This window comes from Micromonospora sp. WMMD975 (assembly GCF_029581215.1).
Classification (GTDB): Bacteria; Actinomycetota; Actinomycetes; order Mycobacteriales; family Micromonosporaceae; genus Micromonospora.
Window position 1 is genome coordinate 4483326 of the sequence record NZ_CP120739.1, and the last position, 57671, is coordinate 4540996.

Consider the following 57671-nt stretch of genomic DNA (forward strand, 5'->3'; position numbering starts at 1 on the left):
ATGTAGCCGTCGTAGCCGGTGTAGACGTAGGCGTCGGAGATGAACCGGCCGGAGCCGATCCGGTCCCAGATCGAGCTGGTGCCGTAGGTGCCGGTGACCGAGGTGCCGCTGGTCTGGCAGTGGATCGTCACGCCGGCCCCGTCGGCCACCGAGCCGACCGCGCTGTAGCCGGTGCCCGGGCCGGAGCGCACGGTCAGCGGCGAGCCCGCGGTGTTCACCGTGCCCGCGCCGGTGTTCGCTCCGGAGCAGCCGTTGTCGCTCTTGTAGGTCTTGGTGCCCCAGTAGAGCGCCGCCGCGCCGTTGAATTTGATCTTCACGGCACTGCCGCCCGACCGCTGCTCGTAGTGCAGGTGCGGTCCGGTGGAGCCGCCGGTGCTGCCGACGTATCCGATCACCCGTCCGTATCCGACGGTCTGCCCCACCGAGACGTTGAAGGCGTTCAGGTGCGCGTAGTAGGTGGTCCAGCCACCCCCGTGGTTGATCCGCACGTACTTGCCGTAGCTGGTGTCGCCGAGGTTGGTCACCACGTCGACCGTGCCGGGCGCGCTGGCCACCACCGGGTCGCCCAGATCGTCGGTGCGGTTGAAGTCGATCGCGTTCGCCGGGCTGTGGTTGGACCGGGTCTGCCCGGACCAGGACTGGTTGCACGGGAACGGAACCTTGAACGTCGGCGCGGCCATCGCCGGCGCCGCCGGGACGATGGTCGCGGCCAGGACCGCCACTCCCGCCCCGAGACTGAGCCACCGCTTACGCATCCACTACCTCCGATGTCGAAAGTCTTCGATGGGATACGGACAGGGTGGCAGAAAGTTCCGTTCGGCGGAAGAACCGTGGGAGCGCACCCAAGCAGGTGAGCGAGTTTCGGGATTGTTACCGGGCCGTGTCCGGTCGGGGGGTGGACCGAACGGGATGCAAGCGCTTACATGTGGGGACGACCATCGGACCGGCGCGGATTCGACTTCCCCCATGCGCCGGCAAGGAAGGAGAACGGCATGGCGTTTGCCAGATCACGCCAGGCTCTCGCGGTCACCGGCGTGCTGGGGCTGGCGCTCGGCGTCGCCGCCTGCGGCACCGGCAACGACAAGAAGAGCAGCGACAAGGCGGGCTCGGCCGAGTGCGCGGCATACGAGAAGTACCAGGGCAACGACGGCAAGAAGGTCTCGATCTACTCCTCGATCCGGGACATCGAGGCCGACCGCCTCGATGAGTCCTGGAAGGAGTTCGAGGACTGCACCGGCATCGACATCGACCACGAGGGATCGGGTGAGTTCGAGGCCCAGCTCGGTGTCCGGGTGGACGGCGGCAACGCCCCCGACCTCGCGTTCATCCCGCAGCCGGGTCTGCTCAAGCGGTTCGTCGACTCGGGCAAGCTCAAGCCGGCCAGCGCCGACACCAAGGCGATGGCGGAGGAGAACTACTCCCCCGACTGGCTGAAGTACAGCACCGTCAACGGCCAGTTCTACGGCGCCCCGCTGGGCTCCAACGTGAAGTCCTTCGTGTGGTACTCGCCGAAGACCTTCAAGGAGAAGGGCTGGACGGTCCCGACCACCTGGGACGACCTGATCAAGCTCAGCGACCAGATCGCCGCCAGCGGCATGAAGCCGTGGTGCGCCGGCATCGAGTCCGGTGACGCCACCGGCTGGCCGGCCACCGACTGGATCGAGGACGTGCTGCTGCGCACGGCCGGACCCGACGTCTACGACCAGTGGACCACCCACGGCATCCCGTTCAACGACCCGAAGGTCGCCGAGGCCGTGAACAAGGCCGGCACCATCCTCAAGAACGAGAAGTACGTCAACGGCGGCTTCGGCGGCGTGAAGAGCATCGCCACCACCTCCTTCCAGGAGGCCGGCGTGCCCATCACCGCCGGTAAGTGCGCACTGCACCGCCAGGCGTCCTTCTACGCCAACCAGTGGCCGAAGGGCACCAAGGTGGCCGAGGACGGCGACGTCTTCGCGTTCTACTTCCCGGGCCTCGACCCGGAGCAGAAGCCGGTGCTCGGCGGCGGCGAGTTCGTCGCGGCCTTCGCCGACCGCCCCGAGATCCAGGCGGTGCAGACCTACCTGGCCTCCGGCGAGTACGCCAACAGCCGCGCCAAGATCGGCGACTGGGTGTCCGCGAACAAGAAGCTGGACATCAACAACGTGCCGAACCCGGTGGACAAGCTCTCCGTGGGCATCCTCCAGGACCAGAAGACCGTCTTCCGCTTCGACGGCTCGGACCTGATGCCGGCCGCCGTCGGCGCGGGCACCTTCTGGAAGGGCATGGTGTCCTGGATCAACGGCAAGGACACCACCACGGTGCTCAACGACATCGAGGGCAGCTGGCCGAAGTGATGGTATCCGGTGGCCCGGTCCGCGAAGGCGGACCGGGCCACCGGTCCACCCGACCCCGGAAGGAGGGTTGATGGATTTCGACTTCGCGGCCGAGCAGCCGAAGTTCCTCATGTTGATGTATGGGCTGATCGCCTTCGTCCTGGTGGTGGGCGGCCTGCTCCTGCTGCTCGACGTGGTGCCGGCCTTCTTCGCCCGCCGACGCGAGGCACGCCTGGTCGCCGCGACGGCCAACGGCGCCGTGCTGTCCGGCCGCCCGCGCAAGCAGGGGGAAGGGATCTTCGCGCTCTTCTTCCTGCTGCCGACGGTGCTGCTGCTGCTCATCGGCCTCGTCGTCCCGGCGATCCGCACCACGCTGCTCTCGTTCATGGACGGGCGGAGCGAGAACTTCGTCGGCCTGGACAACTACGCCTGGATGCTCGCCGACGACTCCATCGTCCGAGTGCTGATCAACACGCTGGTCTGGGTGCTGCTGGTGCCACTGGCGGCCACCACGATCGGCCTGCTCTACGCGGTGATGGTGGACCGGGCCCGACTCGAGGCGCTGGCCAAATCCCTGATCTTCATGCCGATGGCCATCTCGTTCGTCGGCGCGAGCATCATCTGGAAGTTCGTCTACGCCTTCCGGGGCGCCGAACAGGACCAGATCGGCCTGCTCAACCAGATCGTGGTGTGGTTCGGCGGAGAGCCCAAGCAGTGGCTGCTCGACTCGCCGCTGAACACCCTGCTGCTCATCGTCATCATGGTCTGGATCCAGGCCGGCTTCGCGATGGTGGTGCTCTCCGCCGCGATCAAGGCGATTCCGGGCGACATCATCGAGGCCGCCCGCCTGGACGGCGTGACGGCCTGGCAGATGTTCTGGCGGGTGACCCTGCCGAGCATCCGACCGGCGCTGATCGTGGTCGTGGTGACCATCACCATCGCCACGCTGAAGGTGTTCGACATCGTCCGGACCGCCACCAACGGCAACTACGAGACGAGCGTCATCGCGAACGAGATGTACAACCAGGCGTTCCGGTACGGCCAGAACGGGCACGGCGCCGCGCTCGCCGTCGTGCTCTTCATCCTGGTCGTGCCGATCGTGATCTACCAGATCCGCAACCTGCGGCAGCAGCGGGAGGGCTGAGATGACCACTGCCACGCCCACCGTCCCCGCCGGCGCCCAGCGCACCGACGACCCACCGAAGACCCGGGCCGGTCGGGTCCGCCGACGCCTCAACACGCCGACCGCGACCCTGGTCTCGATCGTCCTCGCGATCGTCTGGACCGTGCCGACCTTCGGCCTGTTCGTCTCCTCGTTCCGGCCGGAGAACCAGATCAAGACCACCGGCTGGTGGACCTTCTTCAGCGATCCGCAGTTCACCCTCGACAACTACGAGCAGGTGCTGTTCGGCAGCTCGTCCTCGGCCGGCCAGTTGGCCAGCTACTTCATCAACTCGCTGGCGATCACCATTCCGTCGGTGCTCTTTCCGCTGGCCTTCGCCTCACTCGCCGCGTACGCGCTGGCCTGGATCAACTTCAAGGGGCGGGACTGGGTCTACATCGCGATCTTCGCGTTGCAGATCGTGCCGCTGCAGATGGCCCTGGTGCCGCTGCTGAAGTTCTTCTCCACCGGCGTCACCGTCGCCGGCGTCCAGGTGCTGCCGGCCTGGGACCTGGTCGACGAGCAGCGGTTCGCGCAGGTGTGGTTCGCGCACACCTGCTTCGCCCTGCCGCTGGCCGTGTTCCTGCTGCACAACTTCATCAGCCAGCTACCCAAGGATCTGATGGAGGCGGCCCGGGTCGACGGGGCCACCCACCCGAAGATCTTCCGGACCATCGTGCTGCCGCTGATCACGCCCGCGCTGGCGGCGTTCGGCATCTTCCAGTTCCTCTGGGTCTGGAACGACCTGCTGGTCGCGCTGATCTTCGCCGGTGGCGGCGACGAGACCGCACCGCTGACCGTCCGGCTCGCCGAGCTGGCCGGCACCAAGGGCAACGAGTGGCAGCGGTTGACCTCCGGCGCGTTCGTGTCGATCGTCGTACCGCTGATCGTGTTCCTGTCCCTCCAGCGCTACTTCGTGCGGGGCCTGCTCGCCGGCAGCGTCAAGGGTTGACCCGGCGCCCCGCCGCCGCCGGGCCACCGGCGGCGGCGGGACCGGGTCGCAACGGGGAGCAGCGATGACCAGGATTGACGACGTGGCCCGCCTGGCCGGGGTCTCGACGGCCACCGTGTCCCGCGCGCTGCGCGGCCTGCCGACGGTGTCCGCCGCCACCCGCCGCCGGGTGCTGGCCGCCGCCGAGCAACTCCAGTACGCGGTCTCGCCGAGCGCCTCCCGGCTGGCCGGCGGAAAGACCGGCACGGTCGCGGTGGTGGTGCCCCGGATCACCAGGTGGTTCTTCGGCACCGTGGTCGAGACGGTCGAGGACTCGCTCCAGCAGAACGGCTACGACCTGCTGCTCTACAACCTCGGTGGCCGGGAGCAGACCCGCCAGCGGGTGCTGCGCACGGCCAACCTGCACAAGCGGGTGGACGCGATCATCCTGGTCGCCACCCCGCTGCGCGCCGCCGACGTGCACGCGCTGACCAAGTTCGACCTGCCCGGCGTGACGATCAGCTCCGGAAGCGGGGTGCCCGGCTGGCCCTGCGTACGGATCGACGACGTGGCCGCCGCCCGGACCGCCACCCGCCACCTGCTCGACCTCGGACACACCCGGATCGCGCACATCTCCGGCGACCCGGACGACGAGTTGGCCTTCACCACTCACCTGGACCGGCGGCGCGGCTACCAGGAGGCCCTGCGCGCCGCCGGTCTCCGGCCCGACCCGAGCCTCGACGTCGAGTCCCGGTTCACCATCGACGGCGGCACCCGCGCCACCGCCGAACTGCTCGCCCGCGGCGAGCCACCGACCGCCATCTTCGCCGCCTGCGACGAGATGGCGATGGGCGCGATCAGCGCGCTTCGCGACGCCGGGCTGCGGGTGCCGCAGGACGTCAGCGTGATCGGCATCGACGACCACGACCTGGCCGGCGTGCTCGGGCTGAGCACCATCGCCCAACCCGCCGCCGACCAGGGACGGCTCGCCGCCCGTATCCTGCTCGACCCGCTGGGAACGGGCGTGACCGAACCGTACCCCGGTCTGGTGCCGGTGCCCCGCGCCGCCGGCGGCGCCCCGCGGACACCGGCCTCGGTGATCCTCCCCACTCGGCTTGTGGTGCGGGACTCGACCGCGCCGCCCCGGGCACACTGAACGGACCCGTTCGTCCGCACCACCACCTGAGGGAGAAGGCGCTGAACACCGACGCGACGCAGCAGGCCCCGGCCACCGGCTGGTGGACCGAGGCGGTCATCTACCAGGTCTACCCGCGTTCGTTCGCCGACTCGAACGGCGACGGCATCGGCGACCTGCCGGGCATCACGGCCCGCCTCGACCACCTTGCCGAGCTGGGGGTCGACGCGATCTGGCTGTCCCCGTTCTATCCGTCGCCGCAGGCCGACGCCGGCTACGACGTGGCCGACTACCGGGACGTCGACCCGCTCTTCGGGACGCTCGCCGACGCCGATCGGATGATCAGCGAGGCGAAGGCCCGCGGCCTGCGGGTGATCGTCGACCTGGTGCCCAACCACACCTCGTCCGCGCACCGCTGGTTCACCGCCGCCGTGGCTGCCGCGCCGGGTAGCCCGGAGCGGCAGCGTTACGTCATGCGCGACGGCAGGGGCCCGGCCGGCGCCGAGCCACCGAACGACTGGGAGAGCGTGTTCGGCGGCCCGGCCTGGACCCGGCTGCCGGACGGGCAGTGGTACCTGCACCTGTTCGACACCGGCCAGCCGGACCTCAACTGGGACAACCCGGAGGTGCGCGCGGAGTTCCTCGACGTGCTGCGCTTCTGGCTGGACCGGGGCGTCGACGGGTTCCGGGTGGACGTCGCGCACGGCCTGATCAAGCAGGCCGACCTGGCGGACTGGCAGGAGCCGCAGGAGATTCTCTCCGGCCAGGAGGCGGACAAGCCGCGTCCGCCGATGTGGGACCAGGACGGCGTGCACGAGGTCTACCGCGAGTGGCGGCGGCTGCTCGACTCGTACCCCGGGGAGCGGGTCCTGGTGGCCGAGGCGTGGGTGGAGCCGGCCGAGCGGCTGGCCCGCTACGTCCGGCCGGACGAGATGCACCAGGCGTTCAACTTCGAATACCTGATGGCCGCCTGGACCGCCCCGGCCCAGTACGCGGTGATCACCCGCTCGTTGGAGGCCACCGACGCGGTCGGCGCGCCCACCACCTGGGTGCTGTCGAACCACGACGTGGTCCGGCACGCCTCCCGCCTCGGGCTGACCACCGCCGGCGGTCGGATGAACGGCATCGGCGTCGACGACCCGCAGCCGGACGTGGCGCTGGGCCTGCGCCGGGCGCGGGCGGCCAGCCTGCTGATGCTCGCGCTACCCGGATCCGCCTACCTCTACCAGGGTGAGGAGTTGGGGCTGCCGGAGCACACCACGCTGCCCGACGAGGCCCGGCAGGACCCGACCTGGGAGCGCAGCGGGCACACCCAGCGCGGCCGGGACGGCTGCCGGGTGCCGATCCCGTGGGAGGCCGACGCCCCGTCGTACGGCTTCGGGCCGACCGACGCGAGCTGGCTGCCGCAGCCGCCGGTGTGGGCGGAGTACGCGCTGGACCGGCAGCGCGGGGTGCCCGGCTCGACGTACGAGCTGTACCGGACCGCGCTGCGGTTGCGCCGCGAGCACGCGCTGGCCCGGGGCCCGATGCGCTTCCTCTCCTCCGGCGACGAGGTGCTCACGTTCACCAACGGCGACCTGACCGTGCTGACCAACTTCGGCGCGACGCCGGTGCCGCTGCCCGCCGGCGCGACGGTGCTGGTGTCCAGCGCCCCCCTGGACGGCTCCGCCGTCCCCACCGACGTCACCGTGTGGTGGGTGTAAGGCGGGGGCCCCGCTTAACGCTTTCTGCATAGGCGGGGGCCCCGCTTAACACCCACCGGTTAAGCGGGGCCCCCGCCTTCGGCTTCCAGGCGGTCGGCACGGGTGTGCAGGAGCGCGTGCACCTGCGCGATGTCCCGGGGTGACGTACGGGCCGCCAGCCAGTACATGACCCCCGTCGGCACGAAGAACAACTGGAACGCGGCCAGCCCGACCGCGTAGTTCAGCGGCGGCGGGAACGCCACCCGCAGCGCGGCGAACGCGACCCCGACCAGCCCGTTGCCGGCCGCCCGACCGACGCCGTTGACCAGGTTGCCCAGGCTGTAGACCGTGCCCCGGTGCTCGGGCGGGTTGACGTCGGCGATCAGCGCGAACCAGTTCGGTGAGTTGGCCGACGTGAGCGCCAGCGCGACCACGGCGGTGAGCAGGCTCAACCCGATCGTCGGCTCGGTGAGGACGCTTGACAGCACCGCCGCCACCACCGCGCCGGAACCGCCGCCGTCGGGCACGTCGATCCGGATCGGCACGAAGAACAGGACCAGGTAGAACGGCACGGCCGCGAGAATCCCCACGGCCGCGACAAGCGCCCGGCCGCTCGGCGTACGCCGTTGCAGCGCGTCGCCGACCAGGCCGCCCACGATGGAGAGCACGCCACCGAGCTGGAACAGGGTGGCGAAGACGCTGCCCACCACGACGGCGGTGGCCGCCGAGTAGCCCTGCGCCTCGGCCCGCTGGCTGAACAGCACCGGCAGCCAGACCAGCGAGCCGAAGGCCGCCTGGGCGGTGAGCCCCTGGAGGATCAGCCAGCGGTTGGTCCGCCGGGCCAGGATCCGGGGCAGGTCGGCGCGACTGATCCGGTAGTCGTACTCGCCGCCGGCGTCCAGCGCCTCGGCCAGCTCGGGCTCGCTCTGTCCGCGCGCGATGTCGTAGGTGAACAGGTACGCCGCCGTCGCGGCCAGGCCCACGCCGGTCAGCAGCAGGAACGGCCGCCGCCAGTCGGTCGCGCCGAGCAGGCCGCCGGCCAGCGTGCCGGCAAGTGTGCCGACGCCCTGGGACAGCCCCCAGAAGCTCATCACCAGGCCGCGGCGGCGCGGCGAGATCAGGTCGGTGACCACGGAGAACCCGACCGAGCCGACCGCCCCCAGCCCGATCGCGGCGACGAGCTGGGCGACCAGGAACGTCGGGTACCGCTCGGCCAGCGCGCTACCGCCGGTGCCGGCCGCCCAGATCAGCGTGCCGACCATGAGCAGCGGCTTGCGGTTGGTGCGGTCGCCGACGTACGCCCAGCCCACCGCGGCCACCGCGCTGACCAGGAAGCTCACGGCCGTGACCAGGCCGAGCAACCGCTGGGGTACGCCGAGCGCGCCGGAGATCGGCCCGTAGAGCGGCGGCACCAGGCCGATCGCCACGTTGTCGAGCGAGGCGAGCACCACGAAGACCACGACGCTGTAGAACCGGTGGGCCGCGTTGCCGCGCCGGAAGACCATGGTGCTGCTCATGCCGGCAGCCAACCAGGCTTGTGCCCGGAGCGCACCACGACCCCCCGGCGCGCCGCCCCCGGTGTTAAGCGGGGGCCCCTCCTATACCGGAGGCGTTAAGCGGGGCCCCCTCCTTCCCCCCGGGCGTGGGGTGGCGTCGCACCTGCTCGGTACGCTTGCAGTCAGGCAACCTGTCCGCGAGCGAGGAGCGCACCGAAAGCATGCATACGGGTCGACCGGCCGACGGGCGGCTCACCCGCGAGCTGCTGGACGGGCTGGCCGAGGCGGTCGTGGCGATCGACCCGGCCGGCGTGGTGACGCTCGTCAACGCCACGGCGGCGGAGCTCCTGCCCGAGCTGGTGCCCGGCGTCGGCCTGGCCGCCTGTGCGGTGCCGGCGCTGGCGCAGGCGGCGCGCGACGACGCCGACACGTTCGAGACCGAGCACCACGGCCGGCGGCTGCACGGCCTGCGGCGCGGGCTGGCCGGCGAGCGCCGCGTCTGGTATGTGCGGGACGTCACCGAGGAGCGCGCACGCACCGACGCGCTGCTCGCCGAACGATCCCGCACCGCCTTCCTCGCCCAGGCCGGCAGCCGGCTCGGGCTCTCCCTGCACCGGGAGCAGACGCTGCGCGCCGCCGTCACCCTGCCGGTGCCCTACCTGGCCGACGCCGCCGTGGTGGTGCACCGACCACCGCCGCCGGCCGAGGACGAGCCGCACTGGGTCCGGTACGCCGCCGGAGACTCCGACCCGGCCACCGGTGTGGCCGGATGGCCGACCGTGAAGTCCGTCCCCGCTCTGGTCGAGGCGCTGGACGGTGATCTCACCGAGCCCAGCCCGTGGCCCGACGCCGAGCCGGCCGACCTGGCCGAGCTGCTACCGGCCGGTTTCGGCCGGTCGGGCACCGTGCTGATCAGCCCGATGCCCGGCGCCGGCGGTCCGGCCGGTGCGCTGATCCTGGCCCGCCGTCCCGGCCGGACCGGTTTCGACAAGCGGGAGATCGCACTGGCCCGGGAGTTCGCCGGGCGGGCCGGCGCCGCGCTTGCCGCCGCCGAGCTGTACGGCGAGCAGACCCACCTGGCCCGGGTGCTCCAGAACAGCCTGCTTCCGCCGCGACTACCGCGCCTGCCCGGCGTGACCCTGGCCGGCGGTTACCGCGCCGCCGGGGACAGCCTGCGCATCGGCGGGGACTTCTACGACCTGTTCCCCACCCCCGGCGGCGGCCTGTTCGCGCTCGGCGACGTCTGCGGCAAGGGTGTCGGTGCGGCCGTACTGACCGGACGGGTACGCCAGTCGTTGCAGACCCTGCGCCTGGTCGAGCAGCGCCCCCGGGAGCTGATGGAACTGCTCAACCGGGCGCTGCTGGACGCGCCGGGCGCGGCCGAGCGGGCCCAGTTCACCACGATCCTGCTCGGCACCCTGAGCCGGGAACCCGACGGCGGGCTGCTGGTCCGGGTGGCCGGCGGCGGGCATCCCGCGCCGCTTGTCGTCCGCGCCGGCGGCGGGATCGACACGGTCCGGGTGGGCGGCATGCCGGTGGGCGCGCTTACCGCGGCGAGGTTCGCCGAGGCGGAGGTACGGCTGGCCCCGGGCGACCTGCTACTGGCCTACACCGACGGGGTGACCGAGGCTCGGGGCGGCCCCGCCGAGCCGGCCATGTTCGGCGACGACCGGCTGCGGCAGGCGCTCGCCGCGGCTGCCGGGCTGCCACCGGCCGCGCTCGTCGACCGGGTGCTCCAACTCGTCGACGAGTGGCTCGGCGGGCACCCACACGACGACATCGCCATGCTGGCCGTGGCCGCCGCGTGAGCCCGAATCGGGCCGGCGACGCCGCACCAGACGGCGAAGCTGGTCCGGTCAGCGCCGGGCCCGGTGGATCCGCCGGCGGGAGCTGGTCCGGTGAAGGCCGGGCCCGGTGGATCCGCCGGCGGAGACCGGCGCGAGGTCAGGCGGTGCGGATCACGGGGGGTTCGTCGGGCGGGACCGGCTCGCCGACCGGGCGCTGCGGGGCCACCCGGGCGGGTCGGGTGGGTGCGTCCAGCTCGGTCAGCGGGTCGCCGACCCGCTCCCCGGAGGGTTGCAACACCGGCCAGCCCTCGGCCACGGGTGCCGCCCCACGGCGGCCGACCTCGTCGAACTCGCGCATCCCGCGCAGCAACGCCGCCTGGCCTGCCGGGCTCATCCCGGTCAGGATGCGCTCCAGCCGCCGCCGCCGGTCGGCCCGCAGCTCGGCGAGGAGTTGAGTGGCCGCCGGGGTGAGGTGCAGCGAGATCTCCCGGCGGTCGTGACGGCCCGGCTCCCGCTCCAGCATGCCGGCGGCCACCAGCCGGTCACAGAGCCGGCTGGCGGAGGAGAGCAGCATGTCGGTGAGCGAGGCGAGCCGGCGAAGGTTGATCCCGTCGTGTTGTTCGACGACCATGACGGCACGTAACTGGGCTTCGGAGAGCCGGCTGGTGGCGCGTTCCCGGGCCGCCTCCCAGACGGCCAGCAGGGTGCCCGCCGCCTCGTCCAGGGCGGCGGAGATACTCACGTCAGGTCCCATGGGACCGGGCTGATCGGTCATGGTGGGCCCGACACTACCCCCCGGGCCAGGCCGACGACCTGTGCAAAGGAGCAAAGGATGAGCGATGCCGAGGCACGCGCCCGCCGGATCGTGACGGATGCGCCGACGGATCTCATCGTGGACCGGCTCGCCGCCGAGCTGCTGCGGACGTACGGGATCACCCGTACCGAACTCTTCCAGGTCGACTACCGGCTCGCCGAACTGCTGCCGCTGGGCGGCGGCGAGTCCGTCACCGGCCCCGGCCACCCGGCCTGGTACGCCTTCGACCACCAGGAGCCGATGGTCGCCGACGGCACCGGCTGGTTCCCGGTGGGGATGCGCGGCGAACGGCGTGGGGTGCTCCGGGTCTCGCCGGCCCCGGCCGATCCGGCCGCCCGCGCGGAACTGGCCACCATCGCCGCCGTGCTCGGGCACGAGTTGGCCGCCGTGACCTCGACCACCGATGTCTACCTGACGGCCCGGCGCAGTCGGCGCCTCACCCTGGCCGCCGAGATGCAGTGGGAGCTGCTGCCCGGGCGCAGCCGGATCCGTCCGTCGTTCGCCCTGGCCGGGCAGTTGGAGCCGGCGTACGCGGTGCGCGGGGACAGCTTCGACTGGTCCGACGACGGCCACCGGCTCTGGCTCGCGGTGCTCAACGGCTTCGGCGAGGGGGTGGCGGCGGCGCTGCTCACCTCACTTGCCACCTTCGCGCTGCGCAACGCGCGCCGGGCCGGGCTGTCCCTGGCCGACCAGGCCGCCCTGGCCGACCAGGCGATCTATGCGCAGCACCGGGGCCGGCAGCACCTGGCCGTGCTGCTGATGGAGGTGGACCTGGCCACCGGGGCGCTCACCGCGGTCGACGCCGGCTCGCCCCACCTGATCCGGCTGCGCGCCGGTGCGGTGACCCAGCAGGTGCTGGACAAGCAGTTCCCGCTCGGCATGTTCGACGGCACCGACTACCGGGAGCAGCGGTTCCAGTTGGCGCGCGGGGACCGGCTCTTCGTGGTGAGCGACGGGGTGGTCGACGCCGCCGCCGGCCGGATCCGTTACGGCGAGTCGGCCCTGGACCGGTTCCTGCGCCACACCGGCCCGCTGGAGCCGCTGGACGCGGTCCGGTCGCTGATCGGCGACCTGCGGGCCTTCGTCGCCGGTGACCTGGTGGACGACGCGGTGGTGGTCTGCCTGGACTGGTTGGGGCCGCAGCCGGAGAACGGGCCGGATCAGTAGGCGCCGCGACTGCCGAGCACCGCGCCGAACGTCTTCCAGAGGATGGTCAGGTCGGCCGCCAGGGACCAGTTCTCCACGTAGTAGAGGTCGAGCCGGATGCCGTCCTCCCAGCTCAGGTCCGACCGGCCGCTGACCTGCCAGAGGCCGGTCATGCCGGGCTTGACGAGCAGCCGGCGGGCCACGTCGCCGTCGTAGCGGGCCACCTCGGAGGGCAGCGGGGGGCGTGGGCCGACCAGGCTCATCTGACCGAGCAGCACGTTGGCGAGCTGGGGCAGCTCGTCCAGCGACCACCGGCGCAGCAGCCGGCCGGTCCGGGTCACCCGTGGGTCGTCGCGCATCTTGAACATCAGGCCGTCGGTCTCGTTGCGGGCGGCCAGCTCGGCGAGCAGGGCGTCGGCGTTGACCACCATGGTGCGGAACTTGAAGACGCCGAACTCCTTGCCGCCCTGGCCGACCCGGGTCTGTCGGAACAATACCGGGCCACGGCTGTCCAGCTTGATGGCGAGCGCGAGCACCAGCAGCAGCGGCGAGAGCAGGAGCAGGGCGATCAGCGACAGCGAGCGGTCGACGAATCCCTTGACCAGCTTGCGGGCGCCACGGAACTCGGGCGCCTCGACGTGGATCAGGGGCAGGCCGGCGACCGGGCGGGTGTGGATGCGCGGGCCGGCGACGTCGGTGAGCGCCGGGGCCACCACCAGGTCGACCCCGGTGCCTTCGAGTTGCCAGCCGAGGCGGCGCAGCCGGGCCGCGGTCAGCTCACCGGAGGCGGTGACCGCCACCGTGTCCGCCCCGATCGCGGTGGCCGCGTCCGGGATGCCGCGGAACGACCCGACCACCGGCACGTCGCCCAGCCGCTGCGGCACCGGGGCGAGCAGCGCGTCCGGGATGCAGGCGCCGACCACCTGGTAGCCGGCGTACGGCTCCCGGCGCAGGGTGTGCACCAGCTCCAGCACGTGCGCGGTGTCGCCGACCACGAGCACCTTGCGGGACCAGCCGGCGCCCCGGTCGCGGGCCCGGTGCAGCCGCTTGCGGGCCGCGAACCGCGCCACCTCCAGCCCGATCGTGCCGACCGCGAAGGTGATGGCCAGGAAGCCCCGGGACACTCCGACGTCGGCGATGTAGCCGGCGATGGCGATGGCGCCGGCCAGCCGCAGGCTCGCCGCGCTGACCCGGCGGTATTCGTCCGCGCCGTAGCCGAGCACCTGGTCGTCATAGCAGCGCATCGCCTTCAGCGACACCAACCAGACCAGCAGGAGCACCGGCGCGACCACCACGTAGGAGATCTCGGAGCCGCTCGGTTGTTCGTCGCCGAATCGGGCCAGGTAGCCGGCCAGGATGGCCACGGCGAGCACGGCGGTGTCGAGCACCACCAGGAACCGGATGTAGGCCCGCTCCGCGGCTCGTGTCGTCGCCCCGGGTCGCTCGCCCCCGGGTCGCGACGTCCTGGCAGGGGTCAACAGCGTCGCCGAGGTCACCGGCCCTCCCCACTTACTTGCCTATCGCCCCGTCCCCGCCCGGTCCCGGAGAGGACCCGCGGTCGAGGCACCAGGACATCATGCCAGGACAATTATGGTTACCAATTGATTCGGACACATTACCGTCAGTTCACTTCCCGTGTCTTGACCCGGGAAGCCTTTCGCCGTACCGGAAACCCCGGTACGGCGGAAGGAGGTCGCTGACCCGCAGGTCAGCGCGGTGCGGGCGGACGCAACGCGATCGCCTGGAGGAAGATTTCACCGATCTTGCTCGGGTCGGTGGTCACGAACGCGCCACCGCCGACCGTGTCCGTGATCGACTTGAGCTCGGCCCGGTTCACCTCGTTGCCGATACCGATGATGATCACCTGCACCGGCTGCTCGTCGTCCTTGAGCTTTTCGAGCTGGGCCAGCAGCCCCTTCTGCGAGATGCCGTTGTCGTCCTCGTTCTTGCCGTCGGTGAAGAGCACGATCGAGTTGACCTTGCCGGGCTCCCAGTCCTGCTGCACCTTCTTGTACGCCGCCAGCATCGTGTCGTAGAGGCCGGTGTCACCGTTGGAGGGCCGGACGTTGGCCAGGCCGCGCTGAAGCGCGCCCCGGTTGCTCGACAGCGGACGGATCGGGACCAGCTCCCGCCAGTCCTGCGGGCCCTGGAGGTTGGTGGAGAAGGTCCACAGGCCGATCGACCAGGAGTCGTCGAAGAGCCCGAGGCCCTGACCCGCGGCTGCCACCGTGACCTGCTCCCGGCTGGCGCCGTTGGCGGTGGCCACCGGCTTCTTCATCGAACCGGAGACGTCGATGACGCAGAGCATGCGGCCGGACTGGGTGGCCACCGACCAGGTGGTGGTCGCGGTCGAGATGGCGACCGGGTCGAGGTCGGCCGCACCGCCCTGACCGGACGGCGGGACCTGCTTCTCGCCGCCGTTGGCCGGGCTCGGCGCGCCCGTCGGCGCCTGGAAGCCACGCCCCCAGTTGCCGTCCGGCGCGCGCAGCGACTGGGCGGCGAGCCGGTCCTTGAAGTCCGCGGACCGCAGCGCCTCGAAGAGCACCCGCGCGGCCGAGGCCTTGCTCGGCTCGATGCCGGGCAGCACCGCGAACGGGAAGTCGAGCGGGATCGGCGCCGGATCCAGGTAGAGCGCGGCCAGCTTGATCGGCGGCTTGGTGTTGTTGTACGCGATCACGTCTTCCTCGGACAGCGCCGCCGCGCCCAGTCCGTTGGCGATGGCCGTCGGGTCGGACGAGCGCGGGAACCGCGCGAGCAGGTCCTGCCGGAGCGAGGAGCGGTTGGTGGCAAGCGCGCGCAGGGCCCCGACCATCGCCTCCTGGGCCTTCGGGGATCCGGCCTCACCGGTGGAGCTGGCCGCCGCGGTCAACGAGAGCAGGCCGGACAGGCCGGCCGCGTCCTGGGTCGGCTCCACGATCCCGGCCCGGAGCGGCTTGCTGGAGGTCACCTGCTGGAGCATGTCGGACCAGCGGAACTCCTTGTCCGGCCAGCCGATCCGCGCGGCCACCGGCTCGGGCAGCGCGACCACCACCGGGCTGCGCGCGATCGACGCGCCGTTGGCCGGCGCGAAGGCGCTGGCGCCGCCGGCCTTGAGCCGCACCAACCAGGTCGAGGAGTCCGGCACCCAGACGTCGGGGGTGACCGCGGTGCCACTGGCCTGCCCGACGCCGGCCAGGGTGGCGCCGTGTTTGCTCGCCACGGCGGCGGCCACGTCCACCGACTCGGCCGCCGTGACGTTCACCGCGATGCAGGTCTCGCCGACGCGGGCGCCGTTGGCGACCCAGTCGTCGGCGGCGCCGCGTACCGCCGGGGCGATCTCCGAGGCAGCCGCCACCGACAGCTCGATCCGGCCCGAACAGTTCGGGCCGGCCAGCTGCTGGTAGCCGAACCAGGAACCGGCTACGACGGCGACGAGAGCGGTTGCCGCCGCGGCGGCACCTGCCCCACGGAGGTTGGAACGCATGCGATGGCGGCCAGACACGGTGACCATCTTGCGTATCTCGTGGGGTTACTGCCACAACCGTTCGGACGAAAGTTACGCAGGAGCAATACTTGATCACTTAAATGATACGCTGAGTTATGGATCAGTAACTTAGGTGATCACCTTCCATTACGGACAGCGCATACGGTCACCATTTCGTCACATCAAAACGCAGGTCGGGCTGCTGGCCGGCACCGGCTCCCCGACCGGCTCCGGCACCCCGGTGCCGGAATCCACCCGGAAGACCCGGATCAGGTCGGCCCGCTCGTCGGCCACGTACAGGTGCGCCCCGGCCAGCGCGAAGTGCCGGGGCCACCCGCCGCCGGCGTCCACCTCCGCCACCAGCTCCGGCGCCGCGCCGCCCAGCGCGAAGACCGCCACCGTGCCCACGCCGCGGTTGGCCACGTAGAGAAAGCGCCCGTCCGGCCCGACCGCCACCTCGGAGGGCTGGACGTGCCCGGTCCGGCCGCTGGCGTCGAGCCGGGCCCGCTGGTGCAGCCCGTCCGGTGTCAGGTCGTACGCGGTGACCGTGCCGTCCAGCTCACCGACCAGCCAGCAGCGCCGCCCGTCCGGGTGCCGGGCCAGGTGCCGGGGCCCGGTGCCGGCAGGCGTCCGCAACCGGGGTCGCCGGGGCACCAGCCGCCCCGAGTCGGCGTCCAGGTCGTACCGGTAGACCGAGTCGGTGCCCAGGTCCACGGCGAGCAGCGGCCCACCGTCCGGGGCGGGCGACACCATGTGGCAGTGCGCCCGCTCCTGCCGCTGCGGATCGGCGCCGTGCCCCTCGTGCCGGACCAGGTCGGTGCGCTCCCCCGGCACGCCGTCGGCGTCCAGCGGGAACACCGCCAGGCTGCCGCCGCCGTAGTTGGCCACGAACAGGTGCCGCCCGTCCGGCGCGACCGCGAGATGACACGGCTCGGCCCCACCGGTCGGGCGTACGCCAAGCGGCGCGAGGTCGCCGTCCGGCGCCACCCGGAACGCGCTCACCCGGCCCTCGGAGAGTTCGTTGACGGCGTACACCACGGGCCGCACCGGATGCCGGGCGAGGAACGACGGCGACGGGGTGGCCGCCACGGTGCCGAGCGGCGTCAACGCACCGGTCGCCGGGTCGCGCCGCGCCGCCACGATCCCGTCCGCCCGCCCGTCCGACTCCGCCGTGTAACCGCCGATGTGGACGATCTCGTGCTGCCCGGTCAACGTTCCCACCTTCCGCCGTTGCTGCTGCGATCCCATCCGGCTGCCCGCGCGGCCGGGGGTCAGCCCACCGGCACCGGTTCGCCCCGCTGCCGGGCCACGTGCTCGACCAGCGAGATCAACACCAGTTTGCCGGACTGCCGGTCCCGGGCGTCGCACAACACCAGCGGGACCTCCGGATCGAGGTCCAGCGCGTCGCGGACCGCCTCCAGCCCGAACCGCCGGGACCCCTCGAAGCAGTTCACCCCCACCACGAAGGGAATGCCCCGCTGCTCGAAGTAGTCGATCGAGGGGAAGCAGTCGGCCAGCCGGCGGGTGTCGGCGAGCACCACCGCGCCGAGCGCGCCGAAGGCCAACTCGTCCCAGAGGAACCAGAACCGGTCCTGCCCCGGTGTGCCGAACAGGTAGACCTGGAGATCGTCGTTGATGGTGATCCGGCCGAAGTCCATCGCCACCGTGGTGGTCGACTTCTGCTCCACGCCGGAGACGTCGTCGGTGCCGAGACCCGCCCCGGTCAGCACCTCCTCGGTCTGCAACGGGCGGACCTCGCTCAACGCGCTGACAAGCGTCGTCTTGCCGGCGCCGAAGCCACCCGCGATGAGGATCTTCAAAGCCAGCGGCACGGCCGGCTCCCGATCAAAGCGCACGGAGTCCATTGACCACCGCCTTGAGGATGTTGTCGTCGGGCAGGTACGCGGCGGCCGGAGGCCGGTGCACCGCGACGAACCCATGGGCGAGAAGATCGCCGAGCAGCACCCGGATCACACCCACGGCGAGATCCAGGTCGGCGGCGAGGTCGGCGACGGCCTTCGGCCGCCGGGCCAGCTCGACCAGGCGGCGGTGCTCCGGCTGGAGACCGGGTATGCCGGCCGGCTCGGCCGCCGACGTGGTCAACACGAAGGCCAGCAGGTCGAAGCCGTCGACCGGCGGACGCACCCGCCCGCCGGTGAGTGTGTACGGGCGCACCACCGGACCGGCGTCGGCGTCCAGCCACTCGTGCGCCGGCACCGGTGGCTCAGCTCGCATCGGTCGGCTCCACGATCCGGGCCGGCGCGGCCAGGTTCTCGCCGACGCGGATCACAAGCATCGCCATCTCGTACGCCACCAGACCGATGTCGGCCTCGGCGTCGCTTGCCACGGCCAGGCAGGCACCCTGCCCGGCGGCCGTGACGAACAGGTACGCCGACTCCATCTCCACCACCGTCTGCCGGACCGCGCCGCCGTCCAGGTGCCGGGTGGCCCCCTTCGCCAGGCCGGAGAAGCCGGAGGCCAGCGCGCAGAGGTGCTCCGCGTCGGTGCGGTCCTGGTCGGCGGAGGCGCCGAGGAGCAACCCGTCCGCCGAGAGGACCACCGCCCGCCGGGCCCCCGGCACGCGCTCCACCAGGTCGTCGAGCAGCCAGTCGAGATCGGCGTTCTGCCGCGTCGTGTGCACCACTAGGCGTCCCTCTCTGTCACGGTTCGTTGGTCCGGCGCCGGCGGGGAGGGCTCCGTGGCCGGCTCCGGCGCGGACGGCGTACCGGTGTCACCCGGCGCGCCGGTGGGCTTGACCGGACCGGCGTCCCCGATCCGTGCGACCGTCGGACCACCGGCGGCGCGCGTGCCGTCCCGGCGCCCGCGCGCGGTGCCGGCCTGCAACGCGGACATGGCCCGGCGAGCCTCCTCCGGCGGGCGGAGGGCCGGGGTGTCGGCGGCGACCGCGCGGGGACGCGCCGCCGGGCCACGCCGCCGCACCCGGCGGGGCAGGCCGTCGTCGTCGGCGGGCGGTTCCACGGTCGAGGCGCGGGCCGCCGCCAACGGGATCACGGTGGACTCCGGGCGCTCCCGGCCCGGCCGGGTCGACCGGCCGCGGGGCACCGTGGTCAACCGGCTCACCTTCGCCATCCGCCGCCGCTCCGGGCCGGCGACGGCATCCGAGCCGACCGGCGGCTCGTCGGTGATCAGGTCCGACGGGAGGAACACCGCCGCAGTCGTCCCGGCCGGACGCCCCGGTCGGAGCTCCACCCCCACGCCGTGGCGCGCGGCCAACCGGGCCACCACGAACAGGCCCAGCCGGGCGCTGTCGGTCGGGTCGAACTCCGGCGGGACGGCCAGCTTGCGGTTGGCCGCCGCCATCGCCGGCGGGGACATGCCGAGCCCTCGGTCGGTGATCTCGATCAGATAGCCGCCCGGCAGGGTACGACCGGTGACGTCCACCCGGGTCCCGGGCGGGGAGAAGGCGGTCGCGTTCTCGATCAGCTCGGCGAGCAGGTGGATCACGTCACCGACGGCCCGGCCGAGCACCCCGGCCGGTTGCGCGTCGCCCACGTCGACCCGGTCGTACGCCTCGACCTCGGAGATCGCCCCGCGCATCACGTCCACCGCCGCGACCGGCCGCCGCCACCCCCGCCCCGGCGCGGCCCCGGCCAGGATGACCAGGTCCTCGGCGTGCCGGCGGAGCCGGGTGGCGAGGTGATCGACCTGGAACAGTCCGGCCAGCTCGTCCGGGTCCTCGGTGCGCCGTTCCAGCCGGTCCAGCAACGCCAGTTGACGGTGGACCAGCCCCTGGCTGCGTCGGGCCAGGTTGAGGATGACCTCGTTGAACCCGCGGCGCAGGGTGACCTCGTCGGCCGCGGCGCGTACGGCGGTCCGGCGCACCTCGTTGAACGCGCGCGCCACCTGGCCGATCTCGTCCCCGCCGTGGTCCAGCTCGGGGGCCTCGCGGGCGACGTCGACCTCCTCGCCCCGGCGCAGCCGGGCGACGACGTCGGGCAGCCGCTGCTCGGCCACCTCGGTCGCGGCGGTGCGCACGCTCGTCAGGCGCTGCGCCAGCGACCGGCCGACCCGCAACGCCACGAGCACGCAGACCACGATCGCGACCAGGCCGAGCACTCCGGCGACGGCGAGCTGGATCAGGATCCGCGCCGCAATCGGCACCGAACGTTCGGTGAGACCGTCCGCCCCGCGCAACTCGAAGTCACGCAGGCCCGCCCAGACCTCGGCGTGGCTGGTCTCCCAGGCACGCACGTCGAAGCGGGCGGGCAGGGCGGGAGAGCGGATCAGGGCGTCCTGGAGGGCGCGCAGCCGGAGGAACGCACCGCCCTCGGTCAGTCGCTGGTAGTCCGCCCGCTCGTCGGGCGGCAGATCGGCGACCGCGTTCTCGGTCAGGAACCGCTGGTTCTCCACCGTCCGCACCAGCTGTTCGTGCTCGCCCTCGGCGTACCGGCCGGCGGTGACGGCACCGGCCAGCAGCGCGTCGGCCTGGCCGAGCAGCTCACGGGAGCGCCCCAGCGCGGTGAGCGCGGACGCCTCCCGGTTGATCTGGACGTCGGGCGTCGCGGCCATGGCGGAGAACGCCTGGAACGCCGAGCCGATCATCCCGCTGTAGAGCCCGACCGCGCCGGCCCGGTCCACCTTCCGGTCGTCGATGAAGACCCGCCCCGCGGGCAACGCGTCAAGCGCCGCGCCCAGTTGGTCGAGCCGGGCGTCGAGGTGGTCGTCGGCCGCGTCGCGCAGCTCCTCGCCGTCGATCCGGCGACGCAGCTCGGACACGGCCCGATCGGTGCGCCCGCGTTGCCCGGCCAGCTCCGGCAGGACGCCGTCCCCGGCGAGCTGGACCACCGAGAGCCGTCGTTCCCGTTGCAGCTCGGCGACCACGCTCTCGCCCGGCCGACCCAGGTCGTAGAGGAGGGTACGGGCGGCGAGCAGATCGAGCGCGGGCCCGAAGGTGAGCGTGGTGGCGAAGATCCACAGCGCCAGCAGCCCGGTCACCGGGCCGATGACCAGCGCGGTCAACTTGGCGCGGATCGGCCAGTCGCGGGTGTTCAATCAGACCTCGCCCGGGAAGGTTCGCTGGGTGGCTCCGGCAGCGGCCGGCAGGTCACCGGCCACGACGCCGGAGCCCGACCCGGACGCCTTGGGCAGGATACGTAATCCCCGGCGGATGCACTACCGGCCGTCTCGACGCTCGCTACCGTCCGAGACGAGCCTGGTGGACGCCGTCGGAGCCCGACTCGTCGCCGGACGGGCGTTTCTTCACCCCACCGGGAAAGTGCCCCGGAACGGGATTGGCGATCACCCGCACCAGGGAATACCAGCCTCCGAAGGAGGAGCCATGTCGTCCACCCAGGTAGTCGTCATAGTCATCGTCGTCATCGTCGTCGCCGCGCTCGCCGCGTTCGCCGTGGTCGCGAATCGTCGCCGGGCGCTGCGGCAGCGTTTCGGCCCGGAGTACGACCGGGTCGTCGCCGAGCAGGACAGCCGGGGCGCCGCCGAACGCGAGCTGCGGGAACGCGAGCGTCGGCACGCCGAGCTGGAGCTGACCCCGCTCAGCCCGGAGTCCCGGGCCCGCTACGCCGCCGCCTGGGAGGAGGTCCAGGTGCGCTTCGTCGACTCGCCGGCGGAAACCGTAGGCGAGGCCGACGAGCTGGTCAGTCGCCTGATCGCTGAGCGCGGATACCCCACCGGGGACTTCTCCGACCAGATCGCCCACCTCTCCGTCGAGCACGCCCGCACGCTCACCCACTACCGCGACGCCCACGAGATCCGGCAGCGCAACGAGCGCGGTGAGGCCGGCACCGAGGACCTCCGCCAGGCGCTTGTGCACTACCGGGCCCTCTTCGCCGACCTGCTCGGCGAGGACCCGGTCGCCCAGCAGCCGCCGGAACAGCGCCACCCCGACCCCGAGCACGACGCCACGAGCCGCTGAGGAGCCGCCGCCATGCGCCAGGAAGAGCAGCAGGTCACGCAGGACCACCCCGAGGCCGTACGGTCCGCGCCGGTACCGGTGCCGCCACCGGACGGCCACGCCGACGCCGATCGCGCCGGCCGGGCCGAGGTGCCCGAGGACGCGCTTGACGACCGGGGCACGTTCGACGACCCGGCCGTGGACGACGCGCGGGACGCGGAGCCCGACGCGACGCAGGCGTACGAGACCGGCGCGCCCGACGCGACGCGGGCGCATGACGACGGCGAGCCGGACGACGCGGCCGACCGGGTCGACGACGACGGTCGGGCCGCCTCCTTCCACGAGCCCGCGCCGCTGCCGACGGCGTTCGGCGCGGCCACGGTCGGCGACGCGGTGGCCGCCTCGGCGCTGGCCGGCGGCCGTCCGGAGGACGAGCGGGACGCCCGCGGCGAGGACACCGCCGTCCCGGGCGACGGCGCACCGGGACGCACCGAGCCGCTCGACGACGAGCGGGCCGACCCGACCGCCGGTGACCGGCTGCACGACCGGGACCAGTGGGACGCCGAGCACGCCGACACCGACCGGGACGACACGGTCGTCGACGACACCGACCGGGACGACACCGTCGTCGCCCACGCCGACCGGGACGACACCGCGGTAGCCGACGCGGACCGGGACGGCGTACCGGGATCGAGCCGCGACGACGCGGTGGCCGCCGGCGCGGTCGGCTACGGCAGCCCCGAGCCGGGCCTGGTCGACCCCGACGCCGAGCCGGTCGCCGACACCACCGGACGGCACCACGACACCGTCGACCCGGAAACCGCCACCGCGGCGGCGAGCACGGCCGGCGGCGGCGCGGCGGCCGGGACGCTTGCCGGCGCGGAGCGGCCCGCGTCCGGGGCCGTGCCCGGCGACGCGGCGACGCTGTTCGCCCCGGACGCCGCGCAGGGCTTCCGGGACCGCTGGCGCGACGTCCAGCTGCGCTTCGTGGACGACCCGCAGGCTGCGGTCGGCGAGGCGGAGTCGCTGGTCGAGGAGGCGATCGAGGCGCTGTCCACGGCGCTGCGGGAGCAACGCAGCCGACTCGGCGCCTGGCAGGAGTCCGGCTCGTCCGACACCGAGCAGCTCCGGGTGGCCGTGCGCGGCTACCGCGACTTCCTGGACCGCGTGCTGGGTCGCTGACCTCCCCCACCCGCCACCTCACACGGCCAACGTGTGAGAAGGGGCCCCTTCTCGACGCCAGGCGTTAAGAAGGGGCCCCTCCTTACACCGCACAGCAGGCATGAAACCTCGCGATCGGGGTAACTGCGGGCGCAGCACCCACCCGGATGAGGGGAGCCACAGGCATGGGCGGCGGCCTACGGTTGAACATGAACGCCTTGGACTATCTGATCCTGGCGCTCTATTTCGTCACGGTGCTGGGGGTCGGCTTCGCCGCCCGGCGCGCCATCAAGACCAGCGTCGACTTCTTCCTCTCCGGGCGCTCCCTGCCCGCCTGGGTCACCGGCCTGGCGTTCGTCTCGGCGAACCTGGGCGCGCTGGAGATCATCGGCATGGCCGCCAACGGCGCCCAGTACGGCATCATGACGGTCCACTACTACTGGATCGGCGCCGTGCCGGCGATGGTCTTCCTCGGCATCGTGATGATGCCCTTCTACTACGGTTCCAAGGTCCGCAGCGTGCCGGAATACCTGCGGCTTCGCTTCAACCGCCCCACCCACCTGCTCAACGCGATCAGTTTCGCGGTCGCCCAGGTGCTGATCGCGGGCGTGAACCTCTACGCGCTGGCGCTGATCATGCAGGCGCTGCTGGGCTGGCCGCTCTGGGTCGCGATCGTCATCGGCGCGCTGATCGTGCTGGCGTACATCACGGTCGGCGGGCTGTCCGGCGCCATCTACAACGAGGTGCTCCAGTTCTTCGTGATCATCGCCGGGCTGGTGCCGATCACGGTGATCGGCCTGGTCAAGGTCGGCGGCGTGAACGGACTGATGGACGCGGTGCGGGGCTCCAAGCTCGGCGAGGCCGGCCTGCACGCCTGGCAGGGCACCGGCGGCACCGACAACCCGCTCGGCGCGCACTGGCTGGGCATCGTCTTCGGCCTCGGCTTCGTGCTCTCCTTCGGCTACTGGACCACCAACTTCGCCGAGGTGCAGCGCGCGCTGTCGGCGCGGAACATGAGCGCCGCCCGGCGTACCCCGATCATCGGGGCGTACCCGAAGCTGCTCATCCCGGTCGTCACCGTGATCCCCGGACTGATCGCCCTGATCACGGTTAAGGGCCTGGGCGCCGACCAGGGCGACCTGGTCTACAACAACGCCATCCCGCTGCTCATGCGCGACCTGCTGCCCAACGGCGTGCTCGGCATCGCGGTCACCGGCCTGGTCGCGTCGTTCATGGCCGGCATGGCGGCGAACGTCAGCGGCTTCAACACCGTCTTCACGTACGACATCTGGCAGGCGTACTTCCGGCGGGACCGCCCGGACGACTACTACGTGAAGGTGGGCCGGATCGCCACCGTGGTCGCGGTGGTGGTCGGTATCGGCACCGCGTTCATCGCGGCCGGCTTCAGCAACATCATGAACTACATCCAGGCGCTCTTCTCGGTCTTCAACGCCCCGCTCTTCGGCACCTTCATCATCGGCATGTTCTGGCGTCGGATGAGCGCGCTCGCCGGCTTCTGGTCACTGCTCGCCGGCACCGTGGTGGCGATCGCCACCTACCTGCTCTACAAGACCGGCGTGATCAGCTTCAACTCCGACCTGGAGGAGAGCTTCTGGGGCGCGGGCCTGGCCTTCGTCACGGTCGCGGTGGTGGCCGCGATCATCACCCCGCTGACCCGGCCGAAGACCGACGACGAGCTGACCGGCCTGGTGTACGGCATGAGCAACACCACGCTCGCCGACGACTCGCTGGCCGGCGACGCGGCCTGGTACCGCTCCCCGGTGCTGCTCGGCGTCGTCGCCGTGATCCTCGCCGCCCTCTTCTACATCCCGGTCTTCTGAGGAAGGGACCCACGTCATGGCAGACAACGCGGACCGCTACCAGGACGGCGAGGCCCACGACCCACTCGTCGACGAGACCGAGGACGCCCGGGAGGCAAGCTCGGCGGCGGCCCGGCTGTTCGACATCCGCCGGGTGATCGGTGGGCTGTTCGTCGTGTACGGGCTGATCGTCGGGCTGATGGGGCTCTTCGACTCGTCGGCCGAGATCGACAAGGCGCAGGGCGTCCGGATCAACCTGTGGGCCGGCGCGGTGATGCTCGTGTTCGGGCTGCTCATGCTGCTCTGGCAGCGGCTCAGCCCGACCGAGGTGCAGGAGAGCCGGTCCGACGAGTCCTGACCCGGCCGCGCGTATCCCCGGCCGGTCGGCATGGCCAGCCCGCCACGGGGTACGCCGGGGGGATCAGCGATGGGGACAGGAGGCAGCAGCATGACCGATCGTGACCCCGGTGGCGAGCGCCCGCTGGAGGAGACCCCCGAGGTGGCCTCGGCGGTGGACGACGACAGCACGGTGCCGCAGTTGCGTGCCGGCGGCGCCGACCCGGACAACCCCACGTTCACCGAGCCGGACGGCGCGGTGGCCGACACCGGGTCGCCGGACGTCCTCGGTGACCCGTACGCGGCCGGGACCGGCGCGACCGGCACCGGCACCGGAGCCGGCGGGGACAACGTCCGCACCGGCGCCGAGCAGCCGTGGGAGCCGGCGGACCTGGTACGGGCGCGCGGTCAGGACGTCACCCCGGAGAACCTGGAACGGGCGCGCCGCGACCTGGCCGAGCTGGGTCGGGCGGCGATCGAGAAGACGGTGCCCTGACCTGAACCCGGGGACAGCCGAGGGCCCCTGGTCGACGTGGGCGTCGACCAGGGGCCCGGGGAACCCGCGCGGCGGTGCCTCACTCCCGCCGCCGCGGGTGGTCCGCCGTGGCTCAGAGAGCCGGGTAGGCGTTCTGCATCAGCTGCGCGAACTGGGCCGCGAACCAGGCGCCGGAGATCGGCGCGTCCGGCAGGGCACCGGACATGCTGTTCCCGTTGCGGGCGTTGCCGGTGTACGTCGGGTCGCACATCCGGTCGAAGCCCTTGCCCTCGTTGTTCGGGATCTCCTTGCTGGAGCCGTCCGACTCACCCGGGGGCTTCACCCAGACGTAGGCGTCGATGCCGGACTCCGGCGCCGCCTTCGGCCGCTCGCCGAGACCCGCACCAGCCTGGTTGCACCAGTTACCGGCGTGGAAGCGACGGTCGACCCGACCGCCGTCGACGTAGGCGTCCACGCTGGTCGACGGGCCCGGGCCGGTGGGCCGGGCGGAGCCGCCCCAGCCGTTGCGGGAGGTGTCGATCAGCATGCCGATGTTGCTGTCGAAGCCGATCGAGACCAGCTTCTGCCGGAACGCCTGGGCGAACGAGAGCTCGTCCACGTACTGGTTCCAGTCGATCCACTTGGACTGCCGCACGGTCTGGCCGTTCACCGAGTCGGTGACCTTGATGTACGGCTCGCGGAGCGCGGAGTAGTTCGCCGTGTTGGTGATGAAGCCCTGCACGTTGTGCACGGTGCTGCCGGACGCGACGGCGGCGGCCTTCAGCTGGTCGGCGACCGGGCCGAAGTTGCTGTCCCAGCCGAGCCAGCCGTGGTGACCGGCGTCGATGTAGTTGTAGACGTTGCCGATCGCGCCCAGCTTGGCCAGCGCGTAGCCGACGCCGTTGACGTACGCGCCGTTGGCCTTGACGGTGTCACACATCACGGTGCCGCCCGGGTTGCCCGAGGTGTTGGTCACCAGGTTCGGCAGCGAGTCGATCTCGATGATGTTGACGATGCGCAGGCTCTTGTACTTCGCGTCGTTCTGGATCGCGGCGATCGGGTCGATGTACTCGGACTTGTAGCGCGGCAGCTCGTCCGGACCCAGCTCACCGTTCGAGGCGAGCGCGGAGCAGTCCCGGCCGGGCAGGTTGTAGATGACGAACTGGATGTAGCCGGCGCCCTGGGCGAGCGCGGCGTCCAGGTGGTCACGGACGCCCATCGCGCCGTTGGAGCTGCTGTCCGGGGTGCCCTCGATGGCGGCGATCCGGTCCAGCCACACCGCGGTCGGGTTGTTCGACACCCGGCTACCGCCGGAGACCGACTCGGCCTTGGCCTTCCACTCCGGGTTCACGTACCCCTTGACCCCGACGTAGGGGTTGTCCACCTTCTGCCCGGGCGGGGTGCTGGTGGGCGGCGTGCTCGTCGGCGGGGTGCTCGTCGGCGGCGTGCTGGTGGGCGGGGTGCTCGTCGGCGGCGTGCTGGTGGGCGGCGTGCTGGTGGGCGGCGTGCTGGTGGGCGGCGTACCGCCGTTGCAGACCGTGCCGTTCAGCGTGAACCGGGTCGGCTTCGGGTTGCTGCCGCTCCACGCGCCGTTGAAGCCGATGTTGGTGCTGGCGCCGGTGCCCAGCGAGCCGTTGTAGGACTCGTTCTGCGCGGTGACGTTCTGGCCGCTCTGGGACCACTTCGCCGACCAGCCCTGCTGCACGCGCTGGCTGCTGTTTCCAAAGGTGAAGCCGAGGTTCCACGAGCTGACCGGGTCACCGAGGTTCTTGATGACCACGTTGGCGGTGAAGCCGCCGGCCCAGTCGTTGGTGGTGTAGTCCACGCTGCACTGCGTTGCGGCCTGCGCCGCGGTGACCGGGAGGGTCACCAGCCCGCCGGCCACGAGGACGCCGGCGCCGGTGAGCGCCAACGTCCGGCTCCGGCCGGACAGCCTTCTCCACAGATTCATACCAGTGATCTCCTTGGGCGAGACCGGATCCGCGTACGGCCCGGCGGAATGGCGGCGGCGGTCGCCCTGCGGGAACGACCGTGCACGCCACGGGTCACTTCGGGGACGCCCGACCCGGACGGGCGTGAGGGTGGTGGTGCCGACCGGTCCGCAGGACCGGCCGTGGGGAGCCGGACGTCGTTCCGGTGAGACCGGCTGCCCTCGACGTCTGAGCTCGCGGTGTGGCTCCCCGAACCGCGTGCAGCGATTCTTGCATGGGAGCGCTTCCATGGCAATGCCTCGATGCGCCCCTCGACCTTACCCCCACCCCGTCCCCCCGCCCCCGCCACGCCCAGCGCGCCGCGCGCCACCGGGCCGCATTCGCACCTGGATCGGCCAGGTTCCCACCTTTCGGCCCATTGATGTCGACAGGCGAGACAAGGCGGCACAGGAGGCGTAGTTGGGTGCGGGGCGGCCTCTGATGCGCTAAAGCCGCATCATTGGCAAACTTCTAAAAACGAATCTTTCCCCGAATATGTCGCGAAAGAGTCTAACGTCGGCCTTAGCTCGACTGACGTCGGGCTCAGGACGAACAGGGATGGAGTGACGCTGCTCATGGCTAAGAAGATGCTCGGGAAGGTCGTTGCGGGTGCCGCCCTCGGCGGTGCCGGCCTTCTCGCGTTCACCCCAGGCATGGCCAACGCGGGCGGGCACGACAACGAGGGCAAGGTCATCGCCAAGCCGCACGTGGTCAAGGCCGGTGACACCGTTGACCTGCTCCAGATCTGCTCCGAACCACAGGAGCACGCCTACGTCTGGTCGAAGGTGACCGGCAAGGTCGACCTCCACCCGGCCCGCGACGGCGAGCACGGCGAGTGGGCCGACGGCGGCGACTCGGCCGACCACGGCGGCGAGTGGGCCGACGGCGGAGGCTGGGCCGACGGCGGGGACTGGGCCGACGGCGGGGGCTGGGCCGGCCGGGGCGACGACTGGACCGAGGACGCCGACCAGGGCCCCGACGGCAAGGACGGGCACGGCGACGACCACGGCAAGGGCCCCGAAGGCAAGGACGACAAGGGCAAGGCCCCCGAGGGCAAGGACGACAAGGGCAAGGACGGGCACGGCCCGGGCGAGGCGGGAATGCCGGAACCGCCGGCCGACCCGAAGCCCGGCGGGGTGGGGGCCGGCATGGCCGACGCCGCCGCCGGCGAGGGCCCGGAGGAGTACGGCCAGGCCGCAGAGCCGGGCTGGGACGCCGCCCTCTGGGCCGACGACCAGCACGCCAAGGACGGCAAGGACGGCAAGGACGCCAAGGACGGTAAGAACGGCAAGGACGGCAAGGACGGCAAGGACAGCCACGGCGAAGACGCCAAGGACGAACACGGCAAGGACGGAAAGGACGAACACGGGGGCGACGAGTACGGGCACGGCGGGGACGAGGCCGGCTGGGAGCGCGGGAAGGACTTCGTCTACTACGGCGAGGCCCACGTCTCCGAGGACGCCCACCCGGGCCGGTACGAGTTGTCGGGCTCCTGCGGCGAGGGCGAACTCGTGGTCCTGCCCCGCGGCGGGGTCGACGGCGGTGACGGCGGCATGGCCACCACCGGCATGAACCGCGGTCTCGCCACCGGAGGTGCCGGAATGATCGGTGCCGCCGCGCTTGGTGGCCTGGTGCTGCTGCGTCGGCGGCGGGCCAGTGACCTGGTCTGATCGGACGACGACCCGGGCCGGCGGCCGTCACGGGAGACCGTGGCGTGCCGCCGGCACGGCGCTCGTCGTCCTGCTCGCCATGGTGGGCTCCGGCCTGATCGGCGCGTCCGTGCGCACCGTCCCGCCGCCTGCCCCGCCGCAGCCGATCGCGCAGGCCGGCACGACGGACCCCGCCGAGCCGGCGACCGATGGGATCCTCCAGGCCGACAAACCGTGGTACGCCCCCGCGCCGGAGTCGATCCCGCCGGATCCGACGGAGCCAACGGGGCTACCGGGAACGACCGGAACAGCAGGACCGGCAGGAGCGACCGGAACAACCGGAACGACCGGAACACAGGGACCAACCGGACCGGCGGCACCGGGCGGACCGGCGGCACCGGGCGGACCGGCGGCACCGGGCGGGACAACAGGACCGGCAGGACCCGCAGGACCCGCAGGACCGGACGGCACGACGGGACCCGCAGGACCGATCCGACCAGCGGGACCGAACGGACCAGCGGCGGCGCCGGGCAGACCTGCGCCGACGGCGACGCTCACGGGCGCACCGGGCAGGCCCGGCGGCGTGCCGGCCGGACTGGCGCGGTCGGTGCCCACCACCATCGTGATCCCCCGGATCGGGGTACGCGCCGAGATCATGACGCTCGGCACCAACCCGGACGGCACGGTTCAGGTGCCCCCGCTGGACCAGGCGATGAAGGCGGCCTGGTACTCCCCCGGCGCCAGCCCCGGTGAGGTCGGCAACGCCGTCGTCGTCGGGCACGTCGACTCCGCCAAGCTCGGCCCGGCGGTCTTCTTCAGCCTCGGGGCCCTGGTGCGAGGCGACATCATCGCGGTGTCCCGGCAGGACGGCTCGACCGCCACCTTCACCGTGGACGACGTCCGGTCGTACCCGAAGACAGCCTTCCCGGCGGAGCAGGTCTACGGCCCGTCCGCCGTGCCCGGCCTGCGGGTGGTGACGTGTGGCGGGGTGTTCGACCAGGCCGCCGGCAGCTACCTGAACAACATCGTCGTCTACGCACACATGACCGCATGACCCGGCGCCGGCGCGTCGGGTGTTAAGCGGGGCCCCCGCCTCTACCGAATGCGTTAAGCGGGGGCCCCGCCTTACACCTCAGGCCGCCGCGGACGTCCGGACCAGGGTGCGGATCTGGCGCAGCAGGACGGACAGCGCGGACAGGTCGGCGCGGGACTCGTCGAACTCTCCCATCGCCCGGTGCGCGCGGTGGATCGAGGTCGCGTTGGCCTGTTCCCACTCCTGCACCCGCTCCACCGGCGGGAGGCTCTCCGAGGTGGAGCCGAGCACCTCCGCGGTGAGCGCGGCCAGCGCGGCGTACAGGTCGTAGCGCAGCGCCATCCGGGCCAGTGTCTGCCAGCGGTCCTCCCGGGGCAGCAGGGAGATCTTCGACAGCAGGGCGTCCACCCGGAACCGGTCGGAGAGCACGAAGTAGACCGACGCCACCTCGCTCACCTCCCGGCCGGTCGTCTGCGCCGTCTCGACGATGTCGAGCAGGCCGAAGCTGTACATCAGGCGGGTCGCCCGCACGGCCAGTTCGCGCGGCAGTCCTCGGTCGGTGAGCGACCCGATGTGCGCCGCGATCGCCTCCCGCTCGGTGCCCCAGAACAGGTGTTCCAGGTCCGGCATGAGCTGGGTCACTCCGTCGCGCAGCCGGGCGATCTCCGCCGGCACGTCGATCGGGGAGCGCCGGTTGGTGACCAGCCAGCGCACCGCGCGGTCGAGCAGCCGTCGGGTGTCCAGGTAGACGGCGGTCTGCAACTCGGGCGACACCTTGTTGTCGAGCGCTTCGACCGCGTTCCACAGGTCGCCCAGTTCGAACACCTCGCGGACCACCACGTAGGCGCGCAGCACGTCCGCCGCCGAGGCGGCCGTCTCCTCGACCACCCGGAACACGAACGAGATGCCGCCCCGGTTGATCGCCTCGTTCACCAGCACCGTGGTGACGATGTCCCGGCGCAGCCGGTGCCGGCCCATCCGGTCGGCGAAACGCTGCCGCAGCGGGGTCGGGAAGTAGTTGACCAGGACGTCTGTCGTCCACTCCTCGTCCGCCAGCCCCTCGCTGACGATCTCCCGTTCCAGCACGATCTTCACGTACGCGAGCAGCACCGCGAACTCCGGCGCGGACAGTCCGCTCTCGGTGCGTACCGCCAGTTCCTCGTCCGGCGGCAGCGCCTCCAGCGCCCGGTCCAGCGCGCCGGACCGCTCCAGCTCGTTGATCATCCGTCGGTGCACCGGCAGCAGCGAGGCGGCCTGGGCCTGGGCGTTGTTGATCGCCCGGGCCTGGTCGTAGTTGTCCCGCAGCACCAGCTCGGCGACCTCGTCGGTCATCTGGGCCAGCAGCTCGTCGCGCTCGGGCCGGTCCAGCTCGCCGTCGGCGACCGCCGTGTTCAGCAGGATCTTGATGTTCACCTCGTGGTCGGAGCAGTCCACCCCGGCCGCGTTGTCGATGAAGTCGGTGTAGATGCGACCGCCGCCCGCGGCGTACTCGATCCGGCCCTGCTGGGTGAAGCCCAGGTTGCCGCCCTCGCCGACCACCCGGCAGCGCAGGCCCTTGCCGTCCACCCGGATGGCGTCGTTGGACTTGTCCCCGACCTCGGCGTTGGTCTGCGTCGACGCCTTGACATAGGTGCCGATGCCGCCGTTCCAGAACAGGTCCACCGGCGCGGTGACGATCGCTTTCATCAGCTCCTGCGGGCTGAGCTGCGTGACGCCGTCGTCGAGGCCGAGCACCGCGCGCACCTGCGGCGTGATCGGCACCGACTTCGCGGTACGCGGGAAGATGCCGCCGCCGTCCGAGATCAGCTCCGGGTCGTAGTCCTCCCACGACGACCGGGGCAGGTCGAACAGCCGCTTGCGTTCCCGGTAGGAGGTGGCGGCGTCCGGGTCCGGGTCGAGGAAGATGTGCCGGTGGTCGAAGGCGGCCACCAACCGGATGTGCTCCGACAGCAGCATGCCGTTGCCGAACACGTCGCCGGACATGTCGCCGACGCCGACCACGGTGAAGTCCTGGGTCTGGGTGTCGTGCCCCAGCTCCCGGAAGTGCCGCTTCACCGACTCCCAGGCGCCCCGGGCGGTGATGCCCATCTTCTTGTGGTCGTAGCCGGCCGAGCCGCCGGAGGCGAACGCGTCACCGAGCCAGAACCGGTGCGCGGTGGAGATCTCGTTGGCGATGTCGGAGAACGTCGCGGTGCCCTTGTCCGCCGCCACCACCAGGTAGGGGTCGTCGGCGTCGTGCCGGACCACGTCCTCGGGCGGCACGATCTCGCCGCTGACGATGTTGTCGGTGACGTCGAGCAGCGCGGAGATGAACTCCTTGTAGCAGACCACCGCCTCGTCCCGGTCGCCCGGCTTCTGCTTGAGCACGAAGCCGCCCTTGGCGCCGACCGGCACGATCACCGCGTTCTTCACCATCTGCGCCTTGACCAGGCCCAGCACCTCGGTACGGAAGTCCTCGCGCCGGTCGGACCAGCGCAGGCCGCCCCGGGCCACCGGCCCGAACCGCAGGTGCACGCCCTCGAACCGGGGCGAGTAGACGAAGATCTCGAACTTGGGCCGGGGCGCCGGCAGGTCCGGGATGGCCTGCGGGTCCAGTTTGAACGCGACGTACGGCTTGGGCCGCCCGCCCACCGGCCTCTGGTAGAAGCTGGTACGCAGCGTGGCCTGGATCAGCGTCAGGTAGGCGCGCAGGATCCGGTCCTGGTCGAGGCTGGCCACCTCGTCCAGCGCCTCGCCGATCGCGTCGACGAGGTCGCCGCTGCGCTGCCGGCGCTCGTCGAGCGTGGCCGCGCCGGGCGCGAACCGGGTCTCGAAGAGCTGCACCAGCAGCCCGGCGACACGCGGGTACGCGATGAACGTCTGTTCCATGTACTCCTGGGAGAACACGGTGCCGGCCTGCCGCAGGTATTTCGCGTACGCCCGCAGCACCACCACCTGCCGCCAGGTGAGCCCGGTGCGCAGCACCAGCTCGTTGAAGCCGTCCACCTCGGCCTCGCCCCGCCAGGCGGCGGCGAAGGCGTTCTCCACGTGCGGGCGCACCTCGGCCAGGTCCTGGTGCCGCTCGGGCAGCTCCAACCCGAAGTCGTAGAGCCAGATCCGGCCGTCGACGCGCTCCACCTCGTACGGGTGCTCGTCGACCACCTTCACGCCGAGTGAGTGCAGCACCGGCAGCACGGCGGAGAGCATCATCGGCTCGCCGTACCGGTAGACCTTGAACCGCACGTCCATCGTCTCGTCGGCGTCGTTCGCCCGGCCCGCGTGGGCGCGGGGCGCCAACTGCTTGCGGAACAGGTGCATCTCGAGCTGGCCGGGCTCCTCCAGCAGTTCCAGCTTGGCCAGGTCCTTCATCGCCTCGTACGGCGTGTGCCCGTCCTTGTAGCCCTCCGGGAACGCGTCGGCGTAGCGGCTGAACAGGTGCTTGGCCTGCTCGTCGCCGAGCTTGCGCTCCAGCACCAGCCGGTAGTCGTCGTCCCAGAGCCGGGTGGCGTCGGCCAGTTCCTCGGCGAGCAGGTCGGCGTCGATCTCCCCGGGCGGGCTGTTCGGGTCGGTGCGGACGATGAAGTGCACCCGCGCCAGCATCGACTCGGTGACCCGGGTGGTGTAGTCGACGCCGACGCCGTTCAGCTCCCGCAGCAGGATGTCCTGCATGCGGAGCCGGTTCTGGGTGGTGAACCGGTCCCGCGGCAGGTAGATCAGGCAGGAGATGAACCGCCCGTACGCGTCGCGCCGCAAAAACACGCGTAGCTGCCGGCGACCGGCCATCCGCAGCACGCCGATCACCGCGTGGTAGAGGTCGTCGGTCTTGATCTGGAACAGCTCGTCGCGCGGATAGGTCTCCAGGATCTGGAGCAGGTCCTTGCCGGAGTGGCTGCGCAGGCTCAGGCCGGAGCGGTCCAGCACCTCGGCGACCTTCCGCCGGACCACCGGCAGCTCCTGCACGCTGGTCCGGTAGGCGGCGGTGGAGAACAGGCCCAGGAAGCGCCGCTCGCCGACCACCTCGCCGGCATCGTCAAAGATCTTGAAACCGATGTAGTCGAGGTAGGCCGACCGGTGCACGGTGGCCCGCGAGTTGGCCTTGGTGATGATGAGCAGGCGCTTCTCCAGCACCCGCTCGTGCGCCTCCGGGGTCATCGACGCCAGCGACCGGGCCTCCGGCGAGTCGGACCGCAGGATGCCCAGCCCGGTGCCGAGGACCGCCTCGAGGGCCTGCCCGCCGTCCACCCCGTCGGTGTCGACCAGGCGGTACTCCCGGTAGCCGAGGAACGTGAAGTGGTCGTGCGCGAGCCAGCGCAGCAGCTCCACCGAGTCGGTGATGTCCTTCTCCGGCACCGGTGGGCGGTTGTCCGAGGTCCGCGCGGCGGCCAACTCGTCGGCGAGCGCCATCGCCCGCTGCCGCATCTTGGGCCAGTCCTCGACGGCCTCGCGCACGTCGGTGAGCACCCGTTGCAGCTCGCGGCGCAGCGCCTCCCGCTCGGCCGGGTCGCGGACCGGGTCGATCTCGATCCGCATCCAGCTCTCGACCAGGTCGCCGGCGATCGCGTCGTCCGGCTCCACGTCCGCGGAGACCTCGGTGAGCCGGCCCAGCGGCTCGCGCCGGACCACCACGAGCGGGTGCACCAGCAGGTGTACGTCGAGGTGGCGGGAGTTCAGCAGCGCGGTGACGGAGTCGACCAGGAACGGCATGTCGTCGGTGACGATCTCGACCACGGTGTGGTGCTGCTCGGCGTCCGGCTCGTGGATGCGCAGCTTCAGCTCGCCCGGGACCCGCTGCTGCGCCAGGTCCCGGTGCGCCCGGGCCGCCTCCAGCATCTCCTCGGCGGTGAAGCCGATCAGCTCCTCGTCCGGCGCGAACCGCCAGAAACGGTCCACGAGCGTGGCCGCGTCGTGGTCGTCGCCGGCCAGCACGACCGCCTGGGCGACCAGCCGCTCCGCGTTGGGCACCGGCTCGTCCAGCTCGGCGTCCTCCGACTCGTCGACGAGCGCCTGCGTGGGCAGGCCCAGGTCGTAGAGGGTGTCGATGCTGGAACCGGTCATCCCGGTCACTCCTGTGTCGAGGTGGCCGAAACCATCCCCGTCGGTCTCCGAATCGAAGCCGTCATCGTCCCGGCTGGTGTCAGCCTGCCGGAGGTCGGGTCCCGGTTTGATCGCCGGACGCCGGTCCATCGGTGCCACTCCCCTCGACCCACCGCGTTGTGGGTCACTCTGCCGCCCAGCCTAGGCCCTGCCGTTGTGCCCTTCCGTCGGCGGACCACTGGCCGGACGTCCGGATCGGGACTGTGCCCTTTCACCTGTTGCGGGTGCGTGGTCGGCCGGTCGCGGAATACCCGGCTGGCGATGTTCATCACACTGTCACACCGCCCTTCTCGCCGCGCGGAGGCGGTGGCGGGGCGGTGGGGAGCCGCACGCCGTACTAGCGTGCAGGTCAAGCACGCACCGGAGGGACCGCTTCATGCCCCTGTCGTACCCCGTACGCCCCCGCCGCAAATCCCGCCGTCGGCTGCTCGCGGCGCTCGTCGCCGCCCTGCTGGCCGGAGGCGCGGTGACCGGGTGCTCCGACGGGGACGGGCCGGAGCGCGTCGTCGACGCGTTCCTGAGCGGCTGGCGGTCGGGCGACCTGCAACCGGTCGGCTTCATCGAGCCGACCGGCGCACGGCTGTCGGCGGCCGAGGTGACCAAGCGGATCAAGGCGCTCTCCGGCGATCTGGCCGCCGCCCCGCCCGACCTGGAACGCACCGGCGACATCAAGGTCGCCCGCGACATCGCCACCGCCCGCGTCCGGCTGACCTGGGCGCTGCCGGGCGGCGCCCGCTGGGCCTACGAGAATCCGGTACGCCTCAAGGGCGGCGGTGACCAGTGGCAGGTGATCTGGGAGCCGGCCGTGGTGCACGAGAAGCTGACCGACGGCGACCACCTCGCGTTGCGCCGGGAGTCGGCGGGGCGCGCCGCGGTGCTGGACGCCGCCGGCGAGCCGATCGTCGCGCCCCGACCGGTGGTCCGGGTGCAGGTCGCGGCCGGCGAGGTCACCGACGCGCCCGGGCTGGCGCGTAAACTCGACGCCGCCTTCAAGGCGATCCGGCCCGCGCTCGATCCTCCGGTCGACGTCAGCGACCTGCCCAAACGCCTCAAGGAGGCGGACCGGGACGCGCTCGTCGAGGTGGTCACCCTGCGCGACGAGGCATACCGGCAGATCAAGCCCCGCATCTACGATCTGCCCGGCACCCGGTTCCCCACCGACACGCTCATGCTGGCCCCGACCCGGGAGTTCGCCCGGGCGCTGCTCGGCTCCGTCGACCCGGCGCAGGCCGACGACCTTGAGGCCCACCCCGACCGGTACGCGCGCGGCGACCTGGTCGGCCACGGCGGTCTGCAGGGCCGCTACGACGAACGGCTGCGCGGCACGCCCGGCGTCACCGTGATCACCGAACGGCCGGCGGCGGAGGGCGCCACCGAGCCCACCGGCACCGAGGTGTTCCGCAGCCCGTCGAAGCCCGGGCAGCCGGTGAAGACCACGCTGGACGTGGCCACCCAGAACGCCGCCGACACCGCGTTGCGGGGCCAGAAGCGGCGCTCGGCCCTGGTCGCGGTGCGGATCAGCGACGGGACGGTGCTGGCGGCCGCCAACGGCCCCGGCGCCGCCGGCGAGAACCTGGCCTTCACCGCGCAGGTGCCGCCCGGCTCGACGTTCAAGATGGTCAGCGCGCTCGGCCTGCTCGACCGGGGCGCGGTGACGCCGCAGACCACCGTCGACTGCCCGAAGACCGCCGAGGTCGACGGCCGGATCTTCAAGAACTCGGACAACTTCGCGCTGGGCAAGGTGCCGTTCGCCACCGACTTCGCCAAGTCCTGCAACACCGCCTTCACCTCGCTCGCCCCGCAGCTCGGCGCGGACGGGCTCGCCCAGGCCGGCCGTACGCTCGGCCTGGAGGCCGACTGGAACCTCGGCGCGGACGTGTTCACCGGCAAGATCTCCGCGAACGGCGGCCCCACCGAGCAGGCCGCCGCCGCCATCGGCCAGGGCACCACTGTGGTCAGCCCGCTGGCCATGGCCGGCGCCACCGCGGCCGTGGCGCGGGGCAACTTCCAGCAGCCGCAACTGCTTGTCGATCCAGCGCCGGGCAAGCTCGCGCCGGCCGGCCCGCCGCTCAAGCCGGAGTCCGTCGCCGCGCTCAAGACGATGATGCGCGGCGTGGTCACCGGCGGCACCGCCGCCGCGCTGGCGGACGTGCCGGGCGAGCCGGTGCACGGCAAGACCGGCACCGCGGAATACGACGACAACCCGGCGCACACCCATGCCTGGTTCGTCGGCTGGCAGGGCGACGTGGCCTTCGCGGTCTTCGTCGAGCAGGGCGGCTCCAGCACGACGAGCGCGGTGCCGATCGCCGAGCGTTTCCTGCGCGGCCTCGCCCGCTGACCGGGCACACGGCGACGCCCGCCGGACGACGCAGCCTCGCCCGCTGACCGAACGCGGCAACGCCCGCCGGACGAACGCAGCCTCGCCCGCTGACAGCGACATCAGGTGCACCCAAACGACCCGGGCGCGCTCAGACTGAGGTGTCGGCGGCCGGAGCCGGCGTGGGGTCGCCCTCCCCGGGCGGGGCCGCCGGCGGACCGATCGGGTCCGTCGCGACGGCCGGCGCGGGCACGGCCGCCGGTCCACGCTCCGCGCGGCGGCCGTTGCCCGTGCGGGGCGTCGGGGCCGTGGGGGCGACCGGGTCGGCCGGCAGCAGCCGGGGCGGCGCGGCGCCCGGGGCGGCCACCGGGGCGAGCCCGGCCACCACCGTGTTCACGATCTCCGCCGCGTACGCCCCCTCCGGGTCGTAGTCGGGGTCGAAGACGGTCAACTCGACGCCGAGGCAGTGCGGGGTGTCGACCAGCCCGGCGAGCAGGATCTCCAGCTCGGCGAAGGCGATGCCGCCCGGGTCGGGGGCGTCGACCGCGGGCATCACCGCCGGGTCGAGCACGTCGACGTCGATGTGCACCCAGTAGCCGGCGCAGTCGACGAGCTGCTCGTGCGCCCACTGGGCGGTCCGGGCCGCGCCCTCGGCACGCAGCGCCGGCACCGGCCGGGTGGTGATGCCGGCGGCCTGGAGGTCGAGGCGGTATTCGTCCTGCGCGCGGATGCCGAGCACCACCACGTCGATGTCCCGGAAGTAGGGTCGTCGCCCCTCGATGGCGGCCAGGTCGGACTGCCCCCGGCCGGTGACCAGGGCCAGGTCCTCCCCCGCCGCCGCGCCGACGTACGAGGCGTTGCCGGGGTGCCGGAAGTCGGAGTGGCCGTCGACGAAGACCAGCCCGATCCGCCCGCCGACCGCCTCGCCGAGGCGGTGCATGGCGAGCGCCGAGCCGAGCAGCACCGAACAGTCCCCGCCGAGCACCAGCGGGAACTCACCGCGGTCGATGATCGCGCCGATCCGGTCGGCGAGCGCCGCCGAGTACGCGGAGATCTCCGGCGCGTGGCAGACGCCGTCGCCCGGGCGCCAGTCGCCCGGGTCGTACCGGGGCGGGGTGAGACAGCCGGCGTCGCGGGCGCGCAGCCGGGCGAGCAGCCCGTGGTCGCGCAGCGCGCCGGGCGCCTTGCCGCAGCCGGGGACGGAGCTGGCCGTGGGCGGGCGCAGCCCGAGGTTCGTCGGCGCGTCGAGGACGGCGATCCGGCGCATCATGAGCTCCCGTCCTCGGTGGTCGGGCGGGCCGGCGGCGCGCCGGCCCGCGCGGGCGTACGTCGGGTTCAGAACAAGGCGCTGGCCAGGGCGCGTCGGGCGGAGGCCACGGCGGGGTCGTCCGGGCCGGCGATGGTGAACAGGCCGATCAGGTGCTGGCGTACCCGGTCCCGCTCCTCGCCGGCGGTCCGGCGGACGGTGGCGACCAGTCGCTTGTATGCCTGCTCGGCCAGGCCGCTGAGCACCTCGATGTCGGCGGCCAGCAGTTGCGCGTCCACGTCGTCGGGGTCGGCCGCCGCGGCGTCGAGCGCACCCTGGGGGTCGGCGCCGGCCACCCGCCGGGCCAGCCCGACCTGGGCCAGGCCGGCTTCCGCCGCCGCGTCCGCCGGTGACTCGGCGAGGATCTTCCGGTACGCCGCCTCGGCGGCGTCGAGGTCGCCGCTCATCAGCGCGTCGTCGGCCGCGTCGAGCCGCGGGTCCTCCGGCTCGGCGACCGTGACGCCGGCGGCCTTGAGCACGGCCTGGATCCACTGCCGCAGCTGCGGCTCGGGCACCACGCCCGGGAAGGCGTCGACCGGCCGCCCGCCGACGATGGCGTAGGTGGTCGGCAGCGTCTGGAGCTGGAACATCTGCGCGAGCCGGGGCTGCTGCTGCACGTCGACCCGGGCCAGGAGCCACGCCCCGTCGCCCTCGGCGGCCAGCCGCTCCAGCACCGGGGCGAACTGGTCGCTCTCCGGGTAGCCGGCGGCGCCGAAGAAGACCACGACCGGTGTGCTGAGCGAGCGTTCGAGCACCTCGGACTGGATGTTCGCCTCGGTCACGTCGAGCACGGCGGCCGAGCCGGCCGGTGTGCCCGGCAGCCCGGCGGCCGGGCCGCCCGGTGTCGGTGTGGCGGGAGGGGTGTCGGCCGGTGCGGGGGTGCGCAGCGCGCTGAGGTCGACCGCGCCGCGGGTGAAGATCGACGAGGTGATCCGTGGGTCGCTCATGGTTGTCTAGTCTCGCACGTGTCGCACCGAAGACCGTTCACCCGCGAGGTCGACGTTGCGACTCTCACCCCTGCTCAGAGGTGTAAGGCGGGGGCCCTTCTTAACACACGTGTGTTAAGAAGGGCCCCCGCCTTACCGCTAGAAGCGGGCGGGCTCGCGGTAGACGCCCCACTCGGCGCGCAGCGCGTCGCAGATCTCGCCGAGCGTGGCCTCGGCGCGGACCGCGTCCAGCATCGCCGGGATCATGTTGGCGCCGGTCCGGCCGACCTCCACCATCCGGCGTACGGCGGCGGTGACCGCCGCGTCGTCACGGCCCGACTTCCGTTCGGCCAGCACCCGGCGCTGCTCCAGCTCCACCTCGTGCGAGATGCGCAGGATCTCCAGCTCCTTGGCGACCGTGCCGGTGTGGCAGTTCACGCCGACGATCTTCTTGTCGCCCTTCTCCAGCGCCTGCTGGTAGACGAACGCCGACTCGGCGATGTGCCCGGTGAACCAGCCGTCCTCGATGCCACGCAGGATGCCGGAGGTCATCGGCCCGATCCGGTGCGGGCCGTCGCCGCCGAGCTGCCGGATCCGGGCGAAGATCTCCTCCGCCTCGGCCTCGATCCGGTCGGTGAGCGCCTCGACGTACCAGGCGCCGCCGAGCGGGTCGGCCACGTTCGTCACCCCGGTCTCCTCCATCAGCACCTGCTGGGTCCGCAGGGCGATCTCGGCCGACTCGTCGGTGGGCAGGGCGAGCGTCTCGTCGAGCGCGTTGGTGTGCAGCGAGTTGGTGCCGCCGAGCACCGCCGCGAGGGCCTCGACCGCGGTGCGTACCACGTTGTTGACCGGCTGCTGGGCGGTCAGCGACACCCCGGCGGTCTGGGTGTGGAACCGCAGCCACTGCGCCTTCTCGCTGGTGGCGCCGTAGACGTCGCGCAGCCAACGGGCCCAGATCCGGCGGGCCGCCCGGAACTTGGCGATCTCCTCGAAGAAGTCGAGGTGGGAGTCGAAGAAGAAGCTGAGCCCGGGGGCGAAGACGTTGACGTCGAGCCCGCGCGACAGGCCCAGCTCGACGTAGCCGAACCCGTCGGCGAGCGTGTACGCCAACTCCTGCGCGGCGGTCGAGCCGGCCTCGCGGATGTGGTAGCCGGAGACCGAGAGCGGCTTGTAGCGCGGGATCTCGGCGGCGCAGTATTCCATCAGGTCGCCGATCAGGCGCAGGTGCGGCTCGGGGTCGAAGAGCCACTCCTTCTGCGCGATGTACTCCTTGAAGATGTCCGTCTGAAGCGTCCCGTCGAGCGTGGACAGGTCGGCGCCCTGCCGCTCGGCGGCCACCAGGTACATGCAGAAGACCGGCACGGCCGGGCCGGAGATGGTCATCGAGGTGGTGACGCCGGCCAGGTCGATGCCGTCGAAGAGCACCTCCATGTCGGCGGCGGAGTCGACCGCCACGCCGCAGTGCCCGACCTCACCGAGCGACTGCGGGTCGTCCGAGTCGCGGCCCATCAGCGTCGGCATGTCGAAGGCGACGGAGAGCCCGCCGCCTCCGGCGCCGAGGATCATCTTGTAGCGCTCGTTGGTCTGCCGGGCGTTGCCGAAGCCGGCGAACTGCCGGATGGTCCAGGCCCGTCCGCGATAGCCGGTCGGGTGCAACCCCCGGGTGTACGGGAACTCGCCCGGCCAGCCGATCCGCTCGAACCCCGGGTACGCCGTTCCCTCCGGCGGCCCGTAAACCGGGTCGACCGGCAGCCCGGACAGCGTGGTGAAGTCCGCGTCGCGCTTGCGGGCGGCGTCGTAGCGGGCCTGCCAGCGGGCCCGGCCGGCGGCGATCTCGTCAGCGTCCATGCGCGGAGCTCCTCCTCGGGTCCTGCGGTCCTGGTCCGGACACCGAGTGTAGAACGCCATCCTGAACGATCGCTAAGGAGACGCGTACCGACCGGTAATCCGGGAGCAGGGTCCGTCGTGGTCGACCCGGAGCCGGCAGCGCCGCCCGCCGACCATCCGACGATCACAGAACACCCGATGGCGTACGCCCTGCTCGTCCTCGGCCGACACGGTGGTCTCGCCCGGGTCGGCCGAGGCGAGCACCCCCGACCAGCGGGCCACCACCCGGGCCAGGCGCACCGCGCCGGCCAGGTCACCGGCGACGACGGGCAGATGGATGACGAACCGTTCCCGCATCACTGCCACCTCTCGCGTGGAGTGGACTGGAAGGGCGGGTCCACCCGTCCGCCCCGCACGGACGGACCCGCCCGCCCTGCCACCGCGGCGTCAGTCCGCAGCACGGCACCAGGGCAACTCAGCCGCAAGCGCCCACGAACGGGTCACGTTCACCGGCGACCGCCCGAGCACGCCTTGCTACTGCGACCATAGCAAGAGGGCAACGTAGCAACAATCCATCAAAGCAATAAAGCCTTGTTGGGTCGCATCCACGAAGGCACAAGGCTTACGGCATGGCTATCGATCCCCGGTCGCACACGCCGGTCTATGTGCAGCTCGCCGACCTGCTCCGAGAGCAGATCGAGTCGGGCGCACTCGCGGCCGGAGCGAACGTCGGAAGCGAGACGCGGCTCAGCCAGGAGCACCAGATCGGCCGCGATGCCGTCCGCATGGCAATCTCGTTGCTGCGGTCGGAAGGGCTGGTCACCACCAGCAGGCCCTTCGGCACGCGGGTGCGGGAGGCGCCTCAGCGTCGACGGGTCGAGCTCGGGGCCGGTAGCTCGGTCATCGCCCGGATGCCGACCGGCAACGAACGCCGCACGTTGCAGCTCGACGAGGGCGTGCCGATCCTGGAGGTCCACGGCCCGACGGGCGACGTGGAGCTGCTACCGGGCGACGAGGTGGAGCTGACCCGCCCGCCGAACGCCTGACCCGATCCGGCAGTCCGCTCCGGCGTGCGCGCACAGGTCACGTCCTCCGCCGACGCCGGGGCGAGGCGCGCTTCCTCGCCGGCCCGCGCAGGGCGGTCGAGCGGCGGCGTGTCTCGGGTGGGTCAGGGCGTATGCCAGGATCCCGGCTCGTCAGGGCGGGGCGGGTCCGATACCGGCGACGGGCCGGGCGTTTGACGTCCATGCCGTTCCACTCGTAGCGCTCCGGCCGGGTGGGTGGAACGGTATGGACGTCTCCGCGCCCGCTTGACGTCCATAACGTTCCACCCACCGCTCGCGAGGGCGGTGGAGGGGGGAGAGGGCCAGGTTGGGGGCATCTTTGGTGGAGCGACATCAGGTGCACCCGAACCACGTGATCCAGGCGGACGGGCGAGCGTCCACAGCAGCCGGGGCCGGCTCCGGGTCCGGCCGCGACGCGAAGTGCGGGCGTGGACAGACGTGGACGGGCGAGCGTCCACAGCAGCTGGGGCCGGCTCCGGGTCAGGCCGCGACGCGGAGCGCGGGCGTGGACGGGCCGATCTGGCTGGCGTCCGTGCGGCACGTACCCGAGTCACGGGATCGGAACGCCACCGGCCACGCCGGTTCGCCGAAGTGGTGGCTTCCGGCGAGCACCCGTCCGGCATTACGCCGAAGTGGCGGTATCCCGGCCGGCGCGATACCGCCACTTCGGCGTAATGGTGTTGATCATCGCCGGGCTGGGTGGGTGACCCACTTTTGCCATCAAGTTTGCAGGCGACGTACGCCCACTCGCGGTCAGCGCACTGATGCGCCCGGGTCGCCGATCGCCACGTCGTCCACCCGGATGTTGATCTCGTCGACGCGCAGTCCGTACGCCTCGACGGCTGACGTGACCGCGGTCCGCACCGCGTCGGTGACCTGCGGCACCGGGTGACCGCTGTCGATCACGATGACCAGGTTGACCACGGCCGCGCCGTTGGTGACGTGGGCCGAGCAGCCGCGCCGGGCGTCGCCGAGCTGATCCAGTCCGACCCGGTCGAACACGGCGTTGAAGAAGCGGGCCACGTCACCGCCCAACTCGGCCACGCCGGGGACCGACTTCGCGGCGGCCACCGCGATCTTCTCCACCACCTCGTCGGCGACGTGCGTCGTCCCGCCCGCCGTCGCGTCCGGCGTCATCGACAGCTCCTGCGTAGCCTCGTGCTCCACGCCTGCTCCCCATCACCCTCGCCCAACTCGACCCCGGGAGCGTACAAGCCCCACCCCCCGACCGTCGATCATGGAGTCAGGTGCCGAGTTGGGCCAACAACTCGTCCGCCGCCGCGTACGGGTCGAGGGCGCCCTCGGCCACCTTGGCGGCGAGCGTCGGGAGCTGCGTACCGTCGCGCAGTGAGCCGATCCGGGCGCGCAGCGCGCCCAGCGCGATGGCCTCGATCTCGGCGGCGGCCCGCGCCTCCCGGCGGCGGCGCAGCTCGTCGTGCTGCTCCAGCCAGCCGCGGTGCTTGTCGATCGCGGCGGCGATGTCGTCGATGCCCTCGGCGCGGGCGGCGATCGCGCGCACCACCTGCGGGCGCCACTCACCCGGCCCGCGTTCGCCCAGCGCGATCATGCCCTGGATGTCGCGGACGGTGGCGTCCACGCCGTCCCGGTCGGCCTTGTTGACCACGAAGACGTCGGCGATCTCCAGGATGCCGGCCTTGACCGCCTGGATCGCGTCACCCATGCCGGGGGCGAGCAGCACAAGCGTGGTGTCCGCGAGCGAGGCCACCTCCACCTCGGCCTGCCCGACCCCGACGGTCTCGACGAGGACCACGTCGCAGCCGGCGCCCTCCAGCACGCGTACCGCCTGGGGGGTGGCGGCGGAGAGCCCGCCGAGGTGGCCCCGGCTGGACATGGAGCGGATGTAGACGCCGGGGTCGGTGGCGTGGTCCTGCATCCGGACCCGGTCGCCGAGGATCGCGCCGCCGGTGAACGGGCTGGACGGGTCGATGGCCAGCACACCGACCCGGTGGCCGCGGGCGCGCAGCGCGCGTACCAGCTCGTTCGTGGTGGTCGACTTGCCCACGCCCGGCGAACCGGTCAGGCCGACCACCTGGGCGTGCCCGGAATAGGGTGCCAGCGCCGCCGCGACCTGGGGCAGCGTCTCGTCGCCGGACTCGACCAGGGTGATCAGCCGGGCCACCGCGCGGGGGTCGCCCGCGCGGGCCCGTTCGACCAGCAGGGGTACGTCCCGGCTGCGGCGCACCGGGCCGGTGGCCGCGATGTTCACGTCACTCACGCGTGGGACTCGCCGCCCGTCGGCACGTGGATGATCAGCGCGTCGCCCTGGCCGCCACCGCCGCAGAGCGCAGCCGCGCCGGTGCCGCCGCCCCGCCGCTTCAGCTCCAGCGCCAGCGTGAGCACCAGCCGGGCGCCGGACATGCCGATCGGGTGGCCGAGCGCGATGGCCCCGCCGTTGACGTTGACCTTGTCGGCGCTGATCCCGAGGTCACGGGTGGACTGGATGCCGACCGCCGCGAACGCCTCGTTGATCTCGATGAGGTCGAGGTCGTCGAGGCCCAGGCCGCCCTTCTTCAGGGCGTGGTTGATCGCGTTGGACGGCTGCGAGTGCAGGGAGTTGTCCGGCCCGGCCACGTTGCCGTGCGCGCCGACCTCGGCCAACCAGGTGAGCCCCAGCTCGGTCGCCTTGGCCTTGCTCATCACGACCACCGCGGCGGCGCCGTCGGAGATCGGCGAGGCGCTGCCCGCGGTGATCGTCCCGTCCTTGCTGAAGGCGGGGCGCAGTCGGCCCAGCGACTCGACCGTGGTGTCCGGCCGGATGCCCTCGTCCTCGTCGATCACCAGCGGGTCGCCCTTGCGCTGCGGAATGATCACCGGGGTGATCTCCTCAGCGAAGTGGCCGTTCTTCTGGGCGGCGGCGGCGCGCTGGTGGCTGGCCGCGGCGAAGGCGTCCTGCTCCTCGCGGGTGATGCCGTGCCTCGCGCCGTGGCGCTCGGTGGACTCGCCCATCGAGCAGCAGTCCCAGACGTCGGTGAGCCCGTCGAGGGCCATGTGGTCCTTGATCGTCACGTCGCCGTACTTGTAGCCGGCGCGCTGCCCGAGCAGCAGGTGCGGGGCGTTGGTCATGGACTCCATGCCGCCCGCCACCACGATGTCGAACTCGCCGGCCCGGATGAGCTGGTCGGCAAGCGCGATGGCGTCCAGGCCGGAGAGGCAGACCTTGTTGATGGTCAACGCCGGGGTGGACATCGGGATGCCCGCGTCGACGGCGGCCTGCCGGGCCGGGATCTGCCCAGCGCCCGCCTGGAGCACCTGGCCCATGATCACGTACTGCACCTGGTCGGATGCCACGCCGGCGCGCTCCAGCGCGGCCTTGATCGCGATGCCGCCGAGCCTGGTCGCCGGAAGATCCTTGAGGTTGCCCAGCAGGCGGCCCATCGGGGTCCGCGCGCCGCTGACGATCACCGAAGCCATGCCTGCCTCCGAGGGGGGTGCCGACCTGTACGCCTTAACGATTGTTCGGTCAGACTAGCGTCATGGCTGAGAACTCCTCCGTCGAGCCCGCTGCCGAGTTTGTCACAGACATCGGTCTGCGCCGCATCGACCACGTCGGGATCGCTGTCGCGGACCTGGACGCCGCGATCGACTTCTACCAGCGCACCTTCGGCATGCGCTGCGTGCACACCGAGACGAACGAGGAACAGGGCGTACGCGAGGCGATGCTGGCGGTCGGCCCGGACACCTCCGGCGGCATGGTGCAGTTGCTCGCCCCGCTCTCGCCCGACTCGACGATCGGCAAGTTCCTCGACAAGCGCGGTCCCGGCATCCAGCAGGTCGCGTACACCGTTGCCGACATCGACGCGACCTGTGCGGCGTTGCGGGAGCGTGGGGTCCGGCTGCTCTACGAGACCCCGCGGCGCGGGACGTCGGACTCCCGGGTCAACTTCGTGCACCCGAAGGACGGCGGCGGTGTGCTGATCGAGTTGGTCCAGCCCGCCTGAGGTGTTAGGAGGGGGCCCCGGTTAACAGACGTCTGTTAACCGGGGCCCCCTCCTAACACGTGGGAAGACGCGCGGCCATGCGTGGTTGCGCGTTCCCACGGACATCTCGACGCATCGGCCGATGCAGTTTTTCACACTGGACTTCCGACCTTAGCTACCGTTTAGTAACGTCCCGCCGCACAGGAGCGCGACCGGTGCCGGATGTGTCGACCGCCGACATGGCGGTCCCGTCGCACCGCGCCGACGATGGCAGCACCCCTGCCCCGGTGCGGGTGCTGACGAACGGGAGGTCACCGTGCAGGACATCCTTGAAGCGATCATGACGGCGGAGGGCTCGGCGCAGCCGGAGCGGGACCTCGCCGGCCTCGCCGGCCTGCCGGTGCCGGAGAGCTACCGCGGCGTGGTGGTCCGCGCCGAGGACACCCACATGTTCGACGGCCTGGCCACCCGGGACAAGGACCCGCGCAAGGCGCTGCACGTCCAGGAGGTGCCCACCCCCGAGCTGGGCCCGGGTGAGGCGCTTGTCGCGGTGATGGCCAGCGCGATCAACTACAACACGGTGTGGACGAGCATCTTCGAGCCGCTGCCCACGTTCACGTTCCTCAAGCGCTACGGTCGGCTCTCCGAGCTGACCCGCCGGCACGACCTGCCGTACCACGTGGTCGGGTCGGACGCGGCCGGCGTGGTGCTGCGGACCGGGCCCGGGGTGACGAAGTGGAAGGTCGGCGACGAGGTGGTGGCGCACTGCCTGTCGGTCGAGCTGGAGGACGCGGCCGGCCACGACGACACGATGCTCGACCCGCAGCAGCGGATCTGGGGCTTCGAGACCAACTTCGGCGGCCTCGCCGAACTGGCCGTGGTCAAGGCCAACCAGCTGATGCCGAAGCCGCGCCACCTGAGCTGGGAGGAGGCGGCCAGCCCCGGGCTGGTCAACTCCACCGCCTACCGGCAGCTCGTCTCACACCACGGAGCCAACATGAAGCAGGGCGACGTGGTGCTGATCTGGGGCGCCTCCGGCGGCCTGGGCGGGTACGCCACCCAGATGGCGCTCGGCGGCGGGGCGATCCCGGTCTGCGTGGTCTCCTCGCCGGAGAAGGCCGAGCTGTGCCGGAGGATGGGCGCCGAGCTGGTCATCGACCGCACCGCCGAGGGCTTCCGGTTCTGGTCCGACGAGCAGACGCAGGACCAGGACGAGTGGCGTCGCTTCGGCGAGCGGATCCGCGAGCTGACCGGCGGCGAGGACCCGGACATCGTGTTCGAGCACCCGGGCCGGGAGACCTTCGGCGCCAGCGTCTACGTCGCCAAGAAGGGCGGCACGATCGTCACCTGCGCCTCCACCAGCGGCTACCTGCACCAGTACGACAACCGCTACCTGTGGATGCACCTCAAACGCATCGTCGGCAGCCACTTCGCCAACTACCACGAGGCGTGGCAGGCCAACCGGCTGGTGGCGCTCGGCAAGGTGCACCCGACCGTGTCGCGGACCTATCCGCTGGAGCAGACCGGCCAGGCCGCGTACGAGGTGCACCGCAACGCGCACCAGGGCAAGGTGGGCGTGCGCTGCCTGGCCCCGACCGACGGGCTCGGCGTCCGGGACACCGCGCTGCGGTCGCGGCACGAAAACGCGATCAACCGGTTCCGCGGGCACTGACCGTACGGTGGTGTCGGATTGCCTTTCCGGCCGACCGTGACGCCATTCGACTGTCACCGGGACAGTCGCGAAGACAGACGTGATGACAAAGGGCCACGGGCGTCGACCCGTGGCCCTTTCCCGTCACCGTCCCGCCGCCGCCCGCCCCGCCCGGGAGCTGCCAAGATCGCCGTTCGGCCCGGTCCGCCCGGTCGAAGGAGTTGACCATGTAAAGAGGACGCGAAAGGTGCCGACCACTCTTGCGAACCACCCTGGGGCGTCTGCGAGTATGTCCCAATGCCCCAGCAGCAGTCCTCCCCTCTTGCGTTCTTCGATAACGCGAACTCACAGCCCGATTTCACTGTTGGCCTGCGCGGATACAACACCAACCAGGTCGACGACTTCATCGGCCGGCTGACCGCCGCACTGAGCCAGTCCGAGCAGGCCCGCGCCGAGGCCGAGCAGCGGATGAACGACGCCCAGCGCCGTCTCCGGCAGGCCGAGCAGCGCCAGGGCGCGCTCGAGCAGAAGCTCACCGAGACCAACAAGCAGCTCGAGGAGAACAGCCGGCCGACCCTCTCCGGTCTGGGCACCCGCGTCGAGCAGATCCTCCGGCTGGCCGAGGAACAGGCGAACGACCACCGCAACGAGGCCAAGCGCGAGTCGGAGGGCATTCTCTCCGCCGCCCGCCTCGAGGCCCGGGAGATCACGGACAAGGCGCGCGCCGAGGCCGCCGCCATGAAGGCCACCGCCGAGCGCGAGGCCGGCAGCGTCCGCACCGCCGCCGAGCGTGAGGCCGCCGAGGTCCGCGTCCAGGCCCGCCGGGAGGCGGACACCCTGCGCGCCGACGCGGACCGGGAGACCAAGCAGCTGCGTACGGTCACCGCGCACGAGGTGGCCGAGCTGAAGTCGACGGTCGAGCGGGAGGTCGCCACCCTGCGCGCCACCGCCGAGCGGGAGATCACCCAGCAGCGTGCCAAGGCCGCCCGGGAGGCCGAGGAGAAGCGGGCCGAGGCGACCAAGCTGCTCACCGACGCGCGCGACAAGCGCGACAAGGACCTCCAGGCCCTGGAGCTCCAGCTCGCCGAGCGGCGCGAGAAGGCCGAGCGCGAGGAGTCGGCGCGACACGCCGCGCAGGTCTCCCAGACCCAGAAGATGGTCAACGAGGCCGAGCAGCGGGCCCGGGCCGCCCAGGAGCGGGCGAAGGAGATCGAGCAGCGGGCCGAGGCCCGTCGGGTCGAGTCCGAGCGCACCGCCAACGACACGGTCGACAAGGCCAAGGCGCTTGCCGACAAGACGCTGAACGAGGCGCGGGCCGAGTCGCAGCGGGTGCTCAACGAGGCCCGCACCGAGGCGGAGCTGACCACGCAGGCGGCCCGCCGCGAGGTCGAGGACCTGACCCGCCAGAAGGACGCGGTCACCTCGCAGCTCGGGCAGATGCTCTCCGGTCTGGCCGGCATCGTGCCGGGTGTGCCGGCGGGCGGCAACAAGGGCGAGACGCCGAAGGCCGACGCCTCCGGCCAGAAGGTGACGGCCGAGTCGGCCGGCTGAGCCACCAACCGCTGACGGGGCATGAGCCACGGCGCGTGGTGACACCGGGTTACCGGTGCCACCCCGCGCCGTCATGCTTTCTCCGGCCCGTTTCGCCACGAGGGTGAAGTAGGTCCCAGAAGGGGCGTCCGTATCGCCCCCGCAGAGCCGGATGCGTGTGAGGATGGAGGCATGTCGCACGGCGAGGAACTGTTCGCGCTCGGCGGGGACGTGACTACGGAACCCAGCTTCGAGTCCGCGCTGCGGGGATATGAGAAACGACAGGTCGACCGCTACGTCGCCCGCGCGGAACACGAGATCGCGGCGCTGACCACCGAGCGGGAGCAGGCGTACACCCAGATCCACAAGCTGGCGGGTCAGGTGGAGGTGCTCCAACGCGACCTCGCCCAGGTGCGCAAGCAGGTGGGCGTGGTCGACCGCGCCTCGTTCCGGCACCTCGGGCCCCGGGTCGAGCAGATCCTCACCATGGCCGAGGAGCAGGCCGACGACATCCTCGCCGCCGCCAACGAGGAGATCGAGGCCCGCCGGGCCGCCGCCGAGCACATCGTCGAGGAGGCGCGGGAGCAGGCCGCGCACGCCTTCAAGGACTTCGAGATCGCGCTCGCCGCCCGCCGGGCCGAGGAGGAGCGGCACACCGCCGCCCGTAAGGCCGAGGCGGAGGCCACCCTGAAAGCCGCCAAGGACGAGTCCACGAAGCTGCGTACGGCCGCCCAGGACGAGGCCGAGAAGCTGCGCCGGACCGCCCAGGACGCGCTGGCCAAGGCCCAGCAGGAAGCCACCCAGCTCCGGGACACCGCCAAGGAGATCCATTCCCGGGCCCAGCAGGAGGCCGCCCGGTTGCGCGAGGCCGCCAAGGAGGCGGTGGCCAAGGCGCAACAGGAGGCGAATCAACTGCGCGAGGCGGCCAAGGAGGTGCACGCCAAGGGTCAGCAGGAGGCGAAGCGGCTCACCGACGCCGCCGCCGAGGCCGGCCGGGCCACCCACGCCAAGGCGCTGGCCGAGGCCAAGAAGATCGTGGACGACGCGGAGGAGGCCGCCAAGGCCACCCGCGGCCGGGCCCGCACCGAAGCCAGCCGCCTCACCACCGACGCCGCCGAGGCCGGCAAGCGCAACCGCGCCGAGGTCGACGCGTACGTGCAGCGGATGCGCACCGAGACCGAGGCGTACGTGCAGCAGTCCCGCGCCCAGACCCAGCAGGAGCTTGGCGCGTGGCGGGCCGGGGTGGAGAAGGAGGTCGCCGGGCAGCGGGAGAAGGCGGAGAAGGAGCTGGCCCAGCGCCACGCCGCCGCCGAGCAGGAGTTCGCCAAGCGCCGCGACGAGTTGGAGAAGCAGCACACCGGCCGGCAACAGGAGCTGGAGCAGGCGTACGCGACCCGGCGGGACGAGATCGAGCAGAACGCCGCGAGCATCCGGCAGGCCGCCGAGGCCGACGCGCTCACCATGCGGCAGCAGGCCGAGCTGGAGGCCGCCGAGCTGCTGCGCCGCGCCGAGGCGGACGCCGCCGAGCAGCGCCGCCGGGCCGACGAGCACGTCGCGGCCTCGCGCCGCCAGTTCGAGGAGTACGCGGCCACGACCCAGCAGCACCTGGCCACCACCCAGCAGCACCTCGCCGCCACCCAGCAGGAGGTGGCCGCGGGCCGGCAACAGCTCGCCGGGGTGATGCTGGAGATCGCCAAGGCGCAGCAGGAGCTGGCCGACCTGCGCACCGAGACGTGGAAGTCCCGGCAGGAGTCCGACGACCTGCAGGACCGGCTCACGACGCTGCGTCGGGACGCCGAGTCGGCGGGCATCTCGGCCACCCCGGTCGACCCGGGCGACCTCGCCACCGCCGCCAACGGCAGCCGACCGGCAGATGACGGCGGACGGCGGGCTGATGACGGTGCGCTCCCGGCCGGCGACGGCGCCCTGGTGGGCAGCGGCACGGCGAAGGGCACGGCCGCGGTGACCGTCAACGGCGCCGGGCCGGACCAGGGCGGAAGTCGGACGAATGGTGAGCCGGCGGAGGGCGGGCAGGCGAAGCCGATCGCCGAGCCGGTGACCACGATGGACTCGGCCGCCGGCGCGGGCGTCGACGGGGAACCCACCGTGGCCGCCGTACCGGGCGAGGGCGGTCGGGGCGCCACCCCCACGAAGATCACCAGCACCGGTGAGAACGGCAAACGCCCGACCAAGCCCACCACGGACGAGCGCAGCGCCAAGCCCAGCGCGGTCACCGTCGACAAGGACTGACCCCGCCACAAGTCACCCGCCACCGGCCACCGGCCACCGGCCACCGGCCACCGGCCAGGTTCCGCCGCGCCAAGATCAAACGCCAGCTCGCCGAGACGGCGGTATCCGACGCTCCCCGACCACACCACCTCACCGAACCGACGCCACCACCGCCGATCCGCGTCGCCAACTCCTGGACCACGCGGCGAAGTGCCCTGCCGCTCCGAGATCTTGGTACGAAACGGCCCCCAGAGGGGCCGTTTCGTACCAAGATCTCGGCTGTTCCGCATGATGGGAGATCGGTCTCGGTTGACGGGAGGGACGGTGGGCGTCGCGGGGGGCGGGTCGGGCGGGTCGGGCGGATACGGGGCGGCGGGGCGCGTCGTCGCAGAGCGGGATGGCACCCAGACCGGCGGACCCGTGGACGGGATGCGGACCCGTGGATCGGCTTCGGCCGGAGGCCCACTCCCCATCCCGGCACGTCCACGCCAGGTCGGGGGAACTGCGGCATCTGGCGTGCCCCGGACCGAACTGGTACCGCCGACCGGTCACCACGTCCGCCACGTCCGCCACGTTCGTTGAGGCGATGGAGACGGCCCGCGGGCGCTCACCGGACAGCCGGACGGCGGGAGGTGGTGGAGGGATGGTCGGCGCAGGCGGAGGCGGCTACCCTGCGGGCAGAGGGCAGCGGCGTCGGCGACACGCGGCCCGTCACGAGTCGCTCCGCCGCGCCGAGCGGGGCAACGGGTAGCCGGGAGGGCACGGGTGTCGCAGGAGGGATCCGCAGCCCCGGACGACGACCCGTTCGAGGCGCTACGCCCGGAGCCGGAGTTCACCGGCCAGGACGACAGCCCGGCACCGCCCGGCACCGCCGCCCTGGGGGACGGCGCTCCCGCCCGACCTCCGGGTTCCGGCACAACCCGCGACGCCCACGCCGGACCCGGCCCGGTCGCCGAGGCCGGAAGCACCGACACCTCGGACACCGGCACCGGCAGCGACACGGGCACCGACACCGACACCGACAGCACCTACCTCAAGCACAGCGGCAGGTCCGCGAGCGCGCCCACCGGTGACGCCGCGGGCAGCGCCGGCAGCGCGGGCAGCGCCGGCAGCGCGGGCAGCGCGGGCAGCGCCGGCAGCGCGGGCAGCGCGGGCAGCGCGGGCAGCGCGGGCAGCGCGGGCAGCGCGGGCAGCGCGGGCAGCGCGGGCAGCGCGGCCACCGACATCGAGCCGAGTGAGTTCGAACCGTCGGGGCGGTTCGGGGTGCCCGGGCGGCCACTGCGACGCAACAGCTTCCTGGTCGGCTTCACCGGCGCGCTCGGCGTGCTGCTGGCGTACGCGTTGTTCCTGGGCGTGCGGAACGCGGCCGGCATCCTGGTGCTCGTGGTGATCGCGCTCTTCCTCGCGGTGGGCCTGCACCCGGCGGTGGTCCGGCTGCGCGGTTGGGGCTTGCCGCACGGGCTGGCCGTGGCGGTGGTGTCGCTGACCGTGGTGTTGCTCATCGTCGGCGGCCTGCTGGCGCTGGTGCCCCCGGTGGTGACCCAGTCCGGGCAGTTCATCCAACAGCTGCCCGGCTACGTCGAGGACCTGCGGCGCAATCCCACGGTGAACGATCTCGTGGTCCGGTACGACGTGATGGAGCGGGTCCGGTCGGCGGCGAACGCCGACACGATCGGCCGGGCGCTCGGCGGCGTGCTGGGCGGCGCACAGTTGATCTTCGGCACGCTCTTCCGGGTGCTGACCGTGCTGGTGCTGACGATCTACTTCCTGGCCTACTTCGACAAGCTGCGCAACCTCGGCTACGCGCTGGTGCCGCGCTCCCGCCGGGAACGGGTGCGGCTGATCGGCGACGAGATCCTGGCCCGGGTCGGCGCGTACATGGTCGGCGCGCTTGCCATCGCGGTGCTGGCCGGGGCGAGCACGTTTGTCTTCGCGATGGTGATCGATCTGCCGTACCCGTTCGCCCTGGCCGTGGTGGTCGCGGTGACCGACCTGATCCCGCAGATCGGGGCGACCCTGGGCGCGGTGGTGGTGACGCTCGTCGGCCTCGCCACCGACCTGCCGGTGGGCATCGCCTGCCTGGTGTTCTTCGTGGTCTACCAGCAGGTGGAGAACTACCTGATCTACCCGAAGATCATGCGCCGCGCGGTGTCGGTGAACGAGGTGGCCGCACTGCTCGCCGCGCTGCTCGGGGTGTCGCTGCTGGGCGTGGTGGGCGCGCTGATCGCGATCCCCACGGTGGCCGCGTTGCAGCTGATCCTCCGCGAGGTGGTGCTGCCCCGGCAGGACGCGCGCTGAGCGTTACCCGGCGTTCCGCTGCTCCGGCCCGGGGACCGGGGTGTCGGCGAACGCGGCCACCGTGCGGTCGGCGTAGGCGCTGACGTCGCCGGTCTCCATCGGGCCGTCCCAGGTGGTCGGCAGCGGCAACGGCACGGCCGGGGCGACCCGCCGGACGATCTCGTCGAGGACCTTCTCCGCGTCGCCGACCCAGAGGTGCTTGGCGCCGTCCACGCCGACCACCTCGGCCTGTGGAATCGCGGCGAACCGCCGCCGGGCCTCCTCGGGGCGCAGGTAGTCGTCGAACTCCGGCACCAGGGCGGTGAGCGGCCGACCCGAGTCGGCCCACACCTGGAGGTCTTCCGGGGCGGAGTAGCGCAGCGGCGGGGAGAGCAGGATCGCGCCGGCCACCGCCGGGTCGCAGCCGTGCTTCAACGCCAGGTCGGTGCCGAAGGACCAGCCCACCAGCCAGATGTTCGGCAGCTCGTGGAATTCGGCGTACTCGATCGCGGCGGCCACGTCGAACCGCTCGTCGACGGCGTTGTCGAACGTGCCTTCGCTGGTGCCGCGGACGCTGCTGGTCCCCCGGGTGTTGAACCGGAGCACGGCCAGATCGGCCAACGCGGGCAGCCGCCAGGCCGCCTTGCGGAACACGTGGCTGTCCATCATCCCGCCGTGGGTGGGCAGCGGGTGCAGGCAGACCAGGGTGCCGACCGGCGCACGTTCCAGCGGCCGGGCCAGCTCGCCGACGAGCGTCAGCCCGTCGGCGGTGTGCAGCTCGATGTCTTCCCGGCGGCCGGGCAGGATCGACGAGGCGCGGATCGGAGTGCTCACCGCCCCAGTCTCCCGCGTCGCCGGTCGCGCCGCCCGCCGGGGCGGGAACCTGGTGATCCAGATCGCTCAGCCGTGGCGGGGGGCGCCGCGACCGCGCTGGAGGTTCGGCAGGCGCCGGTCCCGGGCCCGCCAGCAGCCACTGTGCCAGTGCCGGCGGTCGGTCAGGTCACCCCGGTCGTCCGCCGGCCAGGCCACCAGGTGCGCCACGCCGGGCCGGATCTCCTGGTCACAACCGGGACAGCGGTACGTCTTGGCGGACGCCCCGCCGCTGACCGCGCGCACCTGCCAGTCGCCGTCGCGCCACTGCTGCACGGTCGACACGCCGTGTCGGGCTCGTTCGGCGTCCAGGCCGGTGCTGTCATCCCGGCGGGGCCGATTGCGACGAGGGCTCACGGTTACCAGCGTACGGCCGACCTCCGGGCGATCCTGGTACGGGCGCGCCCCTCCGGGGGCAGGACGCCGTCAGCGGCGCGGGCCGTTTGACCCGCTCAGCGGTTGGTGTGGTCGCGGAACCCGCGGCCGGTCTTGCGCCCCAGGTAGCCGGCGGTGACCAGGTGCTCCAGCAGCGGCGCCGGCGCGAAGCCGGGCTCGCGCAGCTCCAGGTACAGCTCCCGCTGGATGGCCAGCGAGACGTCCAGGCCGACCACGTCGAGCAGCTCGAACGGGCCCATCGGGTAGCCGCAGCCGAGCTTCATCGCGTGGTCGATGTCGTCGGCGGTGGAGTAGCTGGCCTCCAGCATCTTCACCGCGTCGTTCAGGTACGGGAAGAGCAGCGCGTTGACGATGAAGCCGGACCGGTCGCCGCAGACCACGGCGGTCTTGCCGAGCGCCGCGCAGACCGCACGGGCGGTGGCCGAGGTCTCGCCGGAGGTGCGGATGGTCCGCACGACCTCCACCAGCGGCATCACCGGCGCCGGGTTGAAGAAGTGCAGGCCGACCACGTCGGCCGGGCGCTGGGTGGCCATCGCCACGTCGATGACCGGCAGCGACGAGGTGGTGGTGGCGAGCACGACGCCCGGCTTGCAGATCTCGTCCAGGCTGGCGAACAGCGCCTTCTTGACGCTCAACTCCTCGACCACGGCCTCGACCACCAGGTCGACGTCGGCGAGGTGTTCGAGCGTGGCGGACCAGGTGACCCGGCCGAGCGCGGCGTCCCGGTCGGTCTCGGCGAGCCGGCCCCGGACCACGCCCTTGTTGAGCGACGTCTTGACCGCCTCGCAGACCGTGGCGGACTTCTCCGCGCCCCGGGTCACCGAGACGACCTCGTAGCCGGCCTTGGCGAAGACCTCGATGATGCCGGTGGCCATGGTGCCGGAGCCGACGACACCGACCTTCGCGACGGCACGGGCGCCGTCGGCGGGCGCGGCGTCCGCGGCCACCGGCGTGTGCTCGTCGGGTACGACCTTCGGTGAGCCCGGCCGCTCGTAGGTGTAGAAGCCGCGCCCGGACTTCCGGCCGAGCAGCCCGGCGGTGACCATCTGCTTGAGCAGCGGGGCCGGGGCGTGCCGGCGGTCCCGGCCGCCGCGCCGGTACATCGTGTCGAGGATCTCGTACGCAGTGTCCAGGCCGATCAGGTCCATCAGCGCCAGCGGGCCCATCGGCAGGCCGCAGCCGAGCTTCATGGCGGCGTCAATGTCCTCGCGGGTCGCGTAGCGGGCCTCGAACATGCCGACCGCGTGGTTCAGGTAGCCGAACAGCAGCGCGTTGGCGATGAACCCGGCCCGGTCGCTGATCGTCACGTCGACCTTGCCGAGCCGCGCGCACAGCCCCTCCACGTCGGCCACCACGTCGGCCGAGGTGACCACCGTGCGGACGACCTCAACCAGCTTCATCACCGGCGCCGGGTTGAAGAAGTGGATGCCGATGACCTGGTTCGGCCGGCTGGTGGCGACGGAGATCTCGGTGACGCTCAGCGACGACGTGTTGGTGGCGAGGATGGCCTCGGGCTTGCAGACCCGGTCCAGCTCGCCGAAGATCCGCTGCTTGAGGTCGAGGTGCTCGGGCACCGCCTCGATCACCAGGTCCACGTCGTGCAGGGCGTCCAGCCCGACCCGGAAGTCGACCCGCGCCATCAGGGCGTCCCGGTCGGCCTCGGCGAGCTTGCCCTTGGCCACCGCGCGGTCGGTGGAGCCGGTCAGGGTGACCCGGCCCCGCTCCAGCGCGGTCTCGGAGATCTCCACGGCGGTCACGTCGAGTCCGTTGCGGGCGAACACCTCGACGATGCCGGCACCCATGGTGCCCAGACCCACCACGCCCACCCTGGTGAACTCGCGCGCCACGACCGGCCTCCCTCGGTTGCCTCCGCCGTTGCCGACTTGAACGGCCGCTAAGGTTATGCGCCGGAGTCTGCCATGTGACGCAGTGTTGTCGAGACGCCGTGGGATATTTCACGCACCACGCCTCAGGCGGGCGCGGGCCCCCCGGCGAGCGCCAGCAACTCGGCGACGAACCC

General features: G+C 72.2%; 43 protein-coding genes and 2 pseudogenes (2 of these 45 cut by a window edge). 22 read left to right on the plus strand and 23 right to left on the minus strand.

Annotation, left to right across the window (positions count from 1 at the left end):
- Positions 1–755, minus strand: the 5' portion of a protein-coding gene (locus O7613_RS19625) for a peptidoglycan DD-metalloendopeptidase family protein (protein ID WP_282289541.1). It extends 22 nt beyond the left edge of the window; the window shows 755 of its 777 coding nt (coding positions 1–755); it begins with the start codon at positions 753–755; its stop codon lies off the left edge, out of view.
- Between the two features lie 237 nt (positions 756–992).
- On the opposite strand from O7613_RS19625, the gene O7613_RS19630 reads away from it, so the two are divergent.
- The 5 genes from O7613_RS19630 to O7613_RS19650 all read left to right on the plus strand — a co-directional run bounded on the left by O7613_RS19630 (position 993) and on the right by O7613_RS19650 (position 7246).
- A complete protein-coding gene (locus O7613_RS19630) occupies positions 993–2336 on the plus strand; it encodes an ABC transporter substrate-binding protein (protein ID WP_281586979.1) in 1344 nt (447 codons plus the stop codon).
- A gap of 70 nt (positions 2337–2406) precedes the next feature.
- Positions 2407–3459, plus strand: coding sequence for a sugar ABC transporter permease (locus tag O7613_RS19635; RefSeq protein ID WP_281586978.1), 1053 nt, complete (start codon positions 2407–2409; stop codon positions 3457–3459).
- A 1-nt stretch (position 3460) separates the two neighbouring features.
- The gene (locus O7613_RS19640) at positions 3461–4429 is read left to right on the plus strand and encodes a carbohydrate ABC transporter permease (RefSeq protein ID WP_281586977.1); all 969 of its coding nucleotides are present in this window, start codon (positions 3461–3463) and stop codon (positions 4427–4429) included.
- Between the two features lie 64 nt (positions 4430–4493).
- A complete protein-coding gene (locus tag O7613_RS19645; RefSeq protein ID WP_282289542.1) occupies positions 4494–5564 on the plus strand; it encodes a LacI family DNA-binding transcriptional regulator in 1071 nt (356 codons plus the stop codon).
- Between the two features lie 41 nt (positions 5565–5605).
- Positions 5606–7246 (plus strand): alpha-amylase family glycosyl hydrolase, encoded by a 1641-nt coding sequence (locus O7613_RS19650; protein WP_282294576.1) that lies wholly within the window; start codon positions 5606–5608, stop codon positions 7244–7246.
- A 59-nt stretch (positions 7247–7305) separates the two neighbouring features.
- On the opposite strand, the gene O7613_RS19655 is transcribed toward O7613_RS19650, so the two are convergent.
- A complete protein-coding gene (locus tag O7613_RS19655) occupies positions 7306–8742 on the minus strand; it encodes an MFS transporter (protein WP_281586975.1) in 1437 nt (478 codons plus the stop codon).
- Between the two features lie 200 nt (positions 8743–8942).
- Here O7613_RS19655 and O7613_RS19660 point away from each other — a divergent pair, with 200 nt between their 5' ends.
- Positions 8943–10529 carry a SpoIIE family protein phosphatase gene (locus O7613_RS19660; protein ID WP_282289543.1) on the plus strand — a complete coding sequence of 529 codons (1587 nt, stop codon included), beginning with the start codon at positions 8943–8945 and terminating at the stop codon, positions 10527–10529.
- Positions 10530–10665: 136 nt separating this feature from the next.
- On the opposite strand, the gene O7613_RS19665 is transcribed toward O7613_RS19660, so the two are convergent.
- Complete coding sequence (locus tag O7613_RS19665) at positions 10666–11250, minus strand: MarR family winged helix-turn-helix transcriptional regulator (RefSeq protein WP_282289544.1); 585 nt, start codon at positions 11248–11250, stop codon at positions 10666–10668.
- A gap of 90 nt (positions 11251–11340) precedes the next feature.
- Here O7613_RS19665 and O7613_RS19670 point away from each other — a divergent pair, with 90 nt between their 5' ends.
- Positions 11341–12489, plus strand: a complete 1149-nt coding sequence (locus O7613_RS19670) for a PP2C family protein-serine/threonine phosphatase (RefSeq protein WP_282289545.1) — start codon at positions 11341–11343, stop codon at positions 12487–12489.
- Here the strand turns inward: O7613_RS19670 and O7613_RS19675 are convergent.
- The 7 genes from O7613_RS19675 to O7613_RS19705 all read right to left on the minus strand — a co-directional run bounded on the left by O7613_RS19675 (position 12483) and on the right by O7613_RS19705 (position 20944).
- The gene (locus O7613_RS19675; RefSeq protein WP_281586971.1) at positions 12483–13964 is read right to left on the minus strand and encodes a sugar transferase; all 1482 of its coding nucleotides are present in this window, start codon (positions 13962–13964) and stop codon (positions 12483–12485) included. The two genes, O7613_RS19670 and O7613_RS19675, sit on opposite strands and share 7 nt — an antisense overlap.
- Positions 13965–14176: 212 nt before the next feature.
- Positions 14177–15931, minus strand: a complete 1755-nt coding sequence (locus O7613_RS19680) for a substrate-binding domain-containing protein (protein ID WP_281586970.1) — start codon at positions 15929–15931, stop codon at positions 14177–14179.
- Between the two features lie 177 nt (positions 15932–16108).
- Positions 16109–17143 (minus strand): lactonase family protein, encoded by a 1035-nt coding sequence (locus O7613_RS19685; RefSeq protein ID WP_282289546.1) that lies wholly within the window; start codon positions 17141–17143, stop codon positions 16109–16111.
- A gap of 59 nt (positions 17144–17202) precedes the next feature.
- Positions 17203–17796: an ATP/GTP-binding protein gene (locus O7613_RS19690; RefSeq protein ID WP_281586968.1), complete on the minus strand. Its 594-nt coding sequence runs from the start codon at positions 17794–17796 to the stop codon at positions 17203–17205.
- Positions 17777–18166: a DUF742 domain-containing protein gene (locus O7613_RS19695; RefSeq protein WP_281586967.1), complete on the minus strand. Its 390-nt coding sequence runs from the start codon at positions 18164–18166 to the stop codon at positions 17777–17779. Before O7613_RS19695 ends, O7613_RS19690 begins: the two co-directional genes overlap by 20 nt.
- A complete protein-coding gene (locus O7613_RS19700) occupies positions 18156–18575 on the minus strand; it encodes a roadblock/LC7 domain-containing protein (RefSeq protein ID WP_281586966.1) in 420 nt (139 codons plus the stop codon). The genes O7613_RS19695 and O7613_RS19700 overlap by 11 nt, the downstream gene beginning before the upstream one ends.
- Positions 18575–20944 (minus strand): nitrate- and nitrite sensing domain-containing protein, encoded by a 2370-nt coding sequence (locus O7613_RS19705; RefSeq protein WP_282289547.1) that lies wholly within the window; start codon positions 20942–20944, stop codon positions 18575–18577. The genes O7613_RS19700 and O7613_RS19705 overlap by 1 nt, the downstream gene beginning before the upstream one ends.
- Before the next feature lie 286 nt (positions 20945–21230).
- On the opposite strand from O7613_RS19705, the gene O7613_RS19710 reads away from it, so the two are divergent.
- From O7613_RS19710 to O7613_RS19730, 5 genes are all read left to right on the plus strand, one after another.
- The gene (locus O7613_RS19710; protein WP_281586964.1) at positions 21231–21824 is read left to right on the plus strand and encodes a hypothetical protein; all 594 of its coding nucleotides are present in this window, start codon (positions 21231–21233) and stop codon (positions 21822–21824) included.
- Positions 21825–21836: 12 nt separating this feature from the next.
- Positions 21837–22985 (plus strand): hypothetical protein, encoded by a 1149-nt coding sequence (locus O7613_RS19715; RefSeq protein WP_282289548.1) that lies wholly within the window; start codon positions 21837–21839, stop codon positions 22983–22985.
- Between the two features lie 188 nt (positions 22986–23173).
- Positions 23174–24805: a sodium:solute symporter family protein gene (locus O7613_RS19720; RefSeq protein WP_281586962.1), complete on the plus strand. Its 1632-nt coding sequence runs from the start codon at positions 23174–23176 to the stop codon at positions 24803–24805.
- A 16-nt stretch (positions 24806–24821) separates the two neighbouring features.
- On the plus strand, positions 24822–25142 hold the full coding sequence (locus O7613_RS19725) for a hypothetical protein (protein WP_282289549.1): 321 nt from the start codon (positions 24822–24824) through the stop codon (positions 25140–25142).
- A gap of 90 nt (positions 25143–25232) precedes the next feature.
- Positions 25233–25616, plus strand: coding sequence for a hypothetical protein (locus tag O7613_RS19730; protein WP_281586960.1), 384 nt, complete (start codon positions 25233–25235; stop codon positions 25614–25616).
- 112 nt (positions 25617–25728) lie between these two features.
- On the opposite strand, the gene O7613_RS19735 is transcribed toward O7613_RS19730, so the two are convergent.
- Positions 25729–27546, minus strand: coding sequence for a glycoside hydrolase family 6 protein (locus O7613_RS19735; RefSeq protein WP_282289550.1), 1818 nt, complete (start codon positions 27544–27546; stop codon positions 25729–25731).
- 594 nt (positions 27547–28140) lie between these two features.
- Here O7613_RS19735 and O7613_RS19740 point away from each other — a divergent pair.
- The 3 genes and pseudogenes from O7613_RS19740 to O7613_RS19750 all read left to right on the plus strand — a co-directional run.
- Positions 28141–29235, plus strand: a complete 1095-nt coding sequence (locus tag O7613_RS19740; RefSeq protein WP_282289551.1) for a hypothetical protein — start codon at positions 28141–28143, stop codon at positions 29233–29235.
- Positions 29222–29392, plus strand: a pseudogene (locus O7613_RS19745) (class F sortase); the annotation flags it as partial. The gene O7613_RS19740 and the pseudogene O7613_RS19745, both read left to right, overlap by 14 nt.
- A 408-nt stretch (positions 29393–29800) precedes the next feature.
- A pseudogene (locus O7613_RS19750) lies at positions 29801–30268 on the plus strand (class F sortase); the annotation flags it as partial.
- A 78-nt stretch (positions 30269–30346) separates the two neighbouring features.
- Here the strand turns inward: O7613_RS19750 and O7613_RS19755 are convergent.
- Positions 30347–35410: an NAD-glutamate dehydrogenase gene (locus O7613_RS19755; protein ID WP_282289552.1), complete on the minus strand. Its 5064-nt coding sequence runs from the start codon at positions 35408–35410 to the stop codon at positions 30347–30349.
- Positions 35411–35696: 286 nt separating this feature from the next.
- Between O7613_RS19755 and O7613_RS19760 the strand changes: the two genes are divergently transcribed.
- A complete protein-coding gene (locus tag O7613_RS19760; RefSeq protein WP_282289553.1) occupies positions 35697–37658 on the plus strand; it encodes a penicillin-binding transpeptidase domain-containing protein in 1962 nt (653 codons plus the stop codon).
- A gap of 130 nt (positions 37659–37788) precedes the next feature.
- Here the strand turns inward: O7613_RS19760 and O7613_RS19765 are convergent, their stop codons facing one another.
- The 4 genes from O7613_RS19765 to O7613_RS19780 form a co-directional block, all read right to left on the minus strand.
- Positions 37789–38907 (minus strand): arginase family protein, encoded by a 1119-nt coding sequence (locus tag O7613_RS19765; RefSeq protein ID WP_281586955.1) that lies wholly within the window; start codon positions 38905–38907, stop codon positions 37789–37791.
- Positions 38908–38972: 65 nt separating this feature from the next.
- Positions 38973–39890 (minus strand): tetratricopeptide repeat protein, encoded by a 918-nt coding sequence (locus tag O7613_RS19770; protein WP_282289554.1) that lies wholly within the window; start codon positions 39888–39890, stop codon positions 38973–38975.
- A 138-nt stretch (positions 39891–40028) separates the two neighbouring features.
- A complete protein-coding gene (locus O7613_RS19775; RefSeq protein ID WP_281586953.1) occupies positions 40029–41717 on the minus strand; it encodes a methylmalonyl-CoA mutase family protein in 1689 nt (562 codons plus the stop codon).
- Positions 41718–41789: 72 nt separating this feature from the next.
- On the minus strand, positions 41790–42053 hold the full coding sequence (locus O7613_RS19780; RefSeq protein WP_281586952.1) for a hypothetical protein: 264 nt from the start codon (positions 42051–42053) through the stop codon (positions 41790–41792).
- 272 nt (positions 42054–42325) lie between these two features.
- Between O7613_RS19780 and O7613_RS19785 the strand changes: the two genes are divergently transcribed.
- Complete coding sequence (locus O7613_RS19785) at positions 42326–42742, plus strand: winged helix-turn-helix domain-containing protein (RefSeq protein WP_282289555.1); 417 nt, start codon at positions 42326–42328, stop codon at positions 42740–42742.
- Between the two features lie 771 nt (positions 42743–43513).
- Here O7613_RS19785 and O7613_RS19790 read toward each other — a convergent pair.
- The 3 genes from O7613_RS19790 to O7613_RS19800 all read right to left on the minus strand — a co-directional run bounded on the left by O7613_RS19790 (position 43514) and on the right by O7613_RS19800 (position 46192).
- Positions 43514–43927 (minus strand): Asp23/Gls24 family envelope stress response protein, encoded by a 414-nt coding sequence (locus tag O7613_RS19790; RefSeq protein WP_281586950.1) that lies wholly within the window; start codon positions 43925–43927, stop codon positions 43514–43516.
- A gap of 76 nt (positions 43928–44003) precedes the next feature.
- Entirely contained in the window at positions 44004–44996 is a 993-nt protein-coding gene (gene meaB / locus O7613_RS19795) for a methylmalonyl Co-A mutase-associated GTPase MeaB (RefSeq protein ID WP_281586949.1), read from the minus strand.
- A complete protein-coding gene (locus O7613_RS19800; protein WP_282289556.1) occupies positions 44993–46192 on the minus strand; it encodes an acetyl-CoA C-acetyltransferase in 1200 nt (399 codons plus the stop codon). Before O7613_RS19800 ends, meaB begins: the two co-directional genes overlap by 4 nt.
- A 62-nt stretch (positions 46193–46254) precedes the next feature.
- Here O7613_RS19800 and mce point away from each other — a divergent pair, with 62 nt between their 5' ends.
- The 5 genes from mce to O7613_RS19825 all read left to right on the plus strand — a co-directional run bounded on the left by mce (position 46255) and on the right by O7613_RS19825 (position 54406).
- Positions 46255–46719 carry a methylmalonyl-CoA epimerase gene (gene mce / locus O7613_RS19805; RefSeq protein ID WP_281586947.1) on the plus strand — a complete coding sequence of 155 codons (465 nt, stop codon included), beginning with the start codon at positions 46255–46257 and terminating at the stop codon, positions 46717–46719.
- 295 nt (positions 46720–47014) lie between these two features.
- Positions 47015–48370, plus strand: coding sequence for a crotonyl-CoA carboxylase/reductase (gene ccrA / locus O7613_RS19810; protein ID WP_281586946.1), 1356 nt, complete (start codon positions 47015–47017; stop codon positions 48368–48370).
- A gap of 276 nt (positions 48371–48646) precedes the next feature.
- Positions 48647–49900, plus strand: coding sequence for a DivIVA domain-containing protein (locus O7613_RS19815; RefSeq protein ID WP_281586945.1), 1254 nt, complete (start codon positions 48647–48649; stop codon positions 49898–49900).
- Between the two features lie 171 nt (positions 49901–50071).
- Complete coding sequence (locus O7613_RS19820; protein WP_282289557.1) at positions 50072–52129, plus strand: hypothetical protein; 2058 nt, start codon at positions 50072–50074, stop codon at positions 52127–52129.
- A 1203-nt stretch (positions 52130–53332) separates the two neighbouring features.
- A complete protein-coding gene (locus O7613_RS19825; RefSeq protein WP_281590115.1) occupies positions 53333–54406 on the plus strand; it encodes an AI-2E family transporter in 1074 nt (357 codons plus the stop codon).
- Positions 54407–54409: 3 nt separating this feature from the next.
- On the opposite strand, the gene O7613_RS19830 is transcribed toward O7613_RS19825, so the two are convergent.
- The 4 genes from O7613_RS19830 to O7613_RS19845 all read right to left on the minus strand — a co-directional run.
- Positions 54410–55219: an alpha/beta hydrolase gene (locus O7613_RS19830; protein WP_282289558.1), complete on the minus strand. Its 810-nt coding sequence runs from the start codon at positions 55217–55219 to the stop codon at positions 54410–54412.
- A 66-nt stretch (positions 55220–55285) separates the two neighbouring features.
- Positions 55286–55612: a hypothetical protein gene (locus O7613_RS19835; RefSeq protein WP_281586942.1), complete on the minus strand. Its 327-nt coding sequence runs from the start codon at positions 55610–55612 to the stop codon at positions 55286–55288.
- Between the two features lie 95 nt (positions 55613–55707).
- Positions 55708–57498 carry a 3-hydroxybutyryl-CoA dehydrogenase gene (locus O7613_RS19840; RefSeq protein WP_282289559.1) on the minus strand — a complete coding sequence of 597 codons (1791 nt, stop codon included), beginning with the start codon at positions 57496–57498 and terminating at the stop codon, positions 55708–55710.
- 122 nt (positions 57499–57620) lie between these two features.
- Positions 57621–57671: the end of an alpha/beta hydrolase gene (locus tag O7613_RS19845; RefSeq protein WP_282289560.1), read on the minus strand. 1014 nt of this gene lie beyond the right edge of the window; the window shows 51 of its 1065 coding nt (coding positions 1015–1065); its start codon lies off the right edge, out of view; it ends in the stop codon at positions 57621–57623.

Excerpts from the sequence above, each read along its gene's own strand:
- O7613_RS19630 (WP_281586979.1), top strand. The coding sequence starts at position 993 with ATGGCGTTTGCCAGATCACGCCAGGCTCTCGCGGTCACCGGCGTGCTG.
- O7613_RS19635 (WP_281586978.1), top strand. The coding sequence starts at position 2,407 with ATGGATTTCGACTTCGCGGCCGAGCAGCCGAAGTTCCTCATGTTGATG.
- O7613_RS19640 (WP_281586977.1), top strand. The coding sequence starts at position 3,461 with ATGACCACTGCCACGCCCACCGTCCCCGCCGGCGCCCAGCGCACCGAC.
- O7613_RS19645 (WP_282289542.1), top strand. The coding sequence starts at position 4,494 with ATGACCAGGATTGACGACGTGGCCCGCCTGGCCGGGGTCTCGACGGCC.
- O7613_RS19655 (WP_281586975.1), bottom strand. The coding sequence starts at position 8,742 with ATGAGCAGCACCATGGTCTTCCGGCGCGGCAACGCGGCCCACCGGTTC.
- O7613_RS19660 (WP_282289543.1), top strand. The coding sequence starts at position 8,943 with ATGCATACGGGTCGACCGGCCGACGGGCGGCTCACCCGCGAGCTGCTG.
- O7613_RS19670 (WP_282289545.1), top strand. The coding sequence starts at position 11,341 with ATGAGCGATGCCGAGGCACGCGCCCGCCGGATCGTGACGGATGCGCCG.
- O7613_RS19680 (WP_281586970.1), bottom strand. The coding sequence starts at position 15,931 with ATGCGTTCCAACCTCCGTGGGGCAGGTGCCGCCGCGGCGGCAACCGCT.
- O7613_RS19690 (WP_281586968.1), bottom strand. The coding sequence starts at position 17,796 with ATGGACTCCGTGCGCTTTGATCGGGAGCCGGCCGTGCCGCTGGCTTTG.
- O7613_RS19695 (WP_281586967.1), bottom strand. The coding sequence starts at position 18,166 with ATGCGAGCTGAGCCACCGGTGCCGGCGCACGAGTGGCTGGACGCCGAC.
- O7613_RS19710 (WP_281586964.1), top strand. The coding sequence starts at position 21,231 with ATGTCGTCCACCCAGGTAGTCGTCATAGTCATCGTCGTCATCGTCGTC.
- O7613_RS19715 (WP_282289548.1), top strand. The coding sequence starts at position 21,837 with ATGCGCCAGGAAGAGCAGCAGGTCACGCAGGACCACCCCGAGGCCGTA.
- O7613_RS19720 (WP_281586962.1), top strand. The coding sequence starts at position 23,174 with ATGAACGCCTTGGACTATCTGATCCTGGCGCTCTATTTCGTCACGGTG.
- O7613_RS19725 (WP_282289549.1), top strand. The coding sequence starts at position 24,822 with ATGGCAGACAACGCGGACCGCTACCAGGACGGCGAGGCCCACGACCCA.
- O7613_RS19730 (WP_281586960.1), top strand. The coding sequence starts at position 25,233 with ATGACCGATCGTGACCCCGGTGGCGAGCGCCCGCTGGAGGAGACCCCC.
- O7613_RS19735 (WP_282289550.1), bottom strand. The coding sequence starts at position 27,546 with ATGAATCTGTGGAGAAGGCTGTCCGGCCGGAGCCGGACGTTGGCGCTC.
- O7613_RS19740 (WP_282289551.1), top strand. The coding sequence starts at position 28,141 with ATGGCTAAGAAGATGCTCGGGAAGGTCGTTGCGGGTGCCGCCCTCGGC.
- O7613_RS19755 (WP_282289552.1), bottom strand. The coding sequence starts at position 35,410 with ATGGACCGGCGTCCGGCGATCAAACCGGGACCCGACCTCCGGCAGGCT.
- O7613_RS19760 (WP_282289553.1), top strand. The coding sequence starts at position 35,697 with ATGCCCCTGTCGTACCCCGTACGCCCCCGCCGCAAATCCCGCCGTCGG.
- O7613_RS19765 (WP_281586955.1), bottom strand. The coding sequence starts at position 38,907 with ATGATGCGCCGGATCGCCGTCCTCGACGCGCCGACGAACCTCGGGCTG.
- O7613_RS19770 (WP_282289554.1), bottom strand. The coding sequence starts at position 39,890 with ATGAGCGACCCACGGATCACCTCGTCGATCTTCACCCGCGGCGCGGTC.
- O7613_RS19775 (WP_281586953.1), bottom strand. The coding sequence starts at position 41,717 with ATGGACGCTGACGAGATCGCCGCCGGCCGGGCCCGCTGGCAGGCCCGC.
- O7613_RS19780 (WP_281586952.1), bottom strand. The coding sequence starts at position 42,053 with ATGCGGGAACGGTTCGTCATCCATCTGCCCGTCGTCGCCGGTGACCTG.
- O7613_RS19785 (WP_282289555.1), top strand. The coding sequence starts at position 42,326 with ATGGCTATCGATCCCCGGTCGCACACGCCGGTCTATGTGCAGCTCGCC.
- O7613_RS19800 (WP_282289556.1), bottom strand. The coding sequence starts at position 46,192 with ATGGCTTCGGTGATCGTCAGCGGCGCGCGGACCCCGATGGGCCGCCTG.
- mce (WP_281586947.1), top strand. The coding sequence starts at position 46,255 with ATGGCTGAGAACTCCTCCGTCGAGCCCGCTGCCGAGTTTGTCACAGAC.
- O7613_RS19815 (WP_281586945.1), top strand. The coding sequence starts at position 48,647 with ATGCCCCAGCAGCAGTCCTCCCCTCTTGCGTTCTTCGATAACGCGAAC.
- O7613_RS19820 (WP_282289557.1), top strand. The coding sequence starts at position 50,072 with ATGTCGCACGGCGAGGAACTGTTCGCGCTCGGCGGGGACGTGACTACG.